Below are 56,165 nucleotides of genomic sequence, written 5' to 3' on the forward strand. Positions count from 1 at the left end.
AGGGCGCGACCGGGCGCTCCGCCGAGGTGCTGCCCGCCGACCTCACCACGGAGAAGGGTCGCACGGCGGTGGCGGCGCGGCTGCAGGCGGAGGCGCGTCCCGTGAGCCTGCTGGTGAACAACGCCGGCTTCGGGATCGGCGAGCGCTTCGCCGAGTCCTCGTGGCGGCACGAGAAGGCGCTGCTCGACATCCATGTGACCGCGCCGCTCCGGCTCGCGCACGCGGCGGTGCCGGGGATGATCGCGCGCGGTCACGGCGCGGTCCTCAACGTCTCCTCGGTCGCGGCGCATCTGGCGAACACCACGTACGCCGCTCACAAGCGCTGGGCCGTGGACTTCACGCAGGCGCTCGCGGGGCAGCTCGGGGGGACGGGCGTCACCGCGACGGCCGTCCTGCCGGGGCTGGTGCGCACGCGCTTCCACGACTCCGACGCGCTGAGCCACATGCGCCACGAGTTCCCGGACACGGTGTGGCTCGACCCGGAGCGGGTGGTCGCGTCCGCGCTCGCGGCGGTGCGCCGCGGGCAGACCGTGGTGACGCCGTCCCCGGGCTACGCGGTCGCGGGCGCCGTGCTGCGCGCCGTGCCGCGCCGCCTCACGCGGGGGCGCCGCAGCATGCAGAAGGACTGACGGTCGGGCCCGGCGCCCGCATCGTCCGCCGTTAGGCTTAGCCCCATGACCGGTACCCCTCGCGAGCAGCTGCGCGACCTCATCAAGGAGCTGGCCGTGGTCCACGGCCGCATCACCCTCGCCTCGGGCAAGGAGGCGGACTACTACGTCGACCTGCGCCGCATCACCCTGCACCACCGTGCCGCGCCGCTCGTGGGCCACGTGCTGCTCGACGCGCTCGAGGAGGCGGGCTTCGGTCCCGCCGACATCGACGCCGTGGGCGGGCTGACGCTCGGCGCGGACCCGGTCGCGACCTCGCTGCTTCACGCGGCCGCGTCGCGCGGGCTCGACCTCGACGCGTTCGTGGTGCGCAAGGAGAACAAGGCGCACGGCCTGCAGCGTCGCATCGAGGGGCCCGATGTGGCCGGCCGCAAGGTCGTCGCGGTCGAGGACACCTCGACCACGGGCGGCTCGGTGCTCACCGCGGTGGGCGCGCTCAAGGAGGCGGGCGCCGAGGTGGTCGCGGTGGCCGTCATCGTCGACCGCGACACGGGCGCGCGCCAGGTCATCGAGGAGGAGGGGCTGCCCTACCTGTACCTCTACGGGCTGGACGACCTCGGTCTGTCGTGATCCTTCCCCGCGCCTCGCGGCCTCGCTAGGGTGGCCCGCATGCGGGGGATCATGGCGATGCGCGTCGGCGCGGGCGCGCTCGGCCTGCTGGGCGCGGTCGCCTGGTACGGCGGGGGCACCCACCTCGACGTGATCCTCGCGATCGCGGGCGCGGCGGTGCTCGCGCTCCTCGTGTGGGAGGGCGTGTCGCGCCTGCGCCACGGCAACGAGGCGGCGGAGTTCGCGGCGTCCCACGGGTGGGAGCACGTGCAGCGCACCGCCGCCTACTCGACGCGCTTCAGCGGGACGCCCTTCGACGCCACCGGCTCCTCGGTGCGGCAGGAGGACGTGCTGCGAGGCGTGTACGGCGGGATCCGGTGCGCGACGTTCACGCATGTGGTGGAGCGCCAGCATGACGGCGAGCGGTCCGCGGCGCAGGTCTACCAGGTGACGCTCGCGGAGCTGCCGGTCCTGCTGCCGCGGCTCGACATCGTGCCCGAGAACCTTGCGCACACCGTCGCGCAGGCGCTGGGCGGCGTCGACGTCGAGGTCGAGTCGCATGAGTTCAACAGGCGCTGGCGCGTCGTCACGCGCGACCCGCGCTACGGGCACGACGTGATCGATCCGCGGATGATCGAGCGCCTCCTGCAGCCGGACGCGCAGGGCCGGTCCATCCGCATCTCGGGTGGCGCGGTCCTCACCTGGACCGCGGGCCGCGAGGGGGTCGACACGCTCGCGAAGCGGCTCGACGTCGTGGTCGGGGTCGCGCGCCGCATCCCCGCGCACGTGGTCCGGCGTTTCAGCGAGGGCGGCGGCTCGCTCGTGGACGACGCCCCGCTCGCGGGGCCCGCGTGGGCGACCACCCCCGGCGTGCTCAACTCGCGCCGCTACACGGGCATCGGCGCCGATGCCGATGGCGACGGTGTCGAGGACTGGCGACAGCCCGGCGAGCGTCTGGGCAGCGACGACGAGACTCGCTAGAGTCGCGCAGAGACGTCAGGAGAGACATATGTGGGAATGGGTTGTCATCGCGCTGGTCGTGATCCTCGTGATCGTGGCGCTGTGGGCCGTCACGGCGTACAACGGGCTGGTCCGGCTGCGGAACCTGGTGCAGGAGGCGTGGCGCCAGATCGACGTCGAGCTGCAGCGCCGGCACGACCTCATCCCCAACCTGGTCGAGACGGTCAAGGGCTACGCCAAGCACGAGCGCGAGACGCTCGAGGCCGTGATCCAGGCGCGCACCGTCGCGGCAGCCCCCGGCTCGTCGCCCGCGCAGCAGGCGGAGCAGGAGAACATGCTCACGCAGGCGCTCGGCCGCCTCTTCGCGCTCGCCGAGGCCTACCCGGACCTCAAGGCCAACCAGAACTTCCTCCAGCTCCAGCAGGAGCTCACCAACACCGAGGACCGCGTCGCCGCGGGCCGCCGCTTCTACAACGCGAACGTCCGCACGCTCAACACGCGCATCGAGACGTTCCCCACGGTGTTCATCGCGAACATGTTCGGCTTCACCCGCGAGGAGTACTTCGAGACGCACGAGGCCGCGCGCCAGGCGCCGAACGTGCAGTTCTGATGGTCGACCCGTTCGGCGCGGCCGACGGGCTGATCGGCGGGGCGTTCGCGATCTTCCCGCTGATCTTCGTCGGGGTCATCGTGCTCATGGTGGTGCTCGGGGTCCGCGGCTTCATGGCGTCCCGGCGGCGCCGCGACGCGATCGCCGCGACCGTGGCGGCGAACCACCTGGGCCACCTCGCGGAGGACCCCGCCCGCGTCACGTACTTCTCGAGCCCGCCGTTCGGGACCGGGCGCCGTCGACGCGCGCGGGACATCGTGTGGGGGACCATGGGCGGGCGCCCGTTCGAGACCTTCGCCTACTCGTACGAGACGGAGAGCCGCGACTCGGAGGGCCGTACCAGCACCACCACGCACACGTTCCAGGTGACGTGGGTGCCGCTGCCGGCGCCGCTCGCGACCGTCCGGTTCACGGGGGACAACGCGCTGCTGCGGGCGCTCGGGAAGCTCGGCGGCCGCGACCTCGACACGGAGTCCCACGAGTTCAACCAGCGCTGGAAGGTGTGGGCCGAGGACGATCGCGTCGCGCACGCGATCCTCACCCCGACCGTGATCGACCGCCTGCTGCGCCAGGACATCGTGGGGCGGGCGTTCGTGGTCGAGGGCGCCGCGATGTACTCCTACGCGCAGTCCGCGAGCGACCTCGCGGACCTCCCGCTCGTGGTGGGCGCGCTCCACGACCTCACCGACGCGATCCCGGCCTTCCTGTTCGAGGGCCCGCGCGAGGCGGACCCCGCGTCCTGACGGCCGGCGTCCGCGCATCGTCCCCTCCCAGGACCCTGCCCTGCGAGGATGAGCGCATGACGGTCTCGCTCGGCACCCCGCTCACCCCGCACGCGACGCGCGCGCTCCTGCTCGGCTCCGGCGAGCTCGGCAAGGAGGTCGCGATCGAGCTCATGCGCCTCGGGGCGGAGGTGATCGCGGTGGATCGCTACCCCGACGCACCCGCGATGCACGTCGCGCATCGCTCCCACGTCATCGACATGCTCGACGCCGCGGCGCTGCGCGCGCTGCTCGAGCGCGAGCGCCCGCACCTGGTGATCCCGGAGATCGAGGCGATCGCGACCAGCGTGCTCGCCGAGGTCGAGCAGCAGGGGCTCGCGACCGTCATCCCGACGGCTCGCGCGACCATCCTCACCATGGACCGTGAGGGCATCCGCCGCCTCGCGGCGGAGGAGCTGGGGCTGCCCACCTCGCCCTACCGCTTCGTGGACACGCGCGACGGGCTCGCGGCGGCCGTCGAGGAGCTGGGCCTGCCCGTGGTGGTGAAGCCGGTGATGTCCTCGTCCGGCAAGGGGCAGTCGGTCATCCGTGCCGCCTCCGACGTGGACGCCGCCTGGACCTACGCCGTCGAGGGCGGTCGCGCGGGCGGCACGCGGATCATCGTCGAGGGCTTCGTGGACTTCGACTACGAGATCACCCAGCTCACCGTCCGTCACGTGGGAGGCACGTCGTACCTTGCTCCCGTGGGCCACACGCAGGTCGACGGCGACTACCGCGAGTCGTGGCAGCCGCAGCCGATGTCGGAGGCCGCGCTGGCCGAGTCGCGTCGCATCGCCGGTGCCGTCACCGAGGCGCTGGGCGGGCGCGGGGTGTTCGGCGTCGAGCTGTTCGTGCGCGGCGACGAGGTGATCTTCTCCGAGGTGTCGCCCCGGCCGCACGACACCGGGCTGGTGACCCTGGCGTCGCAGGACCTGAGCGAGTTCGCGCTGCACGCGCGCGCCGTGCTCGGGCTGCCCGTGCCCGCGGTGCTGGAGCTCGGGCCGTCCGCCTCGTGCGCGGTGCTGGCTGAAGGTTCCGGCGTCCCTGTGTTCTCCGGTGTGGACGATGCGCTGGCGACGCCGGGCACCGACCTGCGCCTGTTCGGCAAGCCGCGGGTCGACGGGCGCCGTCGCGTCGCCGTCACCGTGGCGCGCGGCGAGGACGTGGACGATGCGCGGGCAAGGGCCCGCGAGGCGGCCGCGGCGCTACGGATCGAGCTTGTCGAGGGGTGATGCGCGGGCCCGGTCCGGCGACTTGGTAGCGTCGCTCGGGTGACCCAGGCGACGCTGCAGGTACAGGAGCTCACGCACGACTTCGGCGACAGGCGCGCCCTCGACGGCGTGTCGTTCGAGGTGCGCCCGGGGAGGCTCACGGGGTTCGTGGGCGCCAACGGCGCCGGCAAGACCACCACGATGCGGGCCATCGTCGGGGTGCTCGCCCCCGACGCGGGCCGCGTGACCTTCCGCGGCGAGCCGATGACGCTCGACGTCCGCCGGCGCATCGGCTACATGCCGGAGGAGCGCGGCCTCTACCCCAAGATGAAGGTCGCGGAGCAGCTGGTCTACCTCGCGCGCATCCTCGGCGTGGAGCGGGCGACCGCACAGTCCCGGGCGACCGAGCTGCTCGAGACGCTGGGGCTCACGGACCGTGCGCACGACCTTCTCCACACGCTGTCGCTGGGCAACCAGCAACGCGTCCAGGTCGCGGCCGCGCTCATCCACGAGCCCGATCTGCTCATCCTCGACGAGCCCTTCTCCGGGCTCGACCCGATCGCCATGGAGACCATGGCGGCGCACCTGCGCGCGCGTGCCGAGGCCGGCGTGCCCGTGCTCTTCTCGAGCCATCAGCTCGACCTGGTCGAGAGGCTCTGCGACGACCTGGTGCTCATCCACGAGGGACAGGTGGTGGCGGCGGGCGACGCACGCGCCCTGCGCGAGGAGCGCGCCGGACGCCGCTACCGGGTCGCGGTCGAAGGCGTCGCCGGCTGGGCGCCCGCGCTCGCGGGCATGACCGTGGTCGAGGCGGGAGAGAGGGCGACGCTGGTGGACCTGGACGATGCCGCGGACCCGCAGGCGCTGCTCGCCGCGGCACAGGCCGAGGGTCCGGTGAGCCACTTCTCGCGGGCGTTGCCCTCCCTCGCCGACCTGTTCGCGGAGGTGGTCCGATGAACGCGTCGCGCTCCGACCTCATCCGGCTGGTCGCCGGCCGCGAGATCGCGGTCAAGCTCCGCGACAAGGGCTTCCTCGCCTCGACGCTCGTGTTCATCGCGGTGATCGTCATCGCGGTGGTGGTGCCCGCGCTGATCGAGGGCGACACCCCCGAGTACACGGTGTCTGCCTCCTCCGAGGCGCGTCCCGTCGCCGAGACCGCCGCGGCGCTCGGCTCCGACGGGGGGCCGAGCCTGCCGGCGGCGGACATCACGGTCATGGACACGGACGACCCTGCGGCGAGCCTGACCGATCCCGAGGTCGCGGCCGCCCTCGCGATCGACGCGGACGGCGGCGTCGTGATCACCGCGCGCGAGAGCGTGCCGGGCGACCTGGAGGAGCTCGTGGCCGCCGCATCGGCCGTGGTGACCGCGCAGGCGGTGGCTGCCGACGCCGGCCTGAGCGCCGACCAGCTCGCCGCGCTCACGTCGCCCACGGCTCCGCGGGTGGAGCTGCTCGAGCCCAAGCCCGACCAGCCCGTGCCGCCGGAGCTGGTGATCATCATCTTCGGCTTCATGTTCTACTTCACGGTCCTGACGTTCGGCGTGGCGATCGCGCAGTCGGTGGTCGAGGAGAAGTCGTCGCGCGTGGTCGAGATCCTGGTGGCGGCGCTGCCGATCCGCTGGCTGCTCGCCGGCAAGGTGCTCGGCAACACCGTGATGGCGCTGGGCCAGGTCCTGCTCATCGTGGGCGCCGGGCTGCTCGGGTCCAAGGCGATCGGCAAGGGCGAGATCGTCACGCAGGTGCTCGGAGTGAGCGGGTGGTTCCTCGCGTTCTTCGTGCTCGGCTTCCTCATGCTCGCGTGCCTGTGGGCCGTCGCCGGCTCGCTCGCGTCCCGCGTCGAGGAGCTGCAGTCGACCACCTTGTACATGCAGATCGCGGTCATGGTGCCCTTCTTCGCCGCGATCCTCATCCAGGACGAGAGCCCGCTTCGCGTCGCGCTGTCCTACTTCCCCCTCACCGCGCCGCTGCTCATGCCCGCCCGCATCGCGACCGGCGACGCGGCCGTGTGGGAGCCCTGGGCGGCGATGGGCGTGGTCGCGCTCACCGCGCTCGCGCTCGTCGCGGTCGGCGCGCGCCTCTACTCGGGTTCGGTGCTCAACACCTCGGCGCGCACCAAGCTCGGCGGCGCGTGGGCGGCCGGGGGTCGCGGGTGACCACCCTCGACGCCGGAGAAGGGGACCAGGCGCCCGCGCACGGTGTGGGTCCGTGGGAGGGCGAGCGCCCCACCGACGCGCGCTACGACCCCGAGCTGCTCGAGCACGGCGACCGTCGCAACGTGGTCGACCGCTACCGCTACTGGAGGCACGAGGCGATCGTCGCGGACCTCGACGCGCGCCGGCACCCCTTCCACGTGGCGATCGAGAACTGGCAGCACGACCTCAACATCGGCTCCGTGGTCCGGACCGCCAACGCGTTCCTCGCGCGCGAGGTGCACATCGTCGGCAACCGCCGCTGGAACCGTCGCGGCGCGATGGTGACGGACCGCTACCAGCACATCCGCCATCACCCGACGGTCGAGGACCTCGCGGTGTGGGCGACGGAGGCCGGGCTCCCGGTCATCGGCATCGACAACCTCCCCGGTGCGGTGCCGCTCGAGACGTACGCGCTGCCACGCGAGTGCGTGCTCGTCTTCGGCCAGGAGTCCGTCGGGCTGTCCGATGCGGTGCGCGAGGTCGCGGTCGCGACCGTCGCCATCGGACAGTACGGCTCGACGCGGTCCATCAACGCGGGCGCGGCCGCCGCGATCGCGATGCACGCGTGGGTGCGCCAGCACGGGGACATCGCCGCGGGGCACCTCGCCTGAAGAATCTTGCGGCGGGCATGTCGATCCGTTGCATCCGCTGCGTCGTCGGGGTGAGACTCGGGATGGGCCCGGGCTCATCGACGCAAAGGACACCATCATGAAGTACCTGCTGCTCATCGCCTCCGACCCCACCCTCCCGTCCCCCGAGCCGGGCGACGAGGGCTTCGACGCCTACATGGGCGCCTGGACCCAGTACACGCAGGACATGATCGATGCCGGCGCCTACGGCGGCGGCGAGGCCCTCCAGGGCGTCGAGACCGCCACCACGGTCCGTCACGAGGCGGGCGCCACGACCATCGTCGACGGCCCCTTCGCGGAGCTCAAGGAGCACCTCGGCGGCTACTACGTGGTCGACGTCGACACGCTCGACGACGCCCTGGACTGGGCCAAGAAGCTACCGGTGGGGACCGGTGCCGTCGAGGTCCGGCCCATCTTCCCGACGGACGGGTTCTGACCGAGCGAGGGGCCGATGCGGCGCTCACCCGCGTCGCCCGCGAGGAGGGCGGGCGCCTGCTCGCCCTCCTCGCGGACCGCCTGGGCGATCTCGACCTCGCGCACGACGTCCTCCAGGAGGCCTACGCGAAGGCCGCGGCGACCTGGCCCGCGCGCGGGCTGCCTGACGATCCGGCCGCCTGGGTCTACGTGGTCGCCCGCAACGCGGGGATCGACCGGTACCGTCGCGAGGCCGCCGCCGGGAGGCGCGTCGCGGCGCAGGCGCGCGTGCTCGACACCGGCGTCGCCCGGGACGATGCGGCGCTCCCGGAGGGTCCCGCCCCGCGCCTCATCGCCGAGGAGACGGAGGTCGGCGACGAGCAGCTGAGGCTCCTGCTCCTGTGCTGCCACCCGGCGCTGTCGCGCGAGACCCAGGTGGTGCTCACCTTGCGGCTCGCCGGCGGGCTCACCACCCAGGAGATCGCCGCGGCGTTCCTTGTTCCTGAGGCCACGGTCCAGCAGCGCATCGTGCGCGCGAAGCGCAAGATCCGCGACGCGCGCATCCCCTTGGTGATCCCCGCGGATCTCAGGGAGCGCGCCGCCGTCCTCGCGGCGGTGCTGGGCCTCATCTTCAACGAGGGGTACGTCGCCCACTCCTCCACCGCGGGCACGCTCACCCGCGTCGAGCTCGCCGACCAGGCGATCCGGCTCACGGCGGCGGCGGCCGACGCGTTGCCGGACGAGCCCGAGTTGGCAGGGCTCCTCGCCCTCGAGCTGTTCCACCGCTCGCGCGAGGACGCCCGTACCGACGCGGGCGGCGCGCTGGTGCGGCTCGCGGACCAGGACCACGCGCGGTGGGACCGGGTCATGGTCGCGCGCGGCTTCGCGGCGCTCGGGCGCGCCCTCGCCGCGCGTCGCCTGGGGCCGTGGCAGGTCCAGGCGCTCATCGCGGCCGAGCACACCCGTGAGTCCACGGACTGGGCGAGGATCGTGCGCTATCACGACCTCCTCCTCCAGATGGCCCCCGGGCCGGTCGCGCGGCTGTCGCGAGCGGTCGCGCTCGCGGAGGTCGACGGGCCGCAGGCGGCGCTCGCGGAGATCTCGACCATCGACGGGCTCGACGGCTACCACCTGTTCCACGCGGCACGAGGAGACCTGCTCGAGCGCACCGGCGACCGTGCCGGCGCACGCGAGGCGTGGGAGCGTGCCGCCGCGCTCGCGACCAACCCGGCCGAGGCGGGATACGCGCGGCTCCGGTCCGATGCCTGCGGTGCGTGACGCATCGTCCCTACCTGCGTCGACGGGCGCCCCCAACCGGGACCTTCGCCACCACCGGTGTGGCGAAATCTGACAGAATGGCTGGCGGTTCCATCCGCACAAGCTCAGGAGTTACCCATGGCTATCGCCACCACCGAGTCCTACGCCGCGATGCTGGACGCCGCCAAGGCCGGCGGCTACGCGTTCCCCGCGATCAACATCACGTCGTCGTCGTCCGTCACCGCCGCCATCCAGGGCTTCGCGGAGGCCGAGTCCGACGGCATCATCCAGGTCTCCGTCGGTGGCGGTCAGTACGCCTCCGGCTCGACCATCAAGGACGCGGTCGTCGGCTCGCTCGCGCTCGCGGCCTACGCCCGCGTGGTCGCCGAGAAGTACGGCGTCACCATCGCGCTCCACACCGACCACTGCCACAAGGTCTACCTCGAGGAGTGGCTGAAGCCGCTGCTCAAGCTCGAGGCCGAGTCGATCGCCTCCGGCAACGGCCCGATCTTCAACTCGCACATGTGGGACGGCTCGTCCGTGCCGATGGAGGAGAACCTCGCGATCGCCGAGGAGCTCCTCGAGCTGTCGCAGGCCGCGGACACGATCCTCGAGATCGAGATCGGCGTCGTCGGCGGCGAGGAGGACGGCCACTCGGCCGAGGTCAACGACAAGCTCTACTCGACCCCCGAGGACGGCATCGCCACCATCGAGCGCCTCGGCCTCGGTGAGAAGGGCCGCTACATGACGGCCATGACCTTCGGCAACGTGCACGGCGCCTACAAGCCCGGTGCCGTCAAGCTGCGCCCGGAGATCCTCGGCGACATCCAGGCCGCCGCGGCCGCCAAGTTCGGCAAGGAGAAGCCGTTCGACCTCGTGTTCCACGGTGGTTCCGGCTCGACCGCCGAGGAGATCGCCACGGCCGTCTCGCACGGCGTCATCAAGATGAACATCGACACGGACACCCAGTACGCGTACACGCGTCCCGTGGTCGACCACATGATGAAGAACTACGACGGCGTCCTCAAGGTCGACGGCGAGTGGGGCAACAAGAAGGCCTACGACCCGCGCGCGTGGGGCAAGCTCGCCGAGGCCGGCATGGCCGCCCGCGTCGTCGAGGCCTGCCAGCAGCTCGGCTCCGCCGGCAAGAAGATCTGAACGCACCGTTCGTGAGGGAGGCCTCCGCGGTCGTGCGACCGCGGAGGCCTTCGCACGTCCGGGGACGGTGCGGGATCACGCCCGCATCGTCCGTGGCCGATAGGCTTTGGTGGGCGCCGCGCGCCCTGCCAGCAAGGAAAGACCCGGGACGCACCCGGGCGAAGGGGAGGGCACGATGCCCGGAGCAGTGATCGTCGGAGCCCAGTGGGGCGACGAGGGCAAGGGCAAGGCGACCGATCTTCTCGGTTCGCGCGTCGACTACGTCGTGAAGTTCAACGGCGGCAACAACGCCGGCCACACGGTCGTCATCGGCGACCAGAAGTTCGCCCTCCACCTGCTCCCGTCCGGCATCCTCACGCCCGGCTGCACGCCCGTGATCGGCAACGGCGTGGTCATCGACCTGCGCGTGCTGTTCCAGGAGCTCGACGCGCTGAACGAGCGCGGGGTCGACACCTCCGACCTGCTCGTGTCCAACGCGGCGCACCTCATCGCGCCCTACGCGCGCACGCTCGACAACGTCACCGAGCGCTTCCTGGGCAAGCGCAAGATCGGCACCACCGGCCGCGGCATCGGTCCCGCGTATGCCGACAAGATCAACCGCCTCGGCATCCGCGTGGGCGACCTGTTCGACGAGACGGTACTGCGGGACAAGATCGAGGGCGCGCTGGTCGCGAAGAACCACCTGCTCGTCAAGGTCTACAACCGTCGCGCGATCACCGTCGACGAGGTCGCCGACGAGCTGCTCGCGTACCGCGACCGCCTCTCGCCGCACGTCACGGACACGTCGCTGGTGCTCAACGGCGCCCTCGACGAGGGCCAGAACGTCCTGTTCGAGGGCGGCCAGGCGACGATGCTCGACGTCGACCACGGCACCTACCCGTTCGTGACGTCCTCGTCGGCGACCGCCGGCGGCGCATGCACGGGCTCCGGCGTGGGCCCGACCCGCATCGACTCCGTCATCGGCATCGCGAAGGCCTACACCACCCGCGTGGGCGAGGGCCCCATGCCCACCGAGCTGCTCGACAAGTGGGGCGACCGCCTCCGCGACGTGGGCCACGAGTTCGGCACCACCACGGGCCGTCCGCGCCGTTGCGGCTGGTACGACTCGGTCATCACGCGCTACGCCTCGCGCATCAACGGCCTCACGGACATCGTGCTCACCAAGCTCGACGTGCTCACCGGCATCGAGGAGATCCCGGTGTGCGTGAGCTACGACGTCGGCGGCGTGCGCCACCAGGACCTCCCGCTCGACCAGGCCGCGTTCGCCGCCGCCGAGCCGGTCTACGAGACCTTCCCCGGCTGGACCGAGGACATCTCGGGCGCGCGCGAGTTCTCGGACCTTCCGCAGAACGCGCAGGACTACGTCAAGGCGGTCGAGGAGCTCTCGGGCTGCCGCATCTCGACCATCGGCGTGGGCCCCGGCCGCGACGAGATCATCCAGATCAACGATCTCCTGCACGCGCGCTGACCCGCGACGGGCCCGCCCCGCTCCGCCCGCCCCTTCCCGAAGTGGTGGACCTTGGTCGGTCTCGGGTGGTCTCCGCGCCGCAGCGGTAGGTGAGTGTCGCCAGGTCCGGCCCGAGCCGACCGCCAACGACCGCTCCGCGGGGGGTTCTGGCCCGGCGCGGCGCGGGATCCATCCCGCCAGGTGAGGCCCCGGAGGCCCGCCGGAGGCTCCTCTTGCGTACCGCGCAAAACGGGCATAGCGTCACATCCGGGACCGAGGAATCCCGGCGGGGCTTCAGAGGGGGGGCGCCGCGCATCCAGTTGAGGGGCTTCAATGATGAAGAAGATTCTGGCGACCCTGTTCGCCGCCGTTCTGCTCACCACCGGCACGTCCTCCGTCGCATCGGCGGCCACGTTTCCGGTCGATACCACGGGGTACGTGGCCGAGACGGGGTGGGGTGCCGGTTGCGGCTTCACCGGCGCGAACTGGTCGATGTACTTCACGGGTACGTGCACCAAGATCATCGCCGGCAACCCGAAGAACTCCGAGAACGCCGTCGGGCTCATCGGGGTGGTCCCGGACGACCACGGCACGGTCACGATCATCGTCGACCTGGATGTCCGCAAGGCGGTCTTCACGGACCCGCTCAAGCTGCACATCCTGTATTCGGACACCGCGCCCACGGTCAAGAACCCTGCGCCCGGCAAGTTCCCGATCAACGTCGAGAAGCTGGTCGAGGGGGTCGACTACACGTTCATGGACAACTCGTGGCAGCGCGTCGAGGTCTACAACGTGCCGGTGGCGAACTACTACGCCGTGCACGCCGACCTTCTCACGGTTCCCTGATCGTCGGGACCTGCGTGTGCGAGGGCCACGCCCGACCGGGCGTGGCCCTCGCGCTCTCTTGTGGTCTACCTGCGGTGACGCACCGCGGCTACACGGAGGAGCTGGTCGACGAGCTGGTGGCGCGGCTCGAGGCCGACGGATGGACCCCGTCGAGCCTCGGCGGCCTCACGTGGTTCGGGGACGCCGCCTATGACTTCCGCTATGCGACGATCGCGGTCGAGGAGGACGGCGTCCGGCTGCGGATCGGGCTCATCGAAGGCTGAGGTGCCCGCACCGCCTAGACTCGCCTGCGTGATCATCCTCCTGGTCGGCACCGGCGCGCGCGAGCACGCCCTGGCCCGCGCACTGTCCCTCGACCCCGCGGTCTCCCAGCTTCACGCGGCCCCGGGGAACCCCGGCATCGCGACGCTGAGCACCGTCGACGGCACGCCCGTCACGCTGCACGGTGTCGATGCGCTCGACCCGGTCGCCGTCGCGTCGCTTGCGGGCGCGGTCAAGGCCGACCTCGTGGTGGTCGGGCCCGAGGCGCCGCTGGTCGCGGGCGTCGCGGACGCCGTGCGCGGCACCGGCATCCCCGTCTTCGGGCCGAGCGGCAAGGCCGCCATGCTGGAGGGCTCCAAGGCCTTCGCCAAGGAGGTCATGGCCGCGGCGAACGTGCCGACGGCCGAGCCCCGCGTGTGCCGCACCTCCTCCGAGCTCGAGGACGCGCTCGACACCTTCGGCGCCCCCCACGTGGTGAAGGATGACGGCCTCGCCGCGGGCAAGGGGGTCGTGGTGACCTCCGACCGCAGGGCCGCGGTCGAGCACGGCGAGGCGATCATCGACGCCGGCGGCGTGGTGGTGATCGAGGACTTCCTCGACGGCCCGGAGGTCAGCCTCTTCTGCCTGTGCGACGGCGAGACGGTCGTGCCCCTCCAGCCGGCGCAGGACTTCAAGCGCGCGCTCGACGCGGACCAGGGCCCCAACACGGGCGGCATGGGTGCGTACTCGCCGCTGCCGTGGGCGCCCGCGGACCTGGTCGACGAGGTGGTCCGTGAGGTCGCTCAGCCCACCGTCGACGAGATGGCCCGGCGCGGCACGCCCTTCATCGGCGTCCTCTACTGCGGGCTCGCGCTCACGTCCAAGGGCACCCGCGTGGTCGAGTTCAACGCGCGCTTCGGCGACCCCGAGACCCAGGTGGTGCTCGCCCGTCTCGCCACCCCGCTCGCGGGCGTGCTGCTCGCGGCGGCGCAGGGCCGCCTCGCCGAGCTCCCGCCGCTCGAGTGGAGGGACGATGCCGCGGTCACCGTGGTCGTCGCCGCGCAGAACTACCCGGACACCCCGCGCAAGGGCGACCCGATCACCGGGATCGACGAGGCCGAGCAGGTCGAGACCGTGCACGTGCTCCACGCCGGCACCACGCTCGACCACCGCGGCACGCTCCTGTCGAACGGCGGCCGCGTGCTGTCGGTGACGGCGCTCGGCGACACCCTCGTGGAGGCCCGCGAGCGCGCCTACCAGGGCGTCGACCGCATCGTCCTCCCCGGAAGCCACCACCGCCGAGACATCGCCGCGCGCGCCGCCGCCGGCGAGGACCTTCTGGAGGCCTGATGCCCGGTCACGCGACCCCGCCCGCGCACCTCGAGCTCGAGGGCTGGCGCCACGTCTACAGCGGCAAGGTCCGCGACCTGTACGAGCCCGTGGGTGAGCACCCGCGCGGCGACGTGGTGCTGGTGGTCGCCTCCGACCGCATCAGCGCATTCGACTGGGTGCTCCCGACCGAGATCCCCGGCAAGGGCGGCATCCTCACAGGCCTGAGCCTGTGGTGGTTCGACCAGGTCATCGACATCGTCTCCAACCACACCGTCGAGGCGCCGGTCCCGGCGGAGGTCGAGGGGCGCGCGATGGTGTGCAAGCGCCTCGACATGTTCCCCGTCGAGTGCGTCGCGCGCGGCTACCTCACCGGCTCCGGCCTGGTCGAGTACAACGAGAGCGGCACCGTCTGCGGCATCCCGCTGCCGCCCGGCCTGGTCGACGGATCTCGCCTCCCCGAGCCGATCTTCACCCCGGCCACCAAGGCCGAGGTGGGCGAGCACGACGAGAACGTCGACTTCGACGCGGTGGTCGCGCTCATCGGCCTCGAGGACGCGACCGCGCTGCGGGATCTCACGCTCGCGCTCTACACGCGGGCCCACGAGATCGCGGCGGCGAAGGGCATCATCCTGGCGGACACCAAGTTCGAGTTCGGCCGCGACGGCTCGGGCGCGATCATCCTCGGCGACGAGGTCCTCACCCCCGACAGCTCGCGCTTCTGGCCGGCGTCCGAGTGGGAGCCGGGCCATGCGCAGCCGAGCTACGACAAGCAGTTCGTGCGTGACTGGCTGACGTCCCCCGAGTCCGGGTGGGACAAGAAGTCGGACGTCCCTCCGCCGGCGCTGCCCGACGAGGTGGTCGAGCTCACGCGCGGCCGCTACCTCGAGGCCTTCGACCGGCTGGCGAAGCACTGACGGCGCAGCCCGGCGCACCGACCCAACGAAACGGCGATGGGACGCGTCCTACCAGCATGGGACGCATGCCGATGGTGGCCATGGTGGCGCTGCTGGGAGCCCTGGTGCTCGGGACCGTGCTGAGCGCGTGCGCTGCGCCCGGTTCGACGGTGACCGGCCCGACCGGCTACGACGACCGGATCGACCTGGGCGTCCCGGGGGAGGTCGTGGAGACGGTCACGGGCGTCGAGGGCTACCCGGCGTGCCACAACGAGCCGATCACCTACGACGGCACCACCTGGTACCCGTTCCTCCCCGAGAACCTCGCGGACTTCCCCGAGGTCGGGCCGCATCCCACGACGGGCGGCGGCCTGGGCGGCGGGACGATGCGCATCGTCCTCCCCGCGGTCGCGGAGCCCGGACCGGGCGACGACGTGGGCACCCTCACGGTGTTCGAGGGCGGCTTCGCCTACTGGATCTCCGACTCGCGCGACCTCGACGCGTGGCTCACGGACCAGGAGCTCACCTACCCCTGGATCTGCTGACCCTACGCGTGGCTCTCGGTCTGGAGCTCGCGCTTCTGCACCACGGCGACGGACGGCACGCCCCAGCCACGCTTGAGCGACAGGGTGCGCAGCGCGAGGATCACCAGCAGCGGGACCCAGAACACCAGCTCGGCCGGTGCGCCCGCGGCCCACAGGGCCCATGAGGTGAAGGCTCCGCCCAGCGCCGCGGTCGCGTAGAGCTGGCCGTTCCAGAACACCTCCGGCACCTGCGCCGCGAACAGGTCACGCAGGATGCCGCCGCCGACCCCGTTCGCGACGCCCACGATCATCGCCGCGACCGGGCTCGCGCCCACATCGAGCGCGATGCCGGTGCCGATCACCACGAAGATGGCGAGCCCCGCGGCATCCGAGTACTCGACGATGCGGTGCCTGGCGAGCGCTCCCAGGTCCCGCCGCCGCGCGAACGGCGCGATGGCGAGCGCGGTCGCGATCGCGACCATCACCAGCGCGGGGTTCTCGATCCAGAAGACGTCCTGGCGCAGCAGGAGGTCGCGCATCGTCCCTCCGCCTACGGCGACGAGGCTCGCGAGGACCACGGCGCCTACGAGGTCCATGCGACGCCGGCTGGCCGCGACGGCACCCGAGATCGCGAACGCGACGGTGCCCAGGTACTCGAGCGCGATCCGCAGGGTGCCGAGGGCATGGGTGAGGATCACGTCGGGATCGACGGCGGTGGTGAGCGCGTGCATGGGAGCCTCCGTTCGGGCGACCCTCAAGGGTACGGGAGCCCTGGTACCTTGGGCGCGCACTGGAGGCGTGGACACCGAGGGGGAACGCATGCGACGTCGGGCGATGGCCGTGGTCGGAGGGCTGGCCGTGGCGGCCTCGATGAGCGGCTGCGCGCTGCTCGGTGCGGAGGCGGTGGAAGACCTCGAGCTCGCGGTGGGCGAGTGCGTCGACGAGTCGTCGCTGTCGGAGTCCGACGAGGAGGAGCAGCAGGTGGGGAGCCTCCCGCGCGTGGAGTGCGCCGAGGAGCACGACGCCGAGGTCTACTACGTCGAGGACCTCACGGACTCGTCGCTCCCCGACGACGTCGCGGACCGCGCCGACCAGATCTGCTACGAGGAGTACGCCGGCTACCTGGGGATCGAATTCGAGGACTCGCGCTACTACTACGTGTCGCTGTACCCGAGCCCGTCCACGTGGGCCTACGGCGACCGTCAGGTCGCATGCATGCTCGTGGGCGAGGTGGGCGAGCGGCTCACGGGCTCCCTCAAGGGGGCCGCCGCGTAGCGCGCCTCGGACGGGCACGTCCGCCGGTAGACTGCGGCCCATGGCCACGATCCTCGTCCACGTCATGCCCAAGCCTGAGATCCTCGACCCGCAGGGCAAGGCCGTCGGTGCCGCCCTCCCGCGTCTGGGCTTCGAGGGCATCTCGCAGGTCCGCCAGGGCAAGCGCTTCGAGATCACCGTCGACGGTGAGGTCACCGACGAGGTGCTCGCGAACGTCCGCACGGCGGCGGAGACTCTGCTGAGCAACCCCGTGATCGAGGACGTCGTCCAGGTCAAGGTGGTCCGTGAGGGCGGCTGCGGCTGCGGCGGTCACGGGCATGGCAAGGCCGAGAAGGACCTGCTCGCGTGACCGCGCGCATCGGCGTCGTCACCTTCCCGGGGACGCTCGACGACCGTGACGCCTCCCGCGCGGTGCGCCTCGCCGGTGCCGAGGCGGTGGAGCTGTTCCACGCGGACGCCGACCTCAAGGACGTCGACGCCGTGGTGCTGCCCGGCGGCTTCTCCTACGGCGACTACCTCCGCGCCGGCGCGATCGCGCGCTTCGCGCCCATCATGGAGAAGGTGGTCGACGCCGCGAACGGCGGCATGCCGGTGCTGGGCATCTGCAACGGCTTCCAGGTGCTGACCGAGGTCCACCTGCTGCCCGGCTCGATGATCAAGAACGAGCACCTGCACTTCATCTGCCGCGACCAGACGCTGCGCGTCGAGAACGCGGAGACCTCCTGGACCACCGAGTACCAGGACGGCGAGGAGATCGTCATCCCGCTGAAGAACCAGGACGGCCAGTACGTCGCTGACGACTACACGCTCGACCAGCTCGAGGCCGAGGGTCGCGTCGCGTTCCGCTACGTCGGCTGGAACCCCAACGGCTCGCGCCGCGACATCGCCGGCATCACCAACGAGCGCGGCAACGTGGTGGGCCTCATGCCGCACCCCGAGCACGCGGTCGAGGCGGGCTTCGGCCCGGACTCGCGTGAGGCGGGTCGCATGGGCACGGACGGCCTGGCATTCTTCACGAGCGCGATCAAGGGCCTGCTCGCCACCGCATAGCCGCGCCCTGCCTCCTGCGGGGAACGCATCGCTGCTTGTGCTGGGAGAGGGAGGACGATGCAGCGCACCCAGGTGATCTCGGCCCTCGCCGATGCGGTCGCGCGGGCCGCATCGTCCCTCACCCATCCTGTGCGCGTGGGGCTCGACGGCGCGGACGGCGCCGGCAAGACCACGATGCGCCTCGCGCTCGCGGTCCAGCTGAGGCTGCGCGGCGCGGAGGTGATCGAGGCGAGCCTCGACGACTTCCATCACGCGCGCGAGCGCCGCTACCGTCAAGGACGGGACAGCTGGCGCGGCTACACGGACGACGCCTTCGACCTCGCGCGGGTGCGGAGCGACCTGCTCGACCCGCTCGGGCCGCGCGGGGACCTCAGGTTCCGCACCCGGTCGCGCGAACTCGCCACCGACACCGCGCTCGACGACCCGTGGCTGACGGCTCGCCCCGACGCGATCCTGCTGGTCGACGGGGTCATGCTCCAGCGCCCCGAGCTCGCGGGGGCGTTCGACCGCATGATCTTCCTCGACGCCTCCGAGCGCGAACGGTATCGGCGCCTGGCCCTGCGAGACGGCGCCGACCCCGAGCCCGAGGCGCCCTCGAATGTGCGGTACACCCTCGCGCATCGTCACTACCGGGCGTTCTGCCGTCCGGACGAGCGCGCCGACGTCCTCGTGGACCACGAGGACGTGCACGGCCCGGTCATCCTGAGAGGAGCCCCCGCATGATCCGCGAGTCCGTGGTGCTTCGCGTCCACCCCGGGCGCGAGGCCGAGTACGAGGCGGCCTTCCGCGCGGCGTCGTCGATCATCGCGCGCCAGCCCGGGTACTCCGCCCACACGTTGCACCGCGGGATCGAGGATGCCTCGACGTACCTGCTCACGGTCGAGTGGGAGAGCGTCGAGGCGCATGAGACCGGCTTCCGCGGGTCCGTCGACTACCAGGAGTGGCGCCGCCTGCTGCACCCCTTCTACGTCGAGCTGCCGCCGGTGCCGCACTACCGTGAGGTCGATCTCACGCGAGGGTGAGCCGGCGGGCACGGTTCTCCATCACGGCGCGAGTCAGGCACCCGCCGGCACGGGGCTGCGGTCGCGGCTCCGCAACAGCACCACGCCGCCAGCGCACAGCGCGAGCGCGAGTGTCATCGCGTTGCCGAGGTACGCGAACCCGGTCGGCGTGACGGTCGCGACGAGCGCTGCGCCGGCTGCCCAGCCCCACCGCGCGTGCCTGACGAGCGCGATCGCGGCCGCCGAGCACGCGAGCCCGATGGTGAGACAGGCGCCGACGAGGAGCCGCGCGCCCGCATCGGCCTCGCCCCATGCGTCGAGCGTGAACCAGGACCCGGCGACCGCCAGCGCGGCCGTGGCGAGCACGGCCAGCACCATCGACGAACGCGCGAGCGAGGCGGTCATGCGCGCGAGGCTACTCGCGCATCGTGCCCGCTACAAGACGCTCGGCGCTACGGTCGGACCGGGTCCGCGGCATCATGACCGACGACGGTCGCCCACGGCAGGACGCGCCACGCGGTCGCGACCCTGTTCACCACATAGGGGTCGGCGGCGGCATGAGCCGAGGCGAGCGCGATCGGGTCCTCGCCCGTGAAGATCATGAGCCCCGTGAACGGGCCGTCGCCCGCGGCGCCGCCCAGGATCATCTCTCCGCGGTCGACAGCCGCCCAGGCGTAGGAGAGATGCTCGGCGCGATACGGCAGGCGCGCGGTGAGGTGGTCGTCGCGGAACGTGTACTCGAGAACGGCGTGCATGCGCGGCTCCTCGTCGGTGAGCCTCCCCCGCGATCGACTCTACGCGCGCGCCATGCGCCCTGGCGGGACATGGATGCCGTTCTAGGCCCGGATCCTGCACTCATGTCCCGCCAGGGCGCGGGCGCGGCGCGGGCGCGGGCCGGGGCGCGTGAGTGGGAGCGGGCGGGAGCGGACGCGGGCCGCTACAGCGCCACGCGGGCGAGCCGGTCGCGCAGCTCGGCGAGCGCCACGAACGTCGTGTGGTTGAAGTCCGCGCCCAGCTGGTTGGGGATCGTGACCAGCAACGTGTCCGCCGTCATCACGGCCTCGTCCTCGCGCAGCTCGCGCTCGAGCTTGTCGAGCCCGCCCACGTACGTCTTGCCGAAGGTCGACACGGTGTTGTCGATCTCGCCGATCTGGTCGCGGTTGGCGCCCATGAGGTCGCGCTCGAGGTACGGGTGGAAGTAGGTGTTGGTGAGGTCGTCGACGATGGGCATGACGCTGCGCGAGACCGACACCCGCGGGTGGCCCTCGTGCCCGGCGTCCCTCCACGCGGCACGGAACGCCTCGATCTGGCGCGCCTGCACCACGCCCAGCGGCTCGCCGGTCGCCTCGAGCACCAGCGTCGAGGACATGAGGTGCATGCCGAGCTCGCCCGTGCGTCGTGCCGAGTCGATGCCTCCCGCGCCGTACCAGATGCGCTCCGACAGGCCCGGGCTGTGCGGCGTCAGCGGGAGCAGCTCGCCCTGGCGCACGTGCGCGCGTGGACCCGGCTCCGCGATCCCTGCGCCCGTGATCGCCTCGCGGAAGGCCTCGATGCGCGACGCCGCGTCCTCCATCGGCGAGACGCCCCAGGCAAGCGGGTAGCCGAACGTCGCCGGGCCGTCCGCAGCGGGCTCGGGGCTCCCGCGTGAGACCCCGAGCTGGAGACGGCCGCCGGCGATGAGGTCCGCGGTCGCCGCGGCCTCTGCCATGTAGATCGGATTCTCGTAGCGCATGTTGATCACGCCCGTCCCGAGCTCGATGCGCGACGTGCGCGCCCCCATCGCGGCGAGCAGCGGGAACGGGGAGGACAGGCACTGCTCGAAGTGGTGGACGCGGATCCACGCGCCGTCGATCCCGGCGTCCTCGGCGGCCTGCGCGAGCAGGACGGTGTCCGTCATCGCGTCGGCGGGCGTGCGCACCTTGGATCCCGGCGCGGCCGACCACCAGCCGAACGACAGGAACCCGACCTTGCGCATGCCGCCTCCTCGCCGCCTCCGGACGCACCGCACGGATCTCGCGTCGACGCGCCGTCGATCCGTCCATTTTCCCGCCGACACGGCGGCGTGTCGCGGCCAACTCCGTGCGGAGTGTCGGGGGCAATAGCCTGTGCCCATGATCACCATCCGCCGGGTCGAGCCGGACGATGCGGACGCCCACCTCCTGTGGTCCGAGCAGCAGGCGGACCTCGCGGTCCGGTACGACAGCCCCGACCTCATCCTCGAGTCCAGCTTCCCGACGCTCGTCGCGTCGCTCGTGGGCTATGCGGAGGACGGCGAGCCCGTCGCGAGCATCGTGCTGCGCTGGTCGCCCTATCCGACAGGCGCGGGATCGATCGAGGTCAAGCGGCTCTGGGTGCGTCCCGCGCATCGCGGCCATGGCCATTCCAAGGTCATGATGGGTGCGGCCGAGTCGATCGCCCGCAAGGCCGGCGCGACCCGCATCGTGCTCGAGACCGGGACGGAGCAGCCCGAGGCGCTCGGCCTCTACGACCGCCTGGGCTATGAGCGCATCGCCCCCTATGGCGAGTACAAGGACGAGCCCGACTCGGTCTGCTACGGGCTCGACCTGGCGCCCCGCGTGCTGATCGTCACCGGCACGCTCGGCGCGGGCAAGACAGCCGTGGGCGGCGCGATCCACGAGCTGCTTGCGGAGCGCGGCGCCCGCACGGCGTTCCTCGACGCCGATGCGCTGATCCAGTCGTACCCCGCAGCGCCGCACGATCCCGGCAACGAGGCGCTGCTGCTGCGCTCTCTCGCGCTGCTCGCTCCCCTGCACCGCGACCGGGGCGTGGGGAACATCGTGCTCGCGTGCGCGGTGGAGACGGCCGAGGCTCTCGCGGCCCTCGCGCGCGCGCTCGGCGGCGGGACGGCGCCCGACGTCGCGGTGGTGCGGGTGGCGGCGCCGCTCGAGGCCCGGCTCGTGCGCTTCGACCGGCGACCGGTGTCCGAGCGCTGGCTGGACTGGGCGCGGGAGCGCACCATCGAGCTCGACGCGCTGCTCGATGCGGCCGGGCTCGAGGACGCGACCGTCGACACGGGCGACCGCGACCCGTTCGACGTGGCCGCCGAGGCGCTCGACGCGGTCGGGTGGTGACGGGCGTGAGCGCGCTGCTGATCCGCGGCGGCGTCCTCTGGTCCGATGGCGCCTTCCTCGACGGCGACGCCGTGCTGGTGGTCGGCGGCGTCGTGCGCGCGATCGGCGCGGGCGAGGAGCTCGCGGCGCGGGACGATGCGGCGGGCGCCGAGGTGGTCGACGCGGCCGGTGGTCTGGTCCATGCGAGCTTCGCCGATGCGCACGTGCACGCCGCGATGGCCGGCATCGAGGCGCTCGGGCTCGACGTGAGCGCGGCCCACGGCGCCGAGGAGTGCCTCGCGCGGGTGGCCGCGTACGCCGCGGCGCATGAGGGCCCGTGGATCGTCGGCGGCGGCTGGCACATGTCCGACTACGAGGGCGGCACCCCGACCGCCGCGGCGCTCGACGCCGTCACCGGGGACGTGCCGACGTTCCTGGTCAACGCCGACCACCACGGGGCGTGGGTCAACTCCGCCGCGCTCCGGGCGGCGGGGATCGACGCGGACACTCCGGATCCCGAGGACGGACGCATCGAGCGCGACGGCACGGGGAGCCCGACGGGCACGCTGCACGAGGGTGCGATGGCGCTGGTCGAGCGGCACCTGCCTCCCGTGTCCGAGGACGATGCGCGTGCGGGTCTGGCGGTCGCCGCGGGCACCCTCCTGAGGCACGGGGTGACCGCCTGGCAGGAGGCGATCGTCGGCGAGTACGGCGGCCACTCCGACGCGACGCCCGCGTACACCGCGCTGATCGCCGACGGCTCGCTCGCGGCCCGGGTCTCGGGGGCGCTGTGGGTTCCTCGCGATGCGACGCTCGAGAGCGTCCCGGCGCTGGTGGCCTCGTTCGTGCGCCGCCGCGACGCGAACGCCCTCGCGGGCTTCGACACCTCGAGCGCGAAGATCATGGTCGACGGGGTCGCGGAGAACCGCACGGCGGCCATGCACGAGCCGTACGTCGAGCCCGGCTGCGACTGCGGTGCAGGCGTGGACGGCGAGCGCGGCATCGCGTACTTCTCGACGGCGGTGCTGCGTGCGGTCGCGGCCGCGCTCGCGGCCGAGGGCTTCGCCTTGCACTTCCACGCGATCGGCGACCGTGCGGTCACCGAGGCGCTCGACGCGGTCGAGGCGATCCCTGCGGCTGACCGGAGCCGACGCCGGCACCACATCGCCCACGTCCAGGTGGTGGATCCGGCGGATGTGCCGCGCTTCGCGGCGCTGGGCGTCACCGTGAACGCCCAGGCCCTGTGGGCGCGCAACGAGGCGCAGATGACCGAGCTCACCGTGCCGATCCTCGGCGAGCGACGCGCGGCGTGGCAGTACCCGTTCGGGTCCTTCCTGCGCGCCGGCGCCTCGCTCGCGATGGGTTCCGATTGGCCCGTCTCGACTCCCGACCCGTGGCAGGCGATCCACACGGCGGTCACGCGCCGCGAGCCGGGCTCCGACGCGGGGCCGCTCAACCCGGTGGAGGCGCTCACGCTCGCGGAGGCGCTGCGCGCCTACACGGCCGGCTCCCATGAGCTGCTGGGCCTCGAGGGCTCCGGCGTGCTCGAGGCAGGTGCACGGGCCGACCTGTGCGTGGCGTCGCGCGATCCGTTCGCGGGCTCGCCGGAGGAGATCGCGACGACGCGGACCGTGGTGACGGTGCTCGGCGGCGAGGTGGTGGCGCGGGTCTAGAGGTCCTCGTCCGCGCAGGAAGAGCCCGGTGCCGTCCGGTACTCGACGAGGACACGCTCGAGCTTCTCGTCGCCGTCGCTCGAGTAGAGCACCTCGATGTCGTCGACCGTCGCGGACCGTGCCGCGTCCTCGGCGGTGATGCTGAAGACCAGCTGGGCGGTGACGCCGGGCTCGATCACCGCCTCCTCGGGGGCGACGAGGCGGGCGAGCAGCTCCTCCTCGTATCCGTAGGGCTCGTCGGCAGGCCACCTCATCGTGCCGATCATCTGGCCGGAGACCTCCGCCTCGAGGTCGACGCCGATCTCCACCGAGGCGACGTTCTCGCCGCTCGCGGTGGCCGAGCGCAGCTCCGCCGGGGCATCGCCGGTATTCGTGAGGGGCTCGCCGAAGTAGACGGTCCCGTCACCGCGGGGGCCGCAGACGAGGACGGAACCGGCCGAGACGCGTGGGCCCTCGAGGGGGCCGCCCTCGGACGGGGAGCAGCCCGCGAGGGCGCCTGCGATCAGGAGGGCCGCCATGCCGGCGGTCATGGTGCGTCGTCGCATCGTCCCTGCTTCCCTCGGACAACCCTGACAGGAACCTAGCGCCTCGGCGCTCGTCCGCGCGTGCCCCCACTTGTGGGGTCGGGTCAGTCGGCGAGGGCGAACCTCACGGCGGCCTCCGCGTGGAGGGCGAGCGCGTCGAGGTACGGCACCTCGACGTCCTCGGCCGTCATGACCATGGGGATCTCCGTGCAGCCCGCGATGACGCCCTGCGCCCCTGCGCCGATCAGCTCCTCGGTGGCCGTCCGCATGAGCGCGCGCCCCGCATCGTCCACGATCCCGCGCGCGAGGCGCTCGTAGATGAGCGCGTGGACCTCGGTGAGGCGCGGCTCGGACGGCACCAGCGCCTCGACCCCGGCCGCTGCGAGGCGCTCGCGGTAGAACGGCATCCGCATCGTGAAGCCCGTGCCCAGCAGCGCGACCCGGTCGAGCCCCGCCGCGCGGGCCGCGGCGGCGACCGCGTCGACGATGTGGATCACCGGCACACCCGCGGCCTCCGCCACCTGGTCGGCGACCAGATGCATCGTGTTGGCGCAGATGAGGATGGCCTCGGCGCCGCCGTCGGCGAGGCGGCGTGCATCGTCGCCGAACCGGGCCGCCAGGCCGTCCCAGTCGCCCTCGGCCTGCGCCCGCTCGACCGCGCTCCACTCGTAGTGGCGGATCAGCAGGTCCGCGCTGGAGCCGGGCAGCGTGGCGGCGACGCCCTCGTGGAGCAGGCGCTCGTACTCGAGCGTCGAGTGCCACGTGATGCCTCCCAGGAGGCCGAGCCGGCGGGGTGCGGTGCGCATAGCTCCGACGCTACGCGGAGGGGTGGGGGCCACGGAACGGGTCCTTGGCCCCGTTCCGCGGGCGCCAACGTTCCTTTACGCTGGAAGCATGCAGATCGGCGAGCTGGCCGCGAGAGGCGGCGTCACGGCCAAGACCGTGCGGTACTACGAGAGCATCGGCCTCCTCGATGCGCCCGAGCGGCGCGCGAACGGCTACCGGGAGTACGGCGAGACGGCGCTCGAGCGCCTGCGGTTCATCCGGGACGCTCAGGCGTCCGGCATGACGCTCGCCGAGACGGGCGACATCCTCCACATGAAGGATCGCGGCGAGAGCACGTGCGAGCACTCGCGAGCCGCGCTCGACCGCCACCTCAAGGACATCGACGCGCAGATCGCGAGCCTGCTCGCCGCGAAGGCGGAGCTCACGTCGTTGGCCCGCCGTGCCGACGTGCTGGACCCCGCCGACTGCACCGATCCCAACCGCTGCCAGGTGCTCGCGCTTGACCTTCCAGCCCACGGGAAGGCCTAGCGTGAGCGCATGAGCACCGAGACCGCACCCGCGGGCGCCCCCGATGCGCCCGAGCCCGCCGCGCCCGAGCCCACCGCGACCGGGGCCGCGGTGATCGAGCTGTCCGTGGGCGGCATGACCTGCGCCGGGTGCGCGAGCGGCATCCAGCGCGGGCTCGCCGCGCTTCCGGGGGTGAACGGCGCGGACGTCAACATCGCGACGCGGCGCGCACGCGTGCTGCCCGACGGCACGCTCGACAGGGACGAGCTCGAGGACATGATGCGCGCCGCGATCGCCGGGCTCGGGTACCAGGTGCTCACCCAGCGGGCCGGCGAGGGCGCGGCCGACGGTGCGGTCACGGGCCTCGACGCGCGCGCGGAGGAGGCCGAGGCTCAGGAGCGCAACGACGTCCGCCGCATCGCCGGCTACCGTCGGCGCTTCATCGTCGCCGCCGCGCTGTCGATCCCGGTGGTCCTCATCTCGATGGTCCCCGCGTTGCACTTCGCCGGCTGGGAGCTGGTCGCCGGCCTGCTCGCGACGCCCGTGGTGTGGTGGGCGGGCTGGCCGTTCCACGTCTCGGCGGTGAAGAGCCTGCGCCACGGCACCACCACGATGGACACGCTCGTGAGCCTCGGCACGGCGGTCGCGTGGGGGTGGTCCGTCGCGACCCTCCTCGCGGGAGATCTGGGGCACGTGTACTTCGAGACCGGCGCGGTCATCGTCACCCTGATCCTGCTGGGGAAGTGGCTCGAGGTGCGCTCGTCCGCGCACGCGGGCGATGCGATCCGCGCGCTCAGCGCGCGCCAGAGCGCGACCGTGGAGCTCGAGGACGGCCGGGAGATCCCGCGCGCCGACCTGGGCGTGGGCATGCGGTTCCTGGCGCGCCCGGGCGAGGCCATCGCGACGGACGGCGTGGTGGTCGAGGGCGAGGCGGCCGTGGACGCGAGCCTGGTGTCCGGTGAGCCCGTGCCCGTCGCGGCGCGCGCCGGGGTCGAGGTGGTCGGCGGCACCGTCGCTGTCGACGGCGCCCTCACGATCGAGGCGACGCGGGTGGGCGAGGAGACGATGCTCGCGCAGATCGCGCGCATGGTCGACGAGGCGCAGGCCGGCAAGGCGCGCATCCAACGGCTCGCCGACCGCATCGCCGCGGTCTTCGTGCCCGTCGTCGTCGCGATCGCGGCGCTCACCGCCGCGGTGTGGCTCATCTGGACCTACGACACGACGGAGGCCGTCACAGCCGCCGTCGCGGTGCTCATCATCAGCTGCCCGTGCGCGCTCGGCCTCGCGACGCCGCTCGCGCTCATGGTCGGGACGGGGCGAGGCGCCCAGCTCGGGATCCTGGTCCGCGGACCGCAGGCGCTCGAGGACGCGCGGCGCCTCGAGACGGTGGTCCTCGACAAGACCGGCACGGTGACGGAGGGGCGCATGTCGCTGTCCGGCACGTTCGCGCCGGGGCTCCCAGACGATGCGGCGGCGGCCCTGCTCGACGCCGCGGCCTCGGTCGAGGCGCGCTCCGAGCACCCGGTCGCACGCGCGATCGCCGCGTCGCGCGAGGGCCGCGTGCCGCTCAAGGGTTTCAGGTCGACCCCCGGCCAGGGCGTCACCGCGACGGTGCAGCGTGCCGGTGCGGACGGCTCGCATGCGGACGTCACCGTCGGCTCGCGTCGCCTGTTCGACCAGGTTCCCGAGGAGCTCTCCGCGTGGGCGCACGAGCGTGAGGGGCGGGGCGAGACGGTGGTCTTCGTCGGCCGTTCGGCCCCGATGGGCGGCGGCCTGCTGGGAGGGGGCGCCTCGTCCACCCGCGGCGCGCTCGCGGCGGAGGCCGCCATCGCCGTGCGCGACCGGGTCAAGGACACGGCGCCCGAGGCGATCGCGGCGCTGCGGGACCTGGGCGTCGACGTGGTGCTGCTCACCGGGGACAACCGCCGCGCCGCCGAGGCCGTCGGCGCCGAGCTGGGCATTGAGCGCGTCATCGCCGAGGTGCTGCCGGGCGACAAGGAGGACGTGGTGCGCTCGCTGCAGGCGGGCGGGCGGCGCGTCGCGATGGTCGGCGACGGGGTGAACGATGCGCCGGCGCTCGCACGCGCGGACCTGGGCCTCGCGATCGGCACGGGTGCGGACGTGGCGCGCGAGGCGTCGGACCTCACCATCGTCTCGGGCGACCCGCGTGCCGCCGCCGACGCGATCGCGCTGTCGCGCCGGACCTACGCGACCATCCGCGGCAACCTGGTCTGGGCCTTCGCCTACAACGTGGCCGCGATCCCGCTCGCGGCGTCCGGGGTGCTCGACCCGATGATCGCGGCCGGCGCGATGGGCGCCTCGAGCCTGTTCGTGGTGGGCAACTCGCTGCGGCTGCGTCGGTTCCGGGGCCTGCGGGGGTAGGCCCCGGCCGCGCCCTCCCGGGGCGATGGGAGGTGTTGCGCCGTGCTCGCACCTTTCCTGCGCGACGGGAGCGTGGGGAAGTGGGAGGTGTTGCGCGGTGCTCGCACCTTTCCTGCGCGAAGGGACGAGGGGTGGCGCACGGTTCCGGCCATACGCTCGTGCAGGAAAGGTGCCAGTACCCGGACAGGCGCCTAGGTTCCGCGCGCCGGCGCGCCGGCACGTCGGCACGTCGGCACGCGCGGGGCTCGGCGGCGCTACTTGCCCACGATCGACCACGCGAGCGAGGACCGCGCGGACGTCACACGCCCCGCCGCATCGGCCGCGCGCGCGGAGATCATCCCGTCGGAGTGCGCCGCCACGAGCAGCGCGAGCTGCGCCCGCTGCAGGCGGTGCAGATCGCGGGCGGCCGGGCGGCCGTGCCGGTCGCGCATGTCCGCCCGCGCGTGGCGGCGGCGCGTCCGCGTCGAGAGGCCCTCGAAGTCCGCCGGGCTCACCAGATGGTCCGGGACGGTCACGCGCGCGGTGCGGGCGAACACCGCGCGTTCACGCAGGTGGCTCACGTGGAGCGTGGTGAGGAGCACCGCGACGATCGGGACGCCCTTGATGAGCGCGGACGTCACCTGGGTGCCCTGGACCACGGGCGAGTTGAGCAGCGCGTGGAGCGCCATCGCGGCACCGAGGGCGCCCAGCGCGACCGCCCATCGTTGGAGCGCCGGCGCGACCGAGACGAAGAAGAACGCGACACCCGCCCCCGCGATCGCGGAGAACGCCGCGTGGCTCCACAGTCCCGCGACGATGCCGCGGAGCACGAACATCTGCGTGACGGTCTCCATCGGCTCGCCCGCAAGCGCGGCGGTGCGCGCCGTGTAGAGGAAGCCCTCGACCACCTGGAAGCCCAGGCCGATCATGCCGCCGTAGAAGGCCCCGTCCGCGACCGTGCGGATGCGTGCTCCCGGCACCAGCGCGAGCGCGACCACGCCGAGCACCTTGAGCGGCTCCTCGACCAGCGGCGCGGAGATCGAGGACAGCCAGAGCGAGTCGTCCCCCACCCGCGCGCCCACGATGGTGTGCATCGCCGGGCCGGCGATGTGCGCGAGCCCCACGGCCACGATCGCGCCCCACACGAGCGCGCCGGCGACGTTGACCAGGTGGCGCCGCTCGTAGAGCTCGAACACCCAGACCGAGCTCGCGAACACCAGTCCGTACGCGGCCCACAGGAACGCGGCGTACGCGCCCGACGCCGGGCTCGCGACCGCCGACTCGAGCACCAGCGGCGCGACCTGCGTGAGCGCCCCGAGCGTGAGCACCACCACGGTCCAGAACACCCACGAGCGGGCGTCCACGAACGTCGCGGTGCGCGGACGCGGCTGGCGCGCGTAGGGCCTGATCTCCGCGGTCATGGCTGCACCTGCGTCGGGAGCACGATCGATCGCACGATCGTCTGCGCGGAGTCCGAGGCGGCCTCCCACCCCGTCTGGGGCATGGACAGCAGCGCGACCACCATGTGCGTGCCGTCCGAGACCACCCAGGCCTGGCCCGCTCGCAACGGGTCTTGGAGCACGGACGTCACCGCATCGTCCCCCGCGTCGGTGCTGAACGCGCGAGGCGAGCCGGTCACGGCGAGGTCGCCCTGGCCCTGCTCGAGCCACGTGTCGGTGACCATGGTGATGGCCTGGGCGGGGTGGAGGTCGGATTCCACCGGCGCCGCGATGACGAGCGTCGCACCGCCCTGGGTGAGCGTGACGGTGTTCGGGGCGTCGGTGCCGACCGACCAGTCCTCGGTCACCCGGATCGATGCCCCCTGGCCGATGTCGACGATGCGCGGCGGAGCGGGTGCCGAGACCGACCCGGCGAGGGCCGGCAGCACGCCCACGTACAGGAGGACGATCGCCGCGATCACGGCGGCGCCTGCCGCAGATCCGCGGCCGAGAAGGCGCAGCGACAGGGGCTCGGAGGTGTCGTCGGTGGCCGCGCGAGCGGCGGGGGTCGCGCCGCTGCTCATGGCTGCGACGCTAACACGCGAGGGTCCCGCTCCGGATCGCCGCGTCAGATCGCGTCGAGGGCGCGCGCGAGGTCCTCGCGGAGGTCCTCGGCGTCCTCGAGGCCGATGCTCAGCCGGACCGTCGCATCGGACATCCCCACGCGTGCGCGCCGCTCCGGACCGATCTTGCGGTGCGTGGTGGTCGCCGGGTGCGTCGCGATGGACTTCGCGTCTCCGAGGTTGTTCGAGATGGCGATCACCCGGAGCGCGTCGAGGAAGCGGAACGCGGCTGCCTTCGCCTCGGGACCATGCGGGTCGGTGCCCTCGGGCAGCGCGATGTCGATGGTGACGAGCGTCCCGCCGAGCGTCATCTGCGCCTTCGCCCGCTTGTGCTGGGGGTGCGAGGGGAGCAGCGGGTAGCGAGCGACCGCGACCTTCGGGTGCGCGTCGAGCCACGTCGCGAGCTCGAGGGCCGAGGAGGCCTGCGCCTTGACGCGCACCGCCAGGGTCTCGAGCGACTTGCCGAGCACCCACGCGGTGAACGGCGACATGGTCGCGCCCATCGTGCGGACCATCTGGCGGACCTTGTCGACGTACTCCTTGCTTCCCAGCACCGCGCCGCCGAGCACGCGGCCCTGGCCGTCGATGTGCTTGGTCGCGGAGTACACGACCGCATCGGCGCCGAGCTCGAGCGGCTTCTGGCCCAGCGGGGTCGCGAAGACGTTGTCGACGATGAACAGCGCACCCGCCTGCTTGGCGCGCGCGGCGACGAACGGCAGGTCCACCACGTCCTGCATGGGGTTGGTGGGCGACTCGCAGAACACGGCGGTCGCGGGCGTGGCGAGCGCGCGCTCCCAGTCCTCGTTGACGTGGCCGTCGACGTAGTCGACCGTGATGCCCCAGTTCGCGAAGTACTCGTCGAAGGTCGCGATCGAGGTCCCGAACAGGGCGCGCGAGGCCACGAGCCGGTCGCCCTGGCGCAGCACGGACGCGAGCGACACGAACACCGCGGCCATGCCCGTCGCGGTCGCGAAGCAGTCCTCGGCGCCCTCGATCGCGGCGAGGCGCTCCTCGAACATCGTGACCGTCGGGTTGGCGTAGCGCGAGTACTGGTAGCGCTCGATCTCGCCGGCGAACGCGGCCTCGGCCTCGCGCGCGGTCGGGTAGACGTAGCCCTGCGTCATGTAGATCGGCTCGGACATCTCCTCGAACTGCGAGCGGTGCAGGCCGGCGTGGACGGCGAGGGTGTCGGGGCGGAGCTGCGGGGCGTCTTCCGAGGTCATGCGCTCAGGCTACCGGCGTGGTCCGGTCCACCAGGGGCCGCGGCGGCACCTACTTCAGGCGGGTCGTCGCCATCACGCCGACCGTCACGAGGAACGGGGTTGCCGCCACCGCGACCACGACCAGCGGGTAGACCACCCACCGCGCGCGACCGCGCGGGGGTCGACGGATCAGCAGCGCCACCAGGGCGACCACGAACGCGATCGCCAGCGCGATCCACACGTAGGTCCCGATCTCCATGACCTCAGCTCCTCTGCAGGGTGACGGTGGGCTCCGGATCGCAGCAGGCGACGCTGCCGACCCTCTCGCCCGGGCTCATCGTCGCGGCTCCATAGGCGCAGACTACGGCGCGCGGGTCCTCTGCGGAAGTACGGATGACCAGGGGTGATGCCCCCACTTCGGGGGTCTTCCGGACGATGCGGCCGCGGGCCGAGCGTGCCCCGCCGCCGCATCGTCCAGGCTCAGGCCTCCCGCACCGCGTAGGCGCGGCCCGAGGCGCCGATCGCCTCGAGGGCGCCGTCCCGGACGGTCACGGTCACCGTGTCGCTCGAGCCGTCGGCCGCGTGCAGCGTCACGTCGCGCACGTCGTCCCCGCCCGGGTACACGACCAGCTCGACGTCCGCGAGGTAGTCGTAGTCGGGGCGGTCGTCGCGCGTGCCGCGTGCGAGCACCGCGCCGGCGCGCACGTACAGCGGCATCGACTGGAAGCCGTGAGTCTCGCGGGCCCAGCGGCCGCCGGTCACCCGCTCGGCCGTGAGAAGCGAGGTCCACTCGCCTGCGGGCAGGTAGAGGTCGACCGTCCCGGACTCCGACATCACCGGCGCGACCAGCAGGTCCGGGCCGAGCATGTACTGGCGGTCCAGGTGCTGCGTCGCGGGGTCGCCGGGGTACGCGAGGAACATCGGCCGCATCATCGGCATGCCGGTCCGCGTCGTCTCGACCGAGGCGGCGTAGAGGTACGGCATGAGCGAGAGCTTGAGCTTGGTGAACACGCGCGCGACGTCCACGGCCTCCTCGTCGAAGGCCCACGGCACACGGTACGAGTTCGATCCGTGCAGGCGCGAGTGCGAGGACATGAGCCCGAACGCGAGCCAGCGCTTGAACACGCCCGCGTCGGGCGTGCCCTCGAAGCCGCCGATGTCGTGGCTCCAGTAGCCGAAGCCCGAGCTCATGAGCGACAGCCCGCCGCGCAGCGTCTCCGCCATCGACACGTACGACGACGAGTTGTCGCCGCCCCAGTGCACCGGCATCGTCTGCCCGCCGGCGGTCGCGGAGCGCGCGAACAGCACGGCGTTGCCCTCGCCCTTCTCCTCGACCAGCGCCTCCCACACGGCCTCGTTGTAGAGCTGCGTGTAGAGGTGGTGCATCGCCTCGGGCGACGTGCCGTCGTGCCACACCACATCGGTGGGGATGCGCTCGCCGAAGTCGGTCTTGATCGCGTCGACGCCCTGACGCGCGAGCGAGCGGATGAGGTCCTGGAACCACGCGCGCGCCTCGGGGTTGGTGAAGTCCACCAGCGCCATGCCGGGCTGCCACAGGTCCCACTGCCAGATCGAGCCGTCGGGGCGCTTGACCAGGTAGCCCTTCTCCGCGCCCTCGCGGAACATGCGTCCGCGCTGGCCGATGTACGGGTTGATCCACGCGGACACGTGGAGGTCCTTGTCCTCGTGCATGCGCTTGAGCATGAGGTCCGGGTCGGGGAACACGCGCTCGTCCCACACGCCGTCGGTCCAGTTGTACTCGCGCATCCAGAAGCAGTCGTAGTGGAACACCGACAGCGGGATGTCGCGCTCGCGCATGCCGTCCACGAAGGAGTTGACCGTCTGCTCGTCGTAGTCCGTGGTGAAGGACGTCGACAGCCACAGCCCGAACGACCACGCCGGCACGCGCGGCGGCCGGCCCAGCAGCGCGGTGTACCGCTCGATCACGTCGGCGGGCGTGGGGCCCGCGAAGACCAGGTACTCGAGCGACTCGCCGCCGGTCGAGAACTGGACCCTCTCGACGGCCTCGGAGCCCACCTCGAAGCTCACGTGCTCCGGCTGGTTGACCAGCACGCCGTAGCCCTTCGAGGACAGGTAGAACGGGATGGACTTGTAGGCCTGCTCGGAGCTGGTGCCGCCGTCCGCGTTCCAGATGTCGACGGTCTGGCCGTTCTTGACGAACGGGCCGAACCGCTCGCCGAGGCCGTAGATGGTCTCGCCGACGCCCAGGTCGAGCTGCTCGTGGACGTAGGAACGATGCGGGGCCAGCCCGGTCGCGGAGTAGGGGGTGACGCCCACGGGCTCGGCGGCCACGGGAGCGCCCGGCGCGAGCTCCATGTACCCGAGCGAGCGGTGGCCGGAGCCCGTGATGCGCTCGCCGTCGACCTCGAAGTCGAGGCTCCACGGCGCGCCGCGGCGCACGCGCGCCGTGAGGCGGCCGGAGGTCAAGGTGCCCTCCGCATCGTCCGTCGCGGCGACGCCGGCGCCCTCGGTCGCGCCCGGCATCCCGAAGCCAGGGGAACGATGCGCGCCCTGGTGGTGGTCGATGCGCACCCGGATCACGCCGTCGAGCGGGGAAGACAGGGTCAGGGTGAGCACGGCGCCGCCGAGCGTGTCGCCGCGCGTGTGGATGACCTTGGTGGGTGCGTGGACGGTGAGGGTGTCGCCCTCGGCCCAGAGGTCGTACGCCTCGGCGGCGTAGTGGGCGTCGACGCCGGGGCGCCGCAGCCAGAATCCGTCGGTGAACTTCATGGCGGGTCTGGGGTCCTCTCGTGACGGCGGGTCGCCGTCGTCAGGTCGCGCGCGACGTTGCGCGGATCACGGATGGGGGGTGAGGGGCGCGCGGCTCCGAGCGAGGACGGAGCCCGCCTCGCGGTAGTCGGGGACGAGCAGCACGGTCTGCGGCTGGTGCTCGCCGGTCTCGATCGCCGTCACGAGCAGCTGGACCGCGGCCTCGCACGAGGCGTGGGCGTCCAGCGGGATGACGTCGAGAGGCACGGCGAACCTGCCGGTGGAGAACGTCACGCCGGCCGCGATCGTGGAGATGTCCTCGGGGATGGACAGGCCGTGCGTGGCGAGCGCGGGGCTGAGCGAGGCGGCGACGTCCGTGGTGGTGTTGAGCACGATGCCGTCGAGCTCGGGCAGCTTCTTGAGCAGCCGGTCGACGCTGCCCTGCGCGGTGTGGCCGTGCGGGTGCGTGACGGCGTAGGCGACGCCGCGGGCCTCGGCCTGCGCGATGAAGCCCCGCAGGAAGCGCCGCGGGAAGTTCGAGCCGCGCAGCACGGTGTCCTCGCGATGCGAGATGAGGCCCAACGCGCGGTGGCCCGCGTCGACCAGCCGGTCGACCGCGATGCGCGCCGCGGCCTCGAAGTCGAGGTCGATGCAGACCAGGCCGTCGGTGTCGGCGGGGAGGCCGATGAAGACCGTGGGGCAGGACAGGGTGCGTGACAGCTCGACGCGCGGATCGTCCTCGTCGACGTCGAGCACCACGATGCCGTCGGCCAGCGAGGTCGCGGCGGAGCGGCTCATGCCCTCGACGGCGTCGTCGTGGACCAGCAGGAGCGTGTCGTAGCCCGCCGCGCGCGCGGCCTTGGTGGTCTCCATCGCGAACGTCATGTGCGCCGTGTCGTCCGTGTCGGCGTGGACGGGCTCGCTGACCGCGATGATCTGGGAGCGCTGAGCGGCGAGCATGCGCGCGCTCGCGTTGGGGGCGTAGCCGAGCTCGGCGGCCACGGCGAGCACGTGATCCCGCGTCGCGGGCTTGATCGAGCGCTTCCCGCTGAGGGCGTAGGAGACCGTGCTGATGGACACGCCGGCGGCCTCCGCCACCTCCGCAATGGTCGCCATGGGTGCTCCGTCTCGTCCTGGGCGTTTTCGAAGCGTTTCGAAACACCCTGCCGTCACTTTATGTTGTGCGCGACAACAAGGCAAATCTATTGCCGCGCACGCGTGCGCGCCGTCTGCGCGACGCGCACATGCTCATGCCGCGGGTTGCCGCGTCAACGCCTTCTCGAGCAGCGCGAGGTGGTGCTCGACCTGGTGCATCTGGCCGCCCTCGTGCCCGTTGAAGGCGTACTCCACGATGCTCTTGGGTCCCGCGTAGGCGTTGTAGGCGGAGTACACCGTCGAGGGCGGGCAGATGTCGTCCATGATCGCGACCGACCACACGGACGGCGCGGTGGCGCGCGGCGCGAGGTTCGCACCGTCGAAGTAGGCGAGCGTCTGGTGCACGGCCTCGACCCCTCCCCGGTGGACCGCGAGGTAGCGGCGGATCTCGGCGTAGGGGTCGGAGTCTGTCATGCGGATCGCGCGCGGGAAGTTGCACAGGAAGGGCACGTCGATCAGTGCCGCCCCGACGCCGTCGGCGAGCGACGCCGCCGCGATCGCGATGCCGCCTCCCTGAGACGAGCCCTTGACGGCGACCCGCCCCGCGTCCACGCCGGGGAGCTCGCGGGCCACGTCGACCGCGAGGGTCGCATCGGTGAAGACCCGGCGGTAGTAGTAGGTCTCGGGCGACTCGATGCCGCGCGTCATGAAGCCTGGGACGGACGGGCCGGTCGCGTGCGGGTCGGCGGTGTCGCCGCCGTTGCCCCACGCGGAGGCCTGGCCGCGCGTGTCCATGATGAGATGCGCATAGCCGGCCGCGGGGAGCAGCGAGTACTCGTAGGGCAGGCCGCGTCCGCCGCCGTAGCCGATGTACTCGACCACCACGGGAAGGTCGGTCGCGCCCTTCGGGGTCGCGAGCCAGGCGCGGATCGGGTCGCCGCCGAAGCCCGAGAAGGTGACGTCGCGGACGGTGAGGCCGGGAAGATCGACCACCGGTGCGGAGATCTCGGTGGGGCGGCGCGCGGCGCGCGACTCGGCGAGCGTGGCCTCCCAGAACGCGTCGAGGTCCTCAGGGGTGTCGAGGCTCGCGGTGAACGTGCGCAGCTGGTCGACTGGGAGGTCGAGCTCGGCCATGGGAGGTGCTCCTGTGCTGTCGTGGCTGCGGGGCCGTCGTTGGCGCCGCGCGGTTCATTGAACCACGGCGGCACGCGCGCGTCGAATCGCTTCGACGCGGGGCTGCCGCGCATGGCCCGACGGCGCGTCGGGCGGGTCGACGCGCCGCGTCAGCCCTGCTGCCAGGGGAGCCCGGCGCCCTTCCAGCCCTGCCAGCCCCGGTGGCCGTTCTCATCGGTCGCGCCCTCGAATCCCTCGAGCACGTTGTAGGCCGGGCCCAGGCCCGCCGCGGTGGCCGCCTCGGCCGCGCCGATGGAGCGCGCGCCCGAGCGGCACAGGAAGACGATGGGCTGGCCCGGCTCGGCGCCCGTGGCCTTGAGCTGGTCGAGGAAGCCCTCGTTGCGCTGCATCGTCGGGTACGTCACCCACTCGATCAGCGCGGGCTTCTTTCCCAGGCTCGAGGCGTCCGGGACGCCGGTGAAGCGCCACTCGGCCTCGGTGCGGACGTCGACCAGGATCGCGCGCGGCTCGTCCTCGAGCAGCTTCCAGGCCTCGTGCGGCGTCAGATCTCCTGCGTACGTCATGTGGTCCTCCCGGGTGGCGATGCGCGTCAGTCTAGGGGCGTGGTCGCGCGCGATGTGCAAGTAATCGCTTGCGTGCAAGTGCCTGCTTGCCTATTCTGACCGGGTGGCCGATGTGTACGACGCTCTCGCCGCGCCTGCCAGGCGCGCGATCCTCGACGTGCTCACGGCCCGCGACCACCAGAGCCTGTTCGAGATCACCACACGGCTGCTCGGCGATCACGACATCTCCCTCACTCGCCAGGCCATCTCCCAGCACCTCGCGGTGCTCGAGGAGGCGGGCCTGGTGTCCTCGCGGCGTGAGGGCCGCACCCGGCTGCACAGCCTCGATACCCGGCCGCTGCGCGCGATCGCGCGCCGTTGGCCAGACAAGGAGCCCGAATGATCCGCATCCACCTCGCGAGCGTCTTCGTGACCGACCAGACCAAGGCGCTCGACTTCTACACGCGCGTGCTGGGCCTCGAGCCCCGCCAGGACATCGACATGGGCGACGGCAACCGTTGGCTGACGGTGGGCAACCCGGGCGACCCGAGCATGGAGCTGCTGCTCGAGCCTGCCGGCCACCCCGCGGTCGCGCCCTTCCGCGAGGCGCTCGTCGAGGACGGCATCCCCGCGGCCCAGCTCGCCGTCGACGATCTCGAGGCGGAGCACGAGCGCCTGGTCGGGCTGGGGGCGACCTTCGTCCAGCCGCCGACCGACTTCGGTCCCGTGGTGGTCGCGGTGATCGACGACACGGTGGGCAACCTCATCCAGCTCGCGCAGATGAAGGGCTGAGGCTCAGCGCGCGAGCCGCTGCGCCTCCTGAGGGGAGCGCGCGTCCACGCCGCGCGCCGCGAAGAGCGACGCGATGCCGACTCCCGCCGCGCCGCCCGCCACGATGCCGAGCGCCGCGATCAGCGCCCGGAGGATGACGACGGGCAGGTCGCGCGCGAGGATGGTCGACGCGCCGGCGCCGAGCTGCTCCCAGACCTCGAACACGGCCACGCCCAGCAGCCCGAGCGCGACGCCCACGATCACCCCGAGGCTCATCGGTACCGCGACGCGTGCGATCGCGGCGATCTGCCTGCCGTGGCGGTCCAAGCCGAGGGCCCCTGCCGTCGCCGCCTCGCGCAGCGCCGCGCCACGGCCCATCCACTCCGCCAGCCCCACCATGAAGCCGCCGGCCATGAGCAGCAGCGCCCCGCCGAGCCACCAGACCAGCAGCGCGTCCACCACCAGGTCCCATGTCGCGAGAGTCGCTCCGGCCGCCATGAGGTCATCGTCGTAGGCGCGCACCGGGGCCATCACCGTCGTCTCCACCGCGCCGAAGGTGAGCCCGGCGGAGAGCAGCAGGCCCGTGGCCGCAGCCGTGAGGCTCCCGGTGCGGTGGCCCAGGGCGTGGGAGGCGAGCACCAGCGCCGGACGGCCGGTGCGTGCAAGCGCCGCGCTCGCGTGCGGCAGCAGGGCACGCACGGCGACCACGCCGAACGCGGCGGCCACGACCGCGACCGCGATCCACGCGCCGACGGCGATCGCGTCGATCCCTCCCGTGGTGCTCGGCGGGTTCCCCGCAGCCACGGCCAGCCCGAGCGCACCGATCCCGCCGAGCCACGCGAGCGGCACGCGGCGGCTCCTCGGCTCGGCGTCGCGCTGGTGGGTCGCGCCGCGCGGGCTGAGCGCCGCGCTCGGCTCGACGCGCGAGGCCCACAGCGCCGGCACCAACCCGATCACGAGCGCGAGGATGATCGCGAGCCCGAGCAGTGCCGCTACGTATCCGAGCGGCAGGACGGCGAGTGCGGGTCCGTAGACGTCGGGGCGCGACGCGGGCTGCGCCGAGTAGATCCACGCCTCGACGCCCCATCCGGCTGCCACCCCGATCGCGCCGGCGATCACGCCGACCACGAGCCCCTCGAGCGCGCCGGCGACGACGATGTCCCGGCGCGTCGCACCGAGCGCACGGGCGGTCGCGACCCACTGCGTTCGCGCCTCGCCCTGGGAACGGCCCGCGGCGATGGCCGCGCCCACCGCGACGATGGCGAGCAGGCCGGCACCCATGAGCGAGAGCATCTCGCCTGCGCCGAGGCTGGAGCTCAGCCACGGGGACGTGTCGGAGCGCTCCCAGGTGGTTGTGACATCCTCGAGGCCTGCGACCATCGGCCCGTCCCACGCGAGCACGATGTCGTAGCTGCCGGTGCGCTCGCCCCGCTCGTTCACCGCGGGGAGAATGCCGCCCACGGCCGCGACGTCGGCCAGGCTGTCGGGCGAGATGAGGCTGGTCACGTCGTAGTCGACCGCATCGAAGGCGAGGGTCTTCGCGAACCCCGAGACGGTCAAGGTGACCGGGTCGGCGTCGGGTATCCCCTCGAGGTCTCGGCCCACCAGCGTGATCGTGTCGCCGATGCCGAGCGCGAGGTCGCGAGCGTACAGGGATGCCAGCGCCACCTCGCCCGGTCCGGGGGCCTCGCCCTCGTACATCAGCGGTGCGGCGGACTCCGGGTCGACCGCCGCGAGGTACATGCCACGATCGCCGGACTCGGCGACGATTGCATAGGACCCCTGGCTTACCGAGACGTCGATGCCCTGTGCCGCGGCATCGGCCACGATGGCGTCGATCTCCTCGGATGTCGCCGACCGGTCGTACAACTGCTCGCCGTGGAGGTAGCCCACGCCGTTGCCCCAACCGGGCAGCGTCGCGATGTTCTCGGCGTCGGCGGCGCCCGCGTAGGCCGTGTTCGCATCGCTGGCTACGGCTGCCTGCGTCATGACGGACGCCACCGCGAACGTGGCCAGCCCAGTGGCGAGCGCCACCATCACCCCCGCCGTCAGCGTGTACCGGCGCTGCGCGCGCCACTGCTCGCGCACCAGCGCGCCGTTCAGTCCCCCGAAGATCCCTCGCATGGCGGCCACGCTAGCGACGCGACGCCGCGCGCCGCATCGTCCCTGCGCATCGTTCCTGGGTGATACCCCGGTATGACGCGGTCAGCCCTGCTCGGGATGAGGCTTGCCCGGGGTGACCGGCGGGAGCGCGGACCACGGGAAGGTGATCCACAGGTCGGTGCGCTTCCAGACGTAGTCCGGGTCGATGACCGAATGCGACTTCGCGTAGAGCACCACGGTGCGGACCTCGCCCGCGTGCTCCTCCATGAGCTTCTTCACCAGGGCGAGCGTCTCGCCGGTGTCCGCGACATCGTCCGCGATGAGGACCTTGAGGCCCTTCATCGCGTCGGTGTCGAGCAGCGGGGGCAGGAGCACGGGCGCGGGGAGGCGCTCGTCGATGCCGGTGTAGAACTCGACGTTGAGCGTGCCGACGCCCTTGGTGCCCAGCGCGTACGAGATCGCGCCGCCCACCGGCAGGCCGCCGCGCGCGACGGCCACGACCACATCGGGCTCGTAGCCCGAGTCGACCACCATCTGCGCGAGCTCGCGCGAGGCGTCGCCGTAGCCCTGCCAGGTGAGGATCTCGCGCTCGGGGGTCTCGGTCATGGTGGCTCCTTCCGGTGAGGCGAGGGTACCTGTGCGCAGGGCGACGCGGCGCGGCTAGCCTGGCTCGATGGGTTTCTTCACCGCCGACGGGGACGAGCGCCGCTTCTACGAGGCCGATGCGTGGTTCCAGGCATGGCTCGCCTCGAGCCCCAAGAGCGCGGAGTACCTCGCGACGCGCCTGCGCAAGGCCACGGGTCACGACCTCCACTTCACCGCGGCCGAGCTGCGGCCCACCGTCGATTGGGTGACGCGCGACCTGCGCCGCGACCGTTCGGCCGTGAAGCCCGACTGGGCCTACCGCTCGGAGCTCGGCCAGGAGCTCACCATGCACGGCGCCGCGCTGATCGACGGCCTGCTGGTGTACGTCGGCGGCCTGGCCGACGCGCATCGTCCGATGTCGTGGGGGCTCGACCGACGCGAGGGATCGGCGACCTACCTCGACCCGGTGCTCGGCCCCGGCGGCCCGCCGGTCGCGATGCTGCCGTACGCGATCGCCGCCATGGGGCACGGCCGTGCGTCCTGGGACGCCGTCGAGGACGTGCTGCGCTGGTTCGACACGGACGGCGAGATGTCCTACGCGGACTTCGACACGCCCGCCGAGGTGCGCGAGTCGTTCGTCCCCAAGGGCGGCTTCCTGCGGAAGGTCGAGCGCCCCGCGGAGCTACCGCGTGCGGTGCCGTCCGAGGTGCTCGGTCCCCTCAGCGAGGAGGACCCCGGCCTGGTGGTGAACGATGCGGGGCCCGGGCACGCGCCCGGCACGCCGTCGGACGCCACGCATCACGCCATCGTCATGCTCGCCGCCGGGGCGATCGACGAGGCCGCGCTGCTGCGCTTCCTGCGCGCGTGCGACGCCGCGCCCGGCATCCAGCGCGTGCTGTTCCGCAGCCACCACATCCTCGAGGCGTGGGCACCGGGCCTGCTCACGGTCGAGGTGCTCGCGTCGCTGCGCGTCGCGGCCCGCACCGAGCTGCCGTCGCGGCCGGACGATGCTCCGCTGAGCGAGGACGACCGCCGCGGGCTGCTGCTGCGCGCACCGTTCCTCGAGCGGCTGGGGAAGGCCGAGGACCTCGCGCTCCGCACGATCGAGATCGACGGCTTCGACGCGACCGTCACCGTGCAGACCCCGTGGCTCGACGACTACACCTACACCGTGGCCCTCCACCCGCGGATCGTGGAGACGCTCACCGAGGCGCGCATGCACGCGGTGGCGGACGCGCTCGGGGAGCTGCCGGGCGTGGACCGCGTGCTGTGGGAGGACGCGGAGGGTGTGCACGTCCATGCGCCGGGGCTGCCCGTCGAGCAGCTGGCCGACGCCGTGGCGGAGGCGTTGCGGGGCTGAGCCTCCTCGCGCCGCCCGGCGCTGCGGCCGCAACGCGTGCTGATCGTGCGGTGTCGCGCCCTCGCGACGTCGCAATCGGTGCGGATCGTGCGGGGAGCGCCGCGCAACGAGACACGAATCGCACGCGCTGTGCCCCAGCGAGGCGCCGGTCCGACACGATCCGCACGTGTTCCGGGCGGGGGCTCCCATTGACGCACGCCTCGAACCGGACAAGATGGACCCATGCGCGCCTTGCGGATAGCAGGCCTGACGGCGATGACGGCGGTGGTGGTGGTCATCGCCTGGTTCGGGCTGTGGGAGGCGCCCGCGCGCACGGCGACGTTCGCGGGCGACCTCACGGGCGAGGGCGTGCCGGTGAGCGACGTGGTGGTCGAGCCGCACGGCTGGTGGACGGTGTGCGTCTCCGGGGTGCTCGACGTGAGCACGCAGACCGTGGGCGTGATCCTTCCCGACACCTGGACGGCGCACCGCTTCGGTGTGATCCCGCGCGTCGTGCTCGACCGGCCCGAGGCCGAGGTGCGCGACCGCGCATCGGGAGCGCAGATGCCCCAGGACCGGGACGCGATGCTCGAGGGCGCGCTGCTCGACGTCGACGACCCGGACGAGGCGCCCATCGCGCAGCGGTGGATCGACCTGTGCGGGGAGGCCGACCTGTTCGTGGTGATGACCCCGCTCGCCATCTTCGAGTAGAGCGAATCCCCTGGTGGTGCCCGCCGCTACCTGCTAGAACGTCTCCATGGGGGCAACGATGGAGACGCGTACTGGCGCGGGCCGGATCGCGACCGTGGCGCTGGTGACGGTCGGCGTGGTGCTCGGAGCGCTGCTGGTGGTGCAGGCGGTGACGAGCCACGCGGTCTCGGACACCACATGGAAGGACGCGACCCTGGTCACGTATCCCGCGCACAAGTGGTCCGGCACCGCGGAGCACGTCGCTGACGGGCTCTCCTTCGACTTCACCGCCTCCGAGCTGCTGTGCTCGACCGCGCGCGCCGCGGACGGCAGCGGCACGGTCGCCGTGGTGCTGCCGAACTCGTGGTCGGCCACGTCCCCGGTCGAGACGGGGGTGCGGGAGGACCACGGCCCGCGGCTGGAGTCCGGCGAGGACGGCACGGTCCTCGAGTCCGCACCGTTCGGCGCGAGCGAGATCACGGTCGAAGGTCGCATGCTCGATACCGCCGATGCTGGGGACGCCGCCTACGCGAGCGCGTGGGTGACCGCGTGCGGCGAAGCCGATCAGTTCGCGCTCGCGGCGCCCGACGGATTGAGCGGTGGAGAGATCGAGGGGGGGTCATGAGCGAGCAGCGGACGGTCAGCGTGCCCACCAGGCGGGGGCCGGCGCCGTCGCGGCGCGCGGCGGCGGCAGGGGTCGTGGTTGCGGGAGCGGCGCTCGCGGTGGTCGCGACCGCGGTCCTGTGGGATCGCCCGGCGGAGCTGCCCACCTACGAGGCGTCGGCCTGGACCGGCGAGTCGACCGAGATCGAGGGCTACGTGAGCCTCGAGACGCATGGGCTGTTCACCGTGTGCCCGGAGCTCGTCACCGACGGCACAACCCGCATCGGCGTGCTGCTGATCGACGGGTTCACCGCCACCATCCCCGGCATCGGCCTCTCCCACTCCGGACCCTGGCTCACGGCTCCCGCGGGCGAGCGCGTGGCCGATGCGCCTCTCATCCACGACTACCCGACCGACGTGCAGGTGCTCGACCCTGCGGTCGCGGCCGATGCGGCGCTCGCGGACTCCTGGACGGCCACGTGCGGCGCGGCGGACTCGGTGGTGCTCATCGACCCTGACGCGACCGTCACGACGCCCGACTTCACCAACTGAGCCCGCGCCGTCCGGGGGAGAGGCGAGGGGGAGCGCGCGGCTAGGATTGCCGGGTATCCGCCGGCACTCTCACGAGGACACCATGACCGACGCCCCCGCCCAGCCCGCCGCCCACCTCGACACCGTCGAGCACGCGGCAGCCACTCCCGACGAGCAGCAGCCCTGGGGCGAGCTCGGCCTCAAGCACGACGAGTATCAGCGCATCCGCGACCTGCTGGGCCGCCGTCCCACCAACGCGGAGCTCGCGATGTACTCCGTCATGTGGTCGGAGCACTGCAGCTACAAGTCCTCCAAGGTGCACCTGCGCCAGTTCGGCGAGAAGACGACTCCTGAGATGAAGGAGCGCCTGATGGTCGGCATCGGCGAGAACGCCGGTGTGGTCGACATCGGCGACGGCTGGGCCGTCACCTTCAAGGTCGAGTCGCACAACCACCCGTCCTTCGTCGAGCCGTACCAGGGCGCCGCGACCGGCGTCGGCGGCATCGTCCGCGACATCCTCGCGATGGGTGCCCGCCCGGTCGCCGCGATGGACGAGCTCCGCTTCGGCGCGATCGACCACCCCGACACGGCCCGCGTGGTCCACGGCGTGGTCTCCGGTGTGGGCGGCTACGGCAACTCGCTCGGCCTGCCGAACATCGGCGGCGGCGCGCGCTTCGACTCCTGCTACCAGGGCAACCCGCTGGTCAACGCGCTGTGCGTGGGCGTGATGAAGCACGAGGACATCCACCTCGCGTCCGCCGAGGGCGTGGGCAACAAGGTCGTCCTGTTCGGCGCCCGCACGGGCGGCGACGGCATCGGCGGTGCGTCCATCCTCGCCTCGGAGACCTTCGAGGACGGCGTCCCGGCCAAGCGTCCGAGCGTCCAGGTGGGCGACCCCTTCATGGAGAAGGTGCTCATCGAGTGCTGCCTCGAGCTGTTCGCCGCGGACGTGGTCCAGGGCATCCAGGACCTCGGCGCCGCGGGCATCTCCTGCGCGACCTCCGAGCTCGCGTCGAACGGCTCGGGCGGCATGCACGTGTGGCTCGACGACGTCCTGCTGCGCGACCCCACCCTGAACGCCGGCGAGATCCTCATGTCGGAGTCGCAGGAGCGCATGATGGCGGTGGTCACGCCGGAGAAGCTCGACCAGTTCCTCGAGATCACGGGCAAGTGGGACATCGAGACCGCCGTGGTCGGCGAGGTCAACGACTCGGGCCGCCTCACCATCGACCACCACGGCGAGCGCATCGTCGACGTCGACCCGCGCACCGTCGCCCACGACGGCCCCGTGTACAACCGTCCGTTCCACCGCCCCGCGTGGATGGACGGGCTCCAGGCCGATGCGTTCGCGGGCGACCTCCCGGCGACCGGCGACGCGATGAAGCAGGCCTTCCTCACGCTCCTCAGCAGCCCCAACATGTCCTCGCGGACGTGGATCACGAACCAGTACGACCGCTACGTGCAGGGCAACACCGCGGCCGCGCGCCCGGACACCGCGGGCGTCATCCGCGTCGACGAGTCCACGGGCCGCGGCGTCGCCATCGCGACGCGCAGCAACGACCGCTTCACCAAGCTCGACCCGTACAACGGCGCGCGTCAGTCCGTCGCGGCTGCCTACCGCGCCGTCGCGATCACGGGCGCCGAGCCGACCGCCGTCACCGATGGGCTGAACTTCGGCTCGCCCGAGGACCCCGACTCGATGTGGCAGTTCGCGGAGGCCATCCGCGGCCTCGCCGACGCATGCCAGGAGCTCGGCGTGCCGGTCACCGGCGGCAACGTGAGCCTCTACAACGGCACTGGCGAGCCCGGGAAGATCGACTCGTCGATCAACCCCACGGCCATCGTCGGCATCCTCGGCATCCTCGACGACGTCGCCCGCGCGACCCCGTCGGGCTGGCGCGAGGACGGCCAGCTGCTGTTCCTCATCGGTGCCACCAAGCCGGAGCTCGACGGCAGCGAGCTGGCCTCGACGCAGGGTCACCTCGGCGGCCTCCCGCCCGTGCTCGACCTCGCGTGGGAGAAGGAGCTCGCGGAGATCCTCATCGCGTGCTCGCGCGACGGCCTGGTCGACGCCGCCCGCGACGTCTCCGAGGGCGGTCTCGCGGCCGCCGCGGCCTACGGCGCGCTGCGCTACGGCGTCGGCGCGCGCATCGTGCTCGACGAGGTGTGCGAGCGCGACGGGTTGACCCCCGCGCAGGCGTTGTTCTCCGAGTCGCAGGGCCGCGCGCTGCTCACGGTGCCGCGCACCGAGGAGCCGCGCTTCGTGGCGATGCTCGAGGCGCGCGGCGTGCCGTTCGCGCGCGTGGGCGTCACCGGCGGTGACGTGCTCGACGTCCAGGGCCAGTTCGAGGTCCCGGTGGCCGAGCTCAACGAGGCCTGGGAGGCTCCGCTTCCGTCGCGCTTCGCCTGAGGCCTCTGCCGGGGACGATGCGCGGGTAGGGCATGAGGGCACGCGGCTGGGTGGCGCTCGCGGGCGCGGGCGCGCTCGCCGCCAGCCTCGCCGCGCTCGCGCAACCCGACCCGACCCCGTGGGCCGGCACGCCCGAGGTGTTCGAGGTGAACCGCCTCGAGGCAGCGGCGCGCTCGATCCCCGTGGCGGACGCCGCGACCGCGCTCGAGCTCGGCGCATACGATGCCGAGGCGGCCTCGCCGTGGCTCCTGTCGCTCGACGGCGAGTGGAGCTTCCGCTGGTCGCCCACGGTCGCCGACGCGAGCCTCGACTTCGCGGACCCCGCCACCGACGTCCGCGGGTGGAACACGGTCGAGGTGCCGCACCACTGGCAGCTCGACGGCTACGGGGACTCCGAGTCGGGCGACCTCGTCTACCTCAACGAGCAGTACCCGTGGGAGGCCTACGGCGAGCTCACGCCGTTCGAGATCCCCGATGAGCACAGCTCCGTCGGCTCGTACCGGCGCGACGTGGACGTGCCCGCGGACTGGGACGGGCGTCGCACCGTGCTCGCCTTCCAGGGGGTCAAGTCCGCGTTCACCGTCTGGGTGAACGGCGTCGAGGTGGGCTACAGCGAGGATTCGTACGCCCCGGCCGAGTTCGACGTCACCGAGGCCATCCGGCCCGGCACCAACACCGTCGCGGTGCTGGTGCACCGGTGGTCGGACGGCTCGTGGCTCGAGAACCAGGATCAGATCGACCTGTCCGGCATCTTCCGCGAGGTCGAGCTGTACTCGACGCCCGCCTCCTACGTGGCGGACCACACGATCACCACGGAGGTTCACGACGACCTCGGGGCCGCCACGGTGGAGGCCACCCTCGACATCGTGGGCGACGCGACGGCCCGCGCCACGCTGCACGATGCGGAGGGCGCCGTGGTCGGGGAGGCGACCGGGGCATCGTCCGCCATCGAGGTCGAGGATGCACGCCTCTGGTCCGCCGAGGACCCCTACCTCTACACGCTGATCTACGAGCTGCTCGACGGCGAGGACGTGATCGAGACGGTCGCGACGCGCGTGGGGATCCGTGAGTTCGGGATCGTCGAGGGGCTCATGACGCTCAACGGCATGCCGCTCGACATCAAGGGTGTGAACCGTTCGGAGATGCATCCCGACACTGGGCAGGCGCTCACCGAGGACCAGACGCGCGCGGACCTGGTCGCGATGCGTCAGCACAACATCACGGCGGTCCGCACCTCGCACTACCCGGCGAGCCCCGCGCTGTACCGCCTTGCCGACGAGATCGGCATGTACGTGCTCGACGAGGCGGCGCTCGAGACGCACTCGCTGCGTCCCTTCCCCGACGGCGCCCCCGAGTGGGACGCCGCCGTGCTGGACCGCATCGTGAGCATGTACGGGCGCGACAAGAACCACGCGTCGGTGCTGTGGTGGTCCTTGGGCAACGAGATCGGACCCGGCGACGTGTTCGCCGAGGCCGCCGACTGGCTCCGCGCGACCGACCCGACGCGGCCGGTCCATTTCCAGGAGGACAGCACCGTCGTGGACCTCGACGGCGTGTTCTACCCGTACGTGTCGACGCTCGAGGAACGTGCGGCGACCACGACCGGGCGGCCGTGGATCATGACCGAGTACCAGCACGCGCTCGGCGCCGGGTTGGGCGGCATCGAGGAGTTCTGGGACGTCATCGACACGAGCCCCGAGATGCAGGGCGGCTTCGTGTGGCAGTGGGCGGACCAGTCGATCCGGTTGCCGATCGACGGCGGAGTCGCGGCGCTTCCGGTGGCGGACGATGCGCCCGAAGGCTCGACGTACCTGTCCTACGGCGACGACTGGGGCGAGCTGCCCACGTCGGGTGCCTGGACGCTCAACGGGGTGGTGAACCCCGATCGCGAGGCGCAGCCCGAGCTGATCGACCTCGCCGCGGTCTACGCGCCCGTCGAACTGGTGGACACGGACCTCGAGGCGGGCCGGATCCAGCTGCGCAACGAGCACCTCTTCACGGGCCTCGCGAGCCTGGATGCGTCGTGGGTCCTCGAGGCGGACGGGGTGCCCGTGTCCTCGGGTGACCTCGACGTCGCGCTCGCGCCGGGTGAGACCGGGTGGGTCCCGCTGCCCGTCGAGGAGCCCGCCGACCCGGTCGCGGGCGCGACCTACCGCGTGACGGTCTCCTTCGCGCTCGCCTCCGACACCGCCTGGGCGTCCGCGGGCCACATGGTCGCGTCCCTGCAGGCGACGATGCCGTGGGACACCGGCGCTGCCGTCGCGCCGGGGGAGCGGGGCGAGGTCTCTGTCGAGGAGTCAGCCGGGACGACGACCGTCTCCGGCGACGGCTTCGCGGCCGCCTTCGACGTTGCGAGCGGCGCGCTCGCGTCCTACGTGGTCGACGGCCTCGAGCTGCTCGCCGAGCCCTGGCACCCCGACTTCTGGCGCGCCCCCACGCAGAACGACCTCCTCAACGGCGTCACCGACAACGCGCTCTCGTGGAAGGGTGCGGGCGAGGCGCTCGAGGACGTCGCGGTGAGCGTCGACGCGGGACCGGACGCCGCCGTGATCCGCGTCGCGGCGACCGTGCCGGCGGCGGGGAGCCCTTCGTGGGAGGCGACCTACACCGTCACCGGGGACGGGGCGATCGCGGTCGAGGCGACGCTCGGTGCGACCTCGCGCGCCTTCGAGATCCCCGCGGTGGGCATCGAGCTCACGCTGCCCGGGGCGTTCTCTGAGCTCGCCTGGCTGGGCGCAGGTCCCCACGAGACGTGGCGCGACCGCGACACCGGCGCGCTCATCTCGGTGTGGACCTCCACCGTCGAGGAGCAGGTGTTCGACAACGTGGTCCCGCAGGCGACAGGCAACCACACCGGCGTCGAGTGGTGGGCCGTGACGGACGAGGCGGGGGCGGGGCTCTTGGTGGTCGCGGGCGACGCGCCTCTCGAGGCCGCGACGCTCCCCGTGACCGAGGCGGCGCTCGAGGAGGCGGGGCATCCGTTCGAGGTCGAGCGCGACGGCCTGACGCATCTGAGCATCGACGCCGTCCAGCAGGGGCTGGGGCTCACGTGGGGAGAGCGCGCGCTGCCCTTCGCGACGGTCGCGGGCGACGAGCCCCACTCGCTCGCATTCACGCTCGCGCCGCTGCGCGCGGGCGACGATGCGGGTGCCGCGGCGCGCGCCGTCCGCGCGGCAGCCGCGCATTGACGTCACCCCAGGCACAGCCCTAGATTCACGGGCACCGAGGACGATTCCTCGCGTTGAGGGGGGAGGCGCCATGCGCATATCGGCGACGCTGACGGCTCTCGCCCTGCTGCCCGCACTCCTCGCGGGCTGCTCCGCCGAGGCCGATGAGGCCCCGGCCCCCGCATCGTCCCCGGGCGCCGGCCTCGATGGGAAGGCCGACGCCGACGGCGACCTCCTGTCCGACGCGCAGGAGGCCAAGCTCGGCACGGACCCCCACCTTCCCGATACCGATGGTGATGGTCTCGAGGACCTTCTCGAGCTGGTGACCACCCTGACGGATCCGACGCTCGCGTCCACGGACGGGCTGATCCCCGACGGCGAGTCGGACATCGACGGTGACGGCCTGGGTGCGCTGCGCGAGCGGGAGCTGGGCACCGATCTCATCACGGCGGACACCGATGGGGACGGGCTCGACGACGGTGCCGAGCTCGAGTTCGGCACCGATCCCCTGCTCTACGACTCCGACGGCGACGGGATCTCTGACGGCCTCGAGGCCGCACATGCGCTCGACCCGCTCGCGGTCGACGAGGACGGGAACGTGACCCGCACCGTGCTCGAGGGCGACGTGACGGTGACCGTCACGGGCGAGGCCGGCGCGGTGACGGAGGTGCGCGCGGCGCGCGGCGCCGACGTCCGCTGGGACGAGTCGCCCGTGGTGCTGACCGACTCGGTGGACTTCTTCGCGCTCCCCGCGTCGACGCGTGTGCGCTTCGAGGTCGAGACGGTCGGGCTCGACGCGGACCCGGACGATGTCGCGATCCTGCTGCACTCCGGCGACGGCGAGATCCTCGACGTGCTCGAGCCGGACGGGCGCGACGAGGGTGTGCTCTCCTTCGAGTACGAGGTCGACGAGCCGCTCGAGCACCCCACCTTCGGCGTCATCGATCATCCCGCGTGGCTCGCGTTCTTCGAGGATTTCGACTACTGACCCTGTGACAGGCTTGGCGCATGCCAGCACGTCGTCGCATCCCCGTCGCAGCCGGTCGCGAGGCCGTGGCCCAGTGGGCCGCGCTCACCGATGCCGGGAACGTCGATCCCGGCATGGTCGCCATGGCCGTGCGGTTCAGCCTCGAGGAGCTCGCCGCGGTCGCGCGCGGGCGCTCCCTGGAGGTGCGCGTCCCGCCGTGGGGCGCGGTCCAGGCGGTCGAGGGCTCGGTGCACCGCCGCGGCACGCCTCCGGCGGTGGTCGAGGTCGCGCCCGAGACCTGGCTTGGCCTCGTGACCGGCCGCGTGCGCTGGGACGATGCAGTCGCGGCGGGAGACGTCGACGCGTCGGGGGAGCGGTCCGACCTCTCGGCGCTGCTGCCGCTCGAGCTCTAGCTGCGGGCCTCGTGGCGGGACATAGGTGCCGGATCCGGGACGGATCCGACCCTCAGGTCCCGCCAGCGAGCGGCACTCCCGTCACGCCGCGACCCGCTCGCGGCTCCCGATCGGGGTCAGGGCGGCCGCGAGCGCCGAGGCCGCCGCGATCCACGCGAGGCCGATGAGCACCACGCCGGCCACCGGGATGATGGCGTGCGACACGTGGCCAAGGGCCCAGAGAGGTCCGATGAGCCGCGGCATCATGATGCCGGGGGCGGCCTCCTCGACGGTCCCGGTGTCGTAGCCGGCGAAGCTGGCGACCGCGACCACGATTCCCATGGCCGCGCCGATCAGGATCGCGAGGGCGATCGGCACGCCGAGCACGAGTGCGTTTGCCAGCCGGGCGTCGCGGCGGGTGAGACCCAGCGCGCCCTGCGCGATGGCATCGTCACGATGCGCGCGGGCGGTCGCCAGGTGGGAGCCGAGCGCGACGAGCGTGAGAGCCCCGAAGCTGAGCGCCGCGACAGCGGGGATGAGGCTCAGCCCCGAGTAGGCGAACTGCGGGTAGAGCAGGGCGTCCGGGAACCAGGCCGTGCTCGCCGGCCACGCGTCGGCGTTGTACCCGCCGCCTTGCGACCAGACGTAGAGCGCGGCCCACGTCTGCACTCCGACGAGGACGGCGGCCGCGACGCCGAGCACCGCTGCGGGGCCCGAGGCCTGTCGTGGCCGACCCTCGAGCGCGAGCCCCGCGGACAGCGCCCAGGGGCGCGCCGACCGCACGAGCCGGCGCCCCGCCAGGGCGGCGGCTCGGCGGCTCCAGGAGACCACGACGGCGACGGACAGGAGGCCGGCCGCGACCGCGCACACGGCGCCGATCCCGGGGACCAGGGGCCCGACGAACCCGAGCCTGCTGCTGTCGAGCAGGGTGGGCATGATGGTGAGCGCGACCGCCGCGAGCGAGGCCGCCCACGCAAGGTGGAGACCTATGGGGCGGTACGCGCTGGCCGAGCGGCCGGTCGTCACCGGAGAGACCGGCTTGAGCGCGGCGACAGGCTCGACGCGGGAGGCCCAGAACGCGGGGATCCCGCCGACGATGCCCGCAAGGACCAGGGCGAGCGTGAGCCCGGCCCCGGCGAGCCAGGGGTCCAACGCCGGCGCGGCCGGGAGCAGAGCATCGGCGTGAGCGCCCACGTAGAGCGCCCAGTCGATGCGGGCGGCGCCCCATCCGATGGCGAGCCCGCCCAGGCCCGCGATCATGCCGACCGCGAGAACCTCGGCCACGGTCGCGGCGACTATCGCGGAAGTGCGGGCGCCGAGCACGCGTGCCGTCGCGACCCACCGCGTCCGGGCCTGCGCCTGCGCACGTCCCGCGGCGAACGCCATGCCGGCGAGCCCGATCGCGAGCACCAGGGCCGTGAGGCCAAGGACGGTCCAACGTGCCGCCGACGTGTCCGCCTCGAAGCTCGGCGACCCAGGCCACCCGGCGAGGGCCTCGAGGTCCGGGGTGGACCGCTGCGCCGCGACCTCGACGTGGTCGCGGTCGCCGAGGTCGAACGACTGCTCCCAGTCGAGCAGGGCGAGCGGTTCCCTCGAGCCGTAGCGCCCCTCGGAGGACGTGCGCATGAGGCCGGAGACCATGAGCGACGCGGCCTCGTCCCACGCGGGGCCATCGGCCAGCTCCCCGTTCCACATCGCGGCAACGGTGTCTCCGACCGCGACCCCGACTCCCTCGGCCCAGGAGGCATCCAGCACCACCTCGCCGTACGACGGCGCGTCGCCCTCGATCAGCAGCGCGTCCCAGTCGATGGCGCCGCGCACCCCCGCAGGCTCCGCCGCCATCCGAGCCGCGGGGAAGCCCGCCTCGTCGAACTCGGTCGCGCCGGGCAGCCAGAAGCCCAGCCCGGTCACCTCGTGAAGACCGGAGGTGACTGCGCCGTCCGCATCGGCGGAGTCGAGCACCCGGTCGAGCTCGTCGAGCGTCGGGGCGTCGCCCAGGGCGTCGTAGTGCTGTCCGAGCTCGATCGAGCGGGTCCACTCGCCGTCGAGCCCGAACACGCCCTCGGCGTAGGCGACCACACGGAACTGCTGGAGCGCGATGACCCCGACGAACGCCACGATCGCGACGGTCACCGCGATGAAGCCGCCCGTCCAGGAGAGGTACGCGCGCTGCGCGCGCGCCTGCTCGCGCATGAGCTGACGGATCATCGAAGCGACTCCTTCTGGGGCTGGGAAGAGCGGACCATCGTCGCGGCCGCCACAACGGCGCCCGTCGCGGTCGCGGCGACGGCGGTGAGCGCCATGGCGACGAGCGGCGCGATCAGGTTGCCCGCATGGGCGAGGGCCCACGCCGGACCGGCGACCTGCGGCACGAGCACGCCCTCGTAGCCGAGCGGCAGCGCCTCCTCGAAGGTCGGCCCATGGAAGGTGAGGAGCACGCCCGCGACCCCGGTGACCACCCCGAGCCCGACGCCGATGAGGACCGGCACGGCGAAGCGGAGCGCCATCGCGGCTCGGGCGGTGCCCGCGGCGAGCCCCAGCGCCCTGCGCGCCTCGTCCTCGGCCTCGGAGGCCCGGGCGCCGGAGGCGAAGGCCGCGAAGGCGACGAGCACCAGCACGCCCAGACCCGTCAAGGCGACGGCCATGTACGCGTCGCTGAACATCGACGCGATGAGGGAGGTGGATCCTGCAGGCAGCCATCCCCACGCACCGAGCGTCGAGCCCCCGGCCTCGAGCTCGCCGGCCGCCGCGAGCACGTGCCACGCCACGGCCCCGGTCAGCGCCGCGACGCCGATCGCCACCACGCCTGCCGGGAGCGCCGCGATGCGAAGCCGTCCGAGCAGCGCGTCGCCCGCCGCGACCTCCCACGGCAGCACACCTCCCGCGAGCCGACGGCCGGCGTGCGCCACGAGCAGGCCCGCCGTCCGCATGAGCATCGGGACCGTGGCGATCACCACCGCCGGAGCGAGCACCGAGACCGCGGTGAGCCGGGCTCCGGTCAGGTGGCTGGGCCACGCGACCATCACGAGCGTCAGGAACAGCGCGACCCAGGCTCCGTAGATCCACGTCGACGGCGCTCGCGGTCCGGCCGGCGCCTCGGTCACGGGCACCACGGGCCTGAGCGCCGCGGCGGGAGGGACCCGCGCCGCCCAGAATGCCGGGATCGCGCCGAGGATCGCTGCCATGACGAGCCCGAGCGACGCGATCGCGGGCGGCAGCCACGGGGCGAGCTCGAGGCCCGCCGGGATGAGGGAGTCGGGGTGGGAGGCGGCGAAGGTCGCGTACTCGGCCGCGACCGCTCCCCACGCGATCGCCGTCCCGAGGACTCCCGCGAACAGCCCCACCAGCAGCACCTCGGCGGCAGCGGCCGCCGCGATCGCGGAGCGTCGCGCGCCCAGGACGCGTGCCGTGGCGACCCAACCGGTACGTGACTGCGCCTGCGAACGCCCCACCGCGAAGGCCATCCCGATCATCGCGACCGCGAGGACGATGCTGGTGACGGCGAGCACCTGGATACGGCCGCTCGGGCGGCTGCTGCCGAACCACGGCGACCATCCCGATCCGCCGACGGCTTCGAGTGCCGGGGTCACGGCCTGTGCGCCGACCTCGACCCCGTCGCCCCACAGCGCGGCCTCGGGATCGGTCTGCGCCTCGTGCCATGAGTGGAGGATGTCCCACGCGTCGTCCCATGCGAGCACGGCGTCGGGGGGCTGGATGGCGTAGCGGCCCTCGGCGCCCGGTCGCAGGAAGCCCGAGACGGTGAGCGTGCCGAGGTCGAGCACCTCCCACTCGGGCTCGTCATACCAGACCTCCCCGTGGACCTCCACCGGGTCGCCGATCGCAACCCCGCCCTGCGACTCCCACCACGCATCGAGGGCGACCTCGCCCGGCCCGGGTGCCTCGCCCGAGAGCAGCAGCGTGTCCCAGTCGACGTTCCCGCGCGTCCCCGCGACGCTCCACATGCTCCAGCGGCTCCCGCGCCCCGGCACCTCCAGGGTGAGGATCGAGGTCCGCAGCATCGCCGCCGTCTCGGCGCCCTCGGCGTCGGCGGCATCGAGCGCAGCGTCGAGCTCTCCGCGCATGGTCGAGGCCCCATCGCCCAGCGCGGTGACGTAGACGTCCCGGGACCATCCGCCTGCCAGGCCATACGCCTCGGCCGCGTTCATGTCGACGGCATCCTGCTGCGCAGCGGAGAAGGCGGCGTAGCCCGCGAGCGAGACGCCGAGCGTAAGCATCGCGGCGGTCCAGGCGAGGTAGCCCCGATGAGCTCGGGCCTGCGCCTTCATGAGGTCGAGGATCACAGCACGCCCTCCTTCTCCGCAGCGCGCAGCTGCTCCGCGGGGCTCATCGCGTCCGCACGCACGCGGACCAGAGCAGCAAGCCCGGCCGCGAGCCCGACGGACACCACGGCGAGCCCGATGAGCGCCGCCCAGGGCACCTGGGTCAGGTCGAGTCCGACGTTCCAGAGCCGGATGCCCCAGCCGCCGGCGCCGTTCAGGGAGGAGGTTGCCAGCCCGAGCGTGAGCCCGGCGACGAGCCCGAGCACCGCGCCGACGCCCGTCACCACGGCTGCCTCGAGCGCCGCCGCGGCGCGCATCGTCCCCGCCTGAGCCCCCAGGGCGATCAGCGTCGCGTGCTCTCGCGCGCGCAGCCGCTGCGTCGCTGCCGCGAGCACCACCACGATGGCGACTGCGCCCAGCAGGAACGGACCGGCGAGGAACGTGAGGCTCCACGCGTCGGCACGCGACTCCTCGAGCCAGTAGTAGTCGAGTCCGTTCGACTCGTAGGCATCCCCGAGCAGGTGCTCGGCAAGGATGTCGTGGACGTCGCTCGCCTGCGACGCGTCGCCCGGCATCCGGGGCACGCTCGACGCCGCGTAGACCAGCAGCGCGGAGTCCGGCGCCGGACCGAAGGTCTCCTCCGCCCACGTCCGCTCGATCGCCGCGAAGGGCGCCGCGACCGCAGGGGTGTCGACCCGAACCTCGACGTCGCCGACCACCAGCAGCTCGGGTGCGACGTCGATCGCCACGGCATCGTCCAGGTAGGCCGCGCGCAGACTGTGCGCGCCGAGCCCGTCGAGAGAGTCGTTCTCGACCGCCAGCAGCGTGCCGCCGCCGCCCAGCTGGCCGTCGTAGTTCGCGAGGTCGGCGGGAAGCGGCGCCACGGACGTGGTGAGCGCGGCGGCCGGAACCACCACCAGCCGGGGGTCTGCCTCGAGCGCGGCGACGATCCCGGGGTCGAGCGCCGGCGCCCAGCCGGGCGCGGCCGCGGCGGAGCCCGCATCCTCGCCGAGCGTGGGGACCGAGGCCACCACCGCGTCGGGCGCCAGCGTCTGCGCCACGTCGTTGCGCGCCGCGTTGCCGTTGATCGCGACGGTCGCGCCGGCCGCCGCTGCGACCACGAACCCGATGGCTCCGATCGCCGCCGCGCGCAGCGGTGCGGGGCGCACCAGCGCGTGCGCCCCCAGCGCTCGCGGGCTCGCGGGGTTCGCGCCCTTCCCCAGGAGCGCCGCGAACCGTGTGACGATGCGCGCGCCGAGCAGCGCGCCCCACCGCACCAGGAGCGTGGGGAGGGCGAGGTACATCCCGATGGCCGCCGCGATCGCGACGACGACCTCGAATGGCGCGGAGTAGACGTCGGGCCAGCCGGTCGCGACGCACGCGAGGCCGAGCAGCGCGAACCCTCCCGCGACCCACGTCCACCGCAGGCGGCGGCGCGCGCGACCCGCGGGCGCATCGTCCTCGCCCCGACCGCGCGTGGCCCACGCCGCGGCTGCGGTCCACCCGAGCGCCGCGCCCGAGACCAGGGCGATCGCGAAGAACGTGAGCGTCACCGCTGCCAGCCAGTCGGGTGCCGTGCCGCCGAAGCCCGCGACCAGCTGCCGCGTGACCGAGCCGGCGAGC

Annotated in this window: 56 protein-coding genes (2 of these 56 cut by a window edge); 37 read left to right on the forward strand and 19 right to left on the reverse strand. The window is 72.7% G+C overall.

The features are described from left to right. From AOM06_RS07580 to AOM06_RS07665, 18 genes are all read left to right on the forward strand, one after another. A protein-coding gene (locus AOM06_RS07580) for an SDR family NAD(P)-dependent oxidoreductase (RefSeq protein ID WP_062304161.1) crosses the window boundary here: on the forward strand, positions 1 to 629 show its 3' portion. 136 nt of this gene lie to the left of the window's left edge; the window shows 629 of its 765 coding nt (coding positions 137–765); its start codon lies beyond the left edge, outside the window; it ends in the stop codon at positions 627 to 629. A gap of 45 nt (positions 630 to 674) precedes the next feature. Beyond that, a complete protein-coding gene (gene pyrE, locus AOM06_RS07585; protein WP_062304164.1) occupies positions 675 to 1,238 on the forward strand; it encodes an orotate phosphoribosyltransferase in 564 nt (187 codons plus the stop codon). 39 nt (positions 1,239 to 1,277) lie between these two features. Next, positions 1,278 to 2,198 carry a hypothetical protein gene (locus AOM06_RS07590; RefSeq protein WP_062304166.1) on the forward strand — a complete coding sequence of 307 codons (921 nt, stop codon included), beginning with the start codon at positions 1,278 to 1,280 and terminating at the stop codon, positions 2,196 to 2,198. Positions 2,199 to 2,226: 28 nt separating this feature from the next. After that, positions 2,227 to 2,787, forward strand: a complete 561-nt coding sequence (locus AOM06_RS07595; protein WP_062304169.1) for a LemA family protein — start codon at positions 2,227 to 2,229, stop codon at positions 2,785 to 2,787. Then, entirely contained in the window at positions 2,787 to 3,530 is a 744-nt protein-coding gene (locus tag AOM06_RS07600) for a DUF3137 domain-containing protein (protein WP_062304171.1), read from the forward strand. Before AOM06_RS07595 ends, AOM06_RS07600 begins: the two co-directional genes overlap by 1 nt. A gap of 56 nt (positions 3,531 to 3,586) precedes the next feature. Beyond that, positions 3,587 to 4,780 (forward strand): formate-dependent phosphoribosylglycinamide formyltransferase, encoded by a 1,194-nt coding sequence (purT, locus tag AOM06_RS07605; RefSeq protein ID WP_062304174.1) that lies wholly within the window; start codon positions 3,587 to 3,589, stop codon positions 4,778 to 4,780. Between the two features lie 39 nt (positions 4,781 to 4,819). Further along, positions 4,820 to 5,716, forward strand: coding sequence for an ABC transporter ATP-binding protein (locus AOM06_RS07610; protein ID WP_062304176.1), 897 nt, complete (start codon positions 4,820 to 4,822; stop codon positions 5,714 to 5,716). Beyond that, positions 5,713 to 6,912: an ABC transporter permease gene (locus AOM06_RS07615; protein ID WP_062304178.1), complete on the forward strand. Its 1,200-nt coding sequence runs from the start codon at positions 5,713 to 5,715 to the stop codon at positions 6,910 to 6,912. Before AOM06_RS07610 ends, AOM06_RS07615 begins: the two co-directional genes overlap by 4 nt. Continuing rightward, entirely contained in the window at positions 6,909 to 7,562 is a 654-nt protein-coding gene (locus AOM06_RS07620; RefSeq protein WP_062304356.1) for a TrmH family RNA methyltransferase, read from the forward strand. Before AOM06_RS07615 ends, AOM06_RS07620 begins: the two co-directional genes overlap by 4 nt. Positions 7,563 to 7,659: 97 nt before the next feature. Continuing rightward, complete coding sequence (locus AOM06_RS07625; RefSeq protein ID WP_062304180.1) at positions 7,660 to 8,016, forward strand: YciI family protein; 357 nt, start codon at positions 7,660 to 7,662, stop codon at positions 8,014 to 8,016. Then, positions 8,013 to 9,272, forward strand: coding sequence for an RNA polymerase sigma factor (locus AOM06_RS07630; protein ID WP_062304183.1), 1,260 nt, complete (start codon positions 8,013 to 8,015; stop codon positions 9,270 to 9,272). The genes AOM06_RS07625 and AOM06_RS07630 overlap by 4 nt, the downstream gene beginning before the upstream one ends. Before the next feature lie 117 nt (positions 9,273 to 9,389). After that, complete coding sequence (fbaA, locus tag AOM06_RS07635) at positions 9,390 to 10,409, forward strand: class II fructose-bisphosphate aldolase (protein WP_062304186.1); 1,020 nt, start codon at positions 9,390 to 9,392, stop codon at positions 10,407 to 10,409. A gap of 175 nt (positions 10,410 to 10,584) precedes the next feature. Further along, on the forward strand, positions 10,585 to 11,877 hold the full coding sequence (locus AOM06_RS07640) for an adenylosuccinate synthase (protein ID WP_062304188.1): 1,293 nt from the start codon (positions 10,585 to 10,587) through the stop codon (positions 11,875 to 11,877). Positions 11,878 to 12,192: 315 nt separating this feature from the next. Beyond that, positions 12,193 to 12,702, forward strand: coding sequence for a hypothetical protein (locus tag AOM06_RS07645; RefSeq protein ID WP_156163620.1), 510 nt, complete (start codon positions 12,193 to 12,195; stop codon positions 12,700 to 12,702). Between the two features lie 74 nt (positions 12,703 to 12,776). After that, complete coding sequence (locus tag AOM06_RS07650) at positions 12,777 to 12,965, forward strand: hypothetical protein (RefSeq protein ID WP_062304194.1); 189 nt, start codon at positions 12,777 to 12,779, stop codon at positions 12,963 to 12,965. A gap of 28 nt (positions 12,966 to 12,993) precedes the next feature. Then, a complete protein-coding gene (gene purD / locus AOM06_RS07655) occupies positions 12,994 to 14,292 on the forward strand; it encodes a phosphoribosylamine--glycine ligase (protein ID WP_062304197.1) in 1,299 nt (432 codons plus the stop codon). Then, complete coding sequence (locus AOM06_RS07660) at positions 14,292 to 15,188, forward strand: phosphoribosylaminoimidazolesuccinocarboxamide synthase (RefSeq protein WP_062304201.1); 897 nt, start codon at positions 14,292 to 14,294, stop codon at positions 15,186 to 15,188. Before purD ends, AOM06_RS07660 begins: the two co-directional genes overlap by 1 nt. A 65-nt stretch (positions 15,189 to 15,253) precedes the next feature. Continuing rightward, on the forward strand, positions 15,254 to 15,712 hold the full coding sequence (locus tag AOM06_RS07665) for a hypothetical protein (RefSeq protein WP_156163621.1): 459 nt from the start codon (positions 15,254 to 15,256) through the stop codon (positions 15,710 to 15,712). 2 nt (positions 15,713 to 15,714) lie between these two features. Here AOM06_RS07665 and AOM06_RS07670 read toward each other — a convergent pair whose 3' ends face one another. Next, on the reverse strand, positions 15,715 to 16,422 hold the full coding sequence (locus AOM06_RS07670) for a trimeric intracellular cation channel family protein (RefSeq protein ID WP_062304207.1): 708 nt from the start codon (positions 16,420 to 16,422) through the stop codon (positions 15,715 to 15,717). 88 nt (positions 16,423 to 16,510) lie between these two features. Here AOM06_RS07670 and AOM06_RS14395 point away from each other — a divergent pair, with 88 nt between their 5' ends. The 5 genes from AOM06_RS14395 to AOM06_RS07695 are packed head-to-tail and all read left to right on the forward strand — an operon-like array spanning position 16,511 to position 19,038. Next, positions 16,511 to 16,966 (forward strand): septum formation family protein, encoded by a 456-nt coding sequence (locus AOM06_RS14395; protein WP_169747737.1) that lies wholly within the window; start codon positions 16,511 to 16,513, stop codon positions 16,964 to 16,966. Between the two features lie 40 nt (positions 16,967 to 17,006). After that, entirely contained in the window at positions 17,007 to 17,315 is a 309-nt protein-coding gene (gene purS / locus AOM06_RS07680) for a phosphoribosylformylglycinamidine synthase subunit PurS (protein ID WP_062304215.1), read from the forward strand. Next, positions 17,312 to 18,016 (forward strand): phosphoribosylformylglycinamidine synthase subunit PurQ, encoded by a 705-nt coding sequence (gene purQ, locus AOM06_RS07685; RefSeq protein WP_228372890.1) that lies wholly within the window; start codon positions 17,312 to 17,314, stop codon positions 18,014 to 18,016. Before purS ends, purQ begins: the two co-directional genes overlap by 4 nt. A gap of 57 nt (positions 18,017 to 18,073) precedes the next feature. Then, positions 18,074 to 18,739: a nucleoside/nucleotide kinase family protein gene (locus tag AOM06_RS07690; protein ID WP_062304221.1), complete on the forward strand. Its 666-nt coding sequence runs from the start codon at positions 18,074 to 18,076 to the stop codon at positions 18,737 to 18,739. Continuing rightward, a complete protein-coding gene (locus AOM06_RS07695; RefSeq protein ID WP_062304223.1) occupies positions 18,736 to 19,038 on the forward strand; it encodes an antibiotic biosynthesis monooxygenase family protein in 303 nt (100 codons plus the stop codon). The genes AOM06_RS07690 and AOM06_RS07695 overlap by 4 nt, the downstream gene beginning before the upstream one ends. Before the next feature lie 33 nt (positions 19,039 to 19,071). Here AOM06_RS07695 and AOM06_RS07700 read toward each other — a convergent pair whose 3' ends face one another. From AOM06_RS07700 to AOM06_RS07710, 3 genes are all read right to left on the reverse strand, one after another. Continuing rightward, positions 19,072 to 19,422, reverse strand: coding sequence for a hypothetical protein (locus AOM06_RS07700; RefSeq protein WP_062304225.1), 351 nt, complete (start codon positions 19,420 to 19,422; stop codon positions 19,072 to 19,074). Positions 19,423 to 19,469: 47 nt separating this feature from the next. Beyond that, a complete protein-coding gene (locus tag AOM06_RS07705) occupies positions 19,470 to 19,772 on the reverse strand; it encodes a YciI family protein (RefSeq protein ID WP_062304227.1) in 303 nt (100 codons plus the stop codon). Positions 19,773 to 19,954: 182 nt separating this feature from the next. Then, positions 19,955 to 20,992, reverse strand: a complete 1,038-nt coding sequence (locus AOM06_RS07710) for an LLM class flavin-dependent oxidoreductase (RefSeq protein ID WP_062304229.1) — start codon at positions 20,990 to 20,992, stop codon at positions 19,955 to 19,957. A gap of 136 nt (positions 20,993 to 21,128) precedes the next feature. Here AOM06_RS07710 and AOM06_RS07715 point away from each other — a divergent pair, with 136 nt between their 5' ends. Beyond that, positions 21,129 to 22,109, forward strand: coding sequence for a GNAT family N-acetyltransferase (locus AOM06_RS07715; RefSeq protein WP_062304231.1), 981 nt, complete (start codon positions 21,129 to 21,131; stop codon positions 22,107 to 22,109). A gap of 5 nt (positions 22,110 to 22,114) precedes the next feature. Next, entirely contained in the window at positions 22,115 to 23,761 is a 1,647-nt protein-coding gene (locus AOM06_RS07720; RefSeq protein WP_062304359.1) for an amidohydrolase, read from the forward strand. On the opposite strand, the gene AOM06_RS07725 is transcribed toward AOM06_RS07720, so the two are convergent. After that, positions 23,758 to 24,306, reverse strand: a complete 549-nt coding sequence (locus AOM06_RS07725; protein ID WP_156163623.1) for a hypothetical protein — start codon at positions 24,304 to 24,306, stop codon at positions 23,758 to 23,760. The genes AOM06_RS07720 and AOM06_RS07725 overlap by 4 nt on opposite strands. 83 nt (positions 24,307 to 24,389) lie before the next feature. After that, on the reverse strand, positions 24,390 to 25,091 hold the full coding sequence (locus AOM06_RS07730) for an aspartate/glutamate racemase family protein (RefSeq protein WP_062304236.1): 702 nt from the start codon (positions 25,089 to 25,091) through the stop codon (positions 24,390 to 24,392). 88 nt (positions 25,092 to 25,179) lie between these two features. Here AOM06_RS07730 and AOM06_RS07735 point away from each other — a divergent pair, with 88 nt between their 5' ends. Continuing rightward, positions 25,180 to 25,599, forward strand: a complete 420-nt coding sequence (locus AOM06_RS07735; RefSeq protein WP_062304239.1) for a heavy metal-responsive transcriptional regulator — start codon at positions 25,180 to 25,182, stop codon at positions 25,597 to 25,599. 9 nt (positions 25,600 to 25,608) lie between these two features. Then, positions 25,609 to 27,960, forward strand: a complete 2,352-nt coding sequence (locus AOM06_RS07740; protein WP_062304242.1) for a heavy metal translocating P-type ATPase — start codon at positions 25,609 to 25,611, stop codon at positions 27,958 to 27,960. Positions 27,961 to 28,214: 254 nt separating this feature from the next. On the opposite strand, the gene AOM06_RS07745 is transcribed toward AOM06_RS07740, so the two are convergent. The 8 genes from AOM06_RS07745 to AOM06_RS07780 form a co-directional block, all read right to left on the reverse strand. After that, positions 28,215 to 29,360 (reverse strand): PrsW family intramembrane metalloprotease, encoded by a 1,146-nt coding sequence (locus AOM06_RS07745; protein WP_062304245.1) that lies wholly within the window; start codon positions 29,358 to 29,360, stop codon positions 28,215 to 28,217. Then, positions 29,357 to 29,962 carry a hypothetical protein gene (locus AOM06_RS07750; protein ID WP_062304248.1) on the reverse strand — a complete coding sequence of 202 codons (606 nt, stop codon included), beginning with the start codon at positions 29,960 to 29,962 and terminating at the stop codon, positions 29,357 to 29,359. The genes AOM06_RS07745 and AOM06_RS07750 overlap by 4 nt, the downstream gene beginning before the upstream one ends. A gap of 44 nt (positions 29,963 to 30,006) precedes the next feature. Next, positions 30,007 to 31,224, reverse strand: a complete 1,218-nt coding sequence (metZ, locus tag AOM06_RS07755) for an O-succinylhomoserine sulfhydrylase (RefSeq protein ID WP_062304251.1) — start codon at positions 31,222 to 31,224, stop codon at positions 30,007 to 30,009. A gap of 49 nt (positions 31,225 to 31,273) precedes the next feature. Further along, positions 31,274 to 31,462, reverse strand: coding sequence for a hypothetical protein (locus AOM06_RS07760; RefSeq protein WP_062304254.1), 189 nt, complete (start codon positions 31,460 to 31,462; stop codon positions 31,274 to 31,276). A 221-nt stretch (positions 31,463 to 31,683) separates the two neighbouring features. Continuing rightward, on the reverse strand, positions 31,684 to 33,954 hold the full coding sequence (gene yicI / locus AOM06_RS07765; RefSeq protein WP_062304256.1) for an alpha-xylosidase: 2,271 nt from the start codon (positions 33,952 to 33,954) through the stop codon (positions 31,684 to 31,686). Positions 33,955 to 34,020: 66 nt separating this feature from the next. After that, complete coding sequence (locus tag AOM06_RS07770; RefSeq protein WP_062304257.1) at positions 34,021 to 35,049, reverse strand: LacI family DNA-binding transcriptional regulator; 1,029 nt, start codon at positions 35,047 to 35,049, stop codon at positions 34,021 to 34,023. A gap of 132 nt (positions 35,050 to 35,181) precedes the next feature. Next, positions 35,182 to 36,162 carry an acetylxylan esterase gene (locus tag AOM06_RS07775; RefSeq protein WP_062304258.1) on the reverse strand — a complete coding sequence of 327 codons (981 nt, stop codon included), beginning with the start codon at positions 36,160 to 36,162 and terminating at the stop codon, positions 35,182 to 35,184. 149 nt (positions 36,163 to 36,311) lie between these two features. Continuing rightward, positions 36,312 to 36,725, reverse strand: a complete 414-nt coding sequence (locus AOM06_RS07780) for a rhodanese-like domain-containing protein (protein ID WP_062304259.1) — start codon at positions 36,723 to 36,725, stop codon at positions 36,312 to 36,314. A 103-nt stretch (positions 36,726 to 36,828) separates the two neighbouring features. On the opposite strand from AOM06_RS07780, the gene AOM06_RS07785 reads away from it, so the two are divergent. Both AOM06_RS07785 and AOM06_RS07790 read left to right on the forward strand, forming a co-directional pair. After that, positions 36,829 to 37,107, forward strand: coding sequence for an ArsR/SmtB family transcription factor (locus AOM06_RS07785; RefSeq protein ID WP_062304260.1), 279 nt, complete (start codon positions 36,829 to 36,831; stop codon positions 37,105 to 37,107). Further along, positions 37,104 to 37,496, forward strand: a complete 393-nt coding sequence (locus AOM06_RS07790; RefSeq protein ID WP_062304262.1) for a VOC family protein — start codon at positions 37,104 to 37,106, stop codon at positions 37,494 to 37,496. Before AOM06_RS07785 ends, AOM06_RS07790 begins: the two co-directional genes overlap by 4 nt. A 3-nt stretch (positions 37,497 to 37,499) precedes the next feature. Here AOM06_RS07790 and AOM06_RS07795 read toward each other — a convergent pair whose 3' ends face one another. Then, positions 37,500 to 39,599, reverse strand: a complete 2,100-nt coding sequence (locus AOM06_RS07795; RefSeq protein WP_156163624.1) for an FtsX-like permease family protein — start codon at positions 39,597 to 39,599, stop codon at positions 37,500 to 37,502. Positions 39,600 to 39,680: 81 nt separating this feature from the next. Next, positions 39,681 to 40,184 carry a phosphoribosyltransferase gene (locus tag AOM06_RS07800; RefSeq protein WP_062304267.1) on the reverse strand — a complete coding sequence of 168 codons (504 nt, stop codon included), beginning with the start codon at positions 40,182 to 40,184 and terminating at the stop codon, positions 39,681 to 39,683. A 67-nt stretch (positions 40,185 to 40,251) separates the two neighbouring features. Between AOM06_RS07800 and AOM06_RS07805 the strand changes: the two genes are divergently transcribed. From AOM06_RS07805 to AOM06_RS07840, 8 genes are all read left to right on the forward strand, one after another. Then, positions 40,252 to 41,523 (forward strand): hypothetical protein, encoded by a 1,272-nt coding sequence (locus AOM06_RS07805; protein ID WP_062304271.1) that lies wholly within the window; start codon positions 40,252 to 40,254, stop codon positions 41,521 to 41,523. A 222-nt stretch (positions 41,524 to 41,745) separates the two neighbouring features. Continuing rightward, entirely contained in the window at positions 41,746 to 42,213 is a 468-nt protein-coding gene (locus AOM06_RS07810) for a hypothetical protein (protein ID WP_156163625.1), read from the forward strand. A gap of 58 nt (positions 42,214 to 42,271) precedes the next feature. Then, positions 42,272 to 42,817, forward strand: coding sequence for a hypothetical protein (locus AOM06_RS07815; RefSeq protein ID WP_156163626.1), 546 nt, complete (start codon positions 42,272 to 42,274; stop codon positions 42,815 to 42,817). Beyond that, a complete protein-coding gene (locus AOM06_RS07820; protein ID WP_062304279.1) occupies positions 42,814 to 43,347 on the forward strand; it encodes a hypothetical protein in 534 nt (177 codons plus the stop codon). Before AOM06_RS07815 ends, AOM06_RS07820 begins: the two co-directional genes overlap by 4 nt. Positions 43,348 to 43,429: 82 nt before the next feature. Continuing rightward, a complete protein-coding gene (gene purL, locus AOM06_RS07825; RefSeq protein ID WP_062304282.1) occupies positions 43,430 to 45,736 on the forward strand; it encodes a phosphoribosylformylglycinamidine synthase subunit PurL in 2,307 nt (768 codons plus the stop codon). Between the two features lie 32 nt (positions 45,737 to 45,768). Continuing rightward, entirely contained in the window at positions 45,769 to 48,924 is a 3,156-nt protein-coding gene (locus tag AOM06_RS07830; RefSeq protein WP_062304284.1) for a glycoside hydrolase family 2 TIM barrel-domain containing protein, read from the forward strand. A 70-nt stretch (positions 48,925 to 48,994) separates the two neighbouring features. Continuing rightward, complete coding sequence (locus tag AOM06_RS07835; protein ID WP_062304287.1) at positions 48,995 to 49,891, forward strand: hypothetical protein; 897 nt, start codon at positions 48,995 to 48,997, stop codon at positions 49,889 to 49,891. Between the two features lie 20 nt (positions 49,892 to 49,911). Continuing rightward, positions 49,912 to 50,283 carry a sterol carrier family protein gene (locus tag AOM06_RS07840; protein WP_062304290.1) on the forward strand — a complete coding sequence of 124 codons (372 nt, stop codon included), beginning with the start codon at positions 49,912 to 49,914 and terminating at the stop codon, positions 50,281 to 50,283. A gap of 81 nt (positions 50,284 to 50,364) precedes the next feature. On the opposite strand, the gene AOM06_RS07845 is transcribed toward AOM06_RS07840, so the two are convergent. The 3 genes in view from AOM06_RS07845 to AOM06_RS07855 are tightly spaced (each overlapping or abutting the next) and all read right to left on the reverse strand, a layout consistent with a single transcriptional unit that may run on beyond the window. Further along, positions 50,365 to 52,470, reverse strand: coding sequence for an FtsX-like permease family protein (locus tag AOM06_RS07845; protein WP_062304293.1), 2,106 nt, complete (start codon positions 52,468 to 52,470; stop codon positions 50,365 to 50,367). After that, complete coding sequence (locus AOM06_RS07850; RefSeq protein WP_062304296.1) at positions 52,467 to 54,563, reverse strand: FtsX-like permease family protein; 2,097 nt, start codon at positions 54,561 to 54,563, stop codon at positions 52,467 to 52,469. Before AOM06_RS07850 ends, AOM06_RS07845 begins: the two co-directional genes overlap by 4 nt. Beyond that, positions 54,560 to 56,165 carry the 3' portion of an FtsX-like permease family protein gene (locus AOM06_RS07855; protein WP_062304299.1) on the reverse strand. Its footprint extends 302 nt past the window's final position, so the window shows 1,606 of its 1,908 coding nt (coding positions 303–1,908); its start codon lies off the right edge, out of view — the gene reads right to left on this strand; the stop codon is at positions 54,560 to 54,562. The genes AOM06_RS07850 and AOM06_RS07855 overlap by 4 nt, the downstream gene beginning before the upstream one ends.

This window comes from Demequina subtropica (genome assembly GCF_000971235.1).
Lineage (GTDB): Bacteria > Actinomycetota > Actinomycetes > Actinomycetales > Demequinaceae > Demequina > Demequina subtropica.

Coding starts and splice junctions, on each gene's coding strand:
- pyrE (WP_062304164.1), top strand. CDS start 675: ATGACCGGTACCCCTCGCGAGCAGCTGCGCGACCTCATCAAGGAGCTG.
- AOM06_RS07590 (WP_062304166.1), top strand. CDS start 1,278: ATGCGGGGGATCATGGCGATGCGCGTCGGCGCGGGCGCGCTCGGCCTG.
- AOM06_RS07595 (WP_062304169.1), top strand. CDS start 2,227: ATGTGGGAATGGGTTGTCATCGCGCTGGTCGTGATCCTCGTGATCGTG.
- AOM06_RS07600 (WP_062304171.1), top strand. CDS start 2,787: ATGGTCGACCCGTTCGGCGCGGCCGACGGGCTGATCGGCGGGGCGTTC.
- purT (WP_062304174.1), top strand. CDS start 3,587: ATGACGGTCTCGCTCGGCACCCCGCTCACCCCGCACGCGACGCGCGCG.
- AOM06_RS07615 (WP_062304178.1), top strand. CDS start 5,713: ATGAACGCGTCGCGCTCCGACCTCATCCGGCTGGTCGCCGGCCGCGAG.
- AOM06_RS07625 (WP_062304180.1), top strand. CDS start 7,660: ATGAAGTACCTGCTGCTCATCGCCTCCGACCCCACCCTCCCGTCCCCC.
- fbaA (WP_062304186.1), top strand. CDS start 9,390: ATGGCTATCGCCACCACCGAGTCCTACGCCGCGATGCTGGACGCCGCC.
- AOM06_RS07640 (WP_062304188.1), top strand. CDS start 10,585: ATGCCCGGAGCAGTGATCGTCGGAGCCCAGTGGGGCGACGAGGGCAAG.
- AOM06_RS07645 (WP_156163620.1), top strand. CDS start 12,193: ATGAAGAAGATTCTGGCGACCCTGTTCGCCGCCGTTCTGCTCACCACC.
- AOM06_RS07660 (WP_062304201.1), top strand. CDS start 14,292: ATGCCCGGTCACGCGACCCCGCCCGCGCACCTCGAGCTCGAGGGCTGG.
- AOM06_RS07665 (WP_156163621.1), top strand. CDS start 15,254: ATGCCGATGGTGGCCATGGTGGCGCTGCTGGGAGCCCTGGTGCTCGGG.
- AOM06_RS07670 (WP_062304207.1), bottom strand. CDS start 16,422: ATGCACGCGCTCACCACCGCCGTCGATCCCGACGTGATCCTCACCCAT.
- AOM06_RS14395 (WP_169747737.1), top strand. CDS start 16,511: ATGCGACGTCGGGCGATGGCCGTGGTCGGAGGGCTGGCCGTGGCGGCC.
- purS (WP_062304215.1), top strand. CDS start 17,007: ATGGCCACGATCCTCGTCCACGTCATGCCCAAGCCTGAGATCCTCGAC.
- AOM06_RS07690 (WP_062304221.1), top strand. CDS start 18,074: ATGCAGCGCACCCAGGTGATCTCGGCCCTCGCCGATGCGGTCGCGCGG.
- AOM06_RS07695 (WP_062304223.1), top strand. CDS start 18,736: ATGATCCGCGAGTCCGTGGTGCTTCGCGTCCACCCCGGGCGCGAGGCC.
- AOM06_RS07700 (WP_062304225.1), bottom strand. CDS start 19,422: ATGACCGCCTCGCTCGCGCGTTCGTCGATGGTGCTGGCCGTGCTCGCC.
- AOM06_RS07705 (WP_062304227.1), bottom strand. CDS start 19,772: ATGCACGCCGTTCTCGAGTACACGTTCCGCGACGACCACCTCACCGCG.
- AOM06_RS07710 (WP_062304229.1), bottom strand. CDS start 20,992: ATGCGCAAGGTCGGGTTCCTGTCGTTCGGCTGGTGGTCGGCCGCGCCG.
- AOM06_RS07715 (WP_062304231.1), top strand. CDS start 21,129: ATGATCACCATCCGCCGGGTCGAGCCGGACGATGCGGACGCCCACCTC.
- AOM06_RS07725 (WP_156163623.1), bottom strand. CDS start 24,306: ATGCGACGACGCACCATGACCGCCGGCATGGCGGCCCTCCTGATCGCA.
- AOM06_RS07730 (WP_062304236.1), bottom strand. CDS start 25,091: ATGCGCACCGCACCCCGCCGGCTCGGCCTCCTGGGAGGCATCACGTGG.
- AOM06_RS07735 (WP_062304239.1), top strand. CDS start 25,180: ATGCAGATCGGCGAGCTGGCCGCGAGAGGCGGCGTCACGGCCAAGACC.
- AOM06_RS07740 (WP_062304242.1), top strand. CDS start 25,609: ATGAGCACCGAGACCGCACCCGCGGGCGCCCCCGATGCGCCCGAGCCC.
- AOM06_RS07745 (WP_062304245.1), bottom strand. CDS start 29,360: ATGACCGCGGAGATCAGGCCCTACGCGCGCCAGCCGCGTCCGCGCACC.
- AOM06_RS07750 (WP_062304248.1), bottom strand. CDS start 29,962: ATGAGCAGCGGCGCGACCCCCGCCGCTCGCGCGGCCACCGACGACACC.
- metZ (WP_062304251.1), bottom strand. CDS start 31,224: ATGACCTCGGAAGACGCCCCGCAGCTCCGCCCCGACACCCTCGCCGTC.
- AOM06_RS07760 (WP_062304254.1), bottom strand. CDS start 31,462: ATGGAGATCGGGACCTACGTGTGGATCGCGCTGGCGATCGCGTTCGTG.
- yicI (WP_062304256.1), bottom strand. CDS start 33,954: ATGAAGTTCACCGACGGATTCTGGCTGCGGCGCCCCGGCGTCGACGCC.
- AOM06_RS07770 (WP_062304257.1), bottom strand. CDS start 35,049: ATGGCGACCATTGCGGAGGTGGCGGAGGCCGCCGGCGTGTCCATCAGC.
- AOM06_RS07775 (WP_062304258.1), bottom strand. CDS start 36,162: ATGGCCGAGCTCGACCTCCCAGTCGACCAGCTGCGCACGTTCACCGCG.
- AOM06_RS07780 (WP_062304259.1), bottom strand. CDS start 36,725: ATGACGTACGCAGGAGATCTGACGCCGCACGAGGCCTGGAAGCTGCTC.
- AOM06_RS07790 (WP_062304262.1), top strand. CDS start 37,104: ATGATCCGCATCCACCTCGCGAGCGTCTTCGTGACCGACCAGACCAAG.
- AOM06_RS07795 (WP_156163624.1), bottom strand. CDS start 39,599: ATGCGAGGGATCTTCGGGGGACTGAACGGCGCGCTGGTGCGCGAGCAG.
- AOM06_RS07800 (WP_062304267.1), bottom strand. CDS start 40,184: ATGACCGAGACCCCCGAGCGCGAGATCCTCACCTGGCAGGGCTACGGC.
- AOM06_RS07805 (WP_062304271.1), top strand. CDS start 40,252: ATGGGTTTCTTCACCGCCGACGGGGACGAGCGCCGCTTCTACGAGGCC.
- AOM06_RS07810 (WP_156163625.1), top strand. CDS start 41,746: ATGCGCGCCTTGCGGATAGCAGGCCTGACGGCGATGACGGCGGTGGTG.
- AOM06_RS07815 (WP_156163626.1), top strand. CDS start 42,272: ATGGAGACGCGTACTGGCGCGGGCCGGATCGCGACCGTGGCGCTGGTG.
- AOM06_RS07820 (WP_062304279.1), top strand. CDS start 42,814: ATGAGCGAGCAGCGGACGGTCAGCGTGCCCACCAGGCGGGGGCCGGCG.
- purL (WP_062304282.1), top strand. CDS start 43,430: ATGACCGACGCCCCCGCCCAGCCCGCCGCCCACCTCGACACCGTCGAG.
- AOM06_RS07830 (WP_062304284.1), top strand. CDS start 45,769: ATGAGGGCACGCGGCTGGGTGGCGCTCGCGGGCGCGGGCGCGCTCGCC.
- AOM06_RS07835 (WP_062304287.1), top strand. CDS start 48,995: ATGCGCATATCGGCGACGCTGACGGCTCTCGCCCTGCTGCCCGCACTC.
- AOM06_RS07840 (WP_062304290.1), top strand. CDS start 49,912: ATGCCAGCACGTCGTCGCATCCCCGTCGCAGCCGGTCGCGAGGCCGTG.
- AOM06_RS07845 (WP_062304293.1), bottom strand. CDS start 52,470: ATGATCCGTCAGCTCATGCGCGAGCAGGCGCGCGCGCAGCGCGCGTAC.